The organism is Chloroflexota bacterium, from assembly GCA_023475225.1.
GTDB lineage: Bacteria > Chloroflexota > UBA6077 > FW602-bin22 > JAMCVK01 > JAMCVK01.
Genome location: JAMCVK010000015.1, coordinates 1 through 57,671, shown reverse-complemented (window position 1 = coordinate 57,671; position 57,671 = coordinate 1). Strand labels below are relative to the sequence as shown.

General features: G+C 57.1%; 50 protein-coding genes and 1 pseudogene (1 of these 51 running past the window's edge). 8 read left to right on the top strand and 43 right to left on the bottom strand.

What is annotated here, in order from left to right; translation table 11 throughout:
- Positions 1–224: the end of a 16S rRNA (guanine(527)-N(7))-methyltransferase RsmG gene (rsmG, locus tag M1136_02605; protein ID MCL5074530.1), read on the top strand. Its footprint begins 535 nt before the window's first position; only the last 224 of its 759 coding nucleotides appear in the window; the start codon falls outside the window, past its left edge; it ends in the stop codon at positions 222–224.
- A 59-nt stretch (positions 225–283) separates the two neighbouring features.
- Here rsmG and M1136_02600 read toward each other — a convergent pair whose 3' ends face one another.
- The 8 genes from M1136_02600 to M1136_02565 form a co-directional block, all read right to left on the bottom strand.
- The gene (locus tag M1136_02600) at positions 284–2,584 is read right to left on the bottom strand and encodes an amylo-alpha-1,6-glucosidase (protein MCL5074529.1); all 2,301 of its coding nucleotides are present in this window, start codon (positions 2,582–2,584) and stop codon (positions 284–286) included.
- 193 nt (positions 2,585–2,777) lie between these two features.
- Positions 2,778–3,434 (bottom strand): NAD-binding protein, encoded by a 657-nt coding sequence (locus M1136_02595; protein ID MCL5074528.1) that lies wholly within the window; start codon positions 3,432–3,434, stop codon positions 2,778–2,780.
- An 11-nt stretch (positions 3,435–3,445) separates the two neighbouring features.
- Positions 3,446–4,096 (bottom strand): TrkA family potassium uptake protein, encoded by a 651-nt coding sequence (locus M1136_02590; protein ID MCL5074527.1) that lies wholly within the window; start codon positions 4,094–4,096, stop codon positions 3,446–3,448.
- Positions 4,097–4,101: 5 nt separating this feature from the next.
- Positions 4,102–6,888 (bottom strand): cation-transporting P-type ATPase, encoded by a 2,787-nt coding sequence (locus M1136_02585; protein MCL5074526.1) that lies wholly within the window; start codon positions 6,886–6,888, stop codon positions 4,102–4,104.
- 176 nt (positions 6,889–7,064) lie between these two features.
- Positions 7,065–7,250 carry a hypothetical protein gene (locus tag M1136_02580; GenBank protein MCL5074525.1) on the bottom strand — a complete coding sequence of 62 codons (186 nt, stop codon included), beginning with the start codon at positions 7,248–7,250 and terminating at the stop codon, positions 7,065–7,067.
- Positions 7,219–7,665 carry a hypothetical protein gene (locus M1136_02575; GenBank protein ID MCL5074524.1) on the bottom strand — a complete coding sequence of 149 codons (447 nt, stop codon included), beginning with the start codon at positions 7,663–7,665 and terminating at the stop codon, positions 7,219–7,221. The genes M1136_02580 and M1136_02575 overlap by 32 nt, the downstream gene beginning before the upstream one ends.
- Positions 7,666–7,998: 333 nt before the next feature.
- Positions 7,999–8,913 (bottom strand): restriction endonuclease, SacI family, encoded by a 915-nt coding sequence (locus tag M1136_02570; GenBank protein MCL5074523.1) that lies wholly within the window; start codon positions 8,911–8,913, stop codon positions 7,999–8,001.
- A 12-nt stretch (positions 8,914–8,925) separates the two neighbouring features.
- The gene (locus M1136_02565; GenBank protein ID MCL5074522.1) at positions 8,926–9,738 is read right to left on the bottom strand and encodes a DNA adenine methylase; all 813 of its coding nucleotides are present in this window, start codon (positions 9,736–9,738) and stop codon (positions 8,926–8,928) included.
- Between the two features lie 360 nt (positions 9,739–10,098).
- Between M1136_02565 and M1136_02560 the strand changes: the two genes are divergently transcribed.
- A complete protein-coding gene (locus M1136_02560; protein ID MCL5074521.1) occupies positions 10,099–11,247 on the top strand; it encodes a UPF0236 family protein in 1,149 nt (382 codons plus the stop codon).
- Positions 11,248–11,528: 281 nt separating this feature from the next.
- Here the strand turns inward: M1136_02560 and M1136_02555 are convergent, their stop codons facing one another.
- The 17 genes and pseudogenes from M1136_02555 to M1136_02475 form a co-directional block, all read right to left on the bottom strand.
- Positions 11,529–12,002, bottom strand: a complete 474-nt coding sequence (locus tag M1136_02555; GenBank protein MCL5074520.1) for a PIN domain-containing protein — start codon at positions 12,000–12,002, stop codon at positions 11,529–11,531.
- 13 nt (positions 12,003–12,015) lie between these two features.
- Positions 12,016–12,342 (bottom strand): type II toxin-antitoxin system Phd/YefM family antitoxin, encoded by a 327-nt coding sequence (locus tag M1136_02550; protein MCL5074519.1) that lies wholly within the window; start codon positions 12,340–12,342, stop codon positions 12,016–12,018.
- A gap of 436 nt (positions 12,343–12,778) precedes the next feature.
- Positions 12,779–13,150, bottom strand: coding sequence for a type II secretion system GspH family protein (locus M1136_02545; GenBank protein MCL5074518.1), 372 nt, complete (start codon positions 13,148–13,150; stop codon positions 12,779–12,781).
- Positions 13,151–13,620: 470 nt separating this feature from the next.
- Positions 13,621–14,682 carry a type IV pilus twitching motility protein PilT gene (locus tag M1136_02540; protein MCL5074517.1) on the bottom strand — a complete coding sequence of 354 codons (1,062 nt, stop codon included), beginning with the start codon at positions 14,680–14,682 and terminating at the stop codon, positions 13,621–13,623.
- 10 nt (positions 14,683–14,692) lie between these two features.
- Positions 14,693–15,430 (bottom strand): prepilin peptidase, encoded by a 738-nt coding sequence (locus M1136_02535; GenBank protein MCL5074516.1) that lies wholly within the window; start codon positions 15,428–15,430, stop codon positions 14,693–14,695.
- Between the two features lie 6 nt (positions 15,431–15,436).
- Positions 15,437–16,333: a pilus assembly protein PilM gene (pilM, locus tag M1136_02530; GenBank protein MCL5074515.1), complete on the bottom strand. Its 897-nt coding sequence runs from the start codon at positions 16,331–16,333 to the stop codon at positions 15,437–15,439.
- Positions 16,330–17,100, bottom strand: a complete 771-nt coding sequence (locus M1136_02525) for an HD domain-containing protein (protein MCL5074514.1) — start codon at positions 17,098–17,100, stop codon at positions 16,330–16,332. The genes pilM and M1136_02525 overlap by 4 nt, the downstream gene beginning before the upstream one ends.
- A gap of 15 nt (positions 17,101–17,115) precedes the next feature.
- Entirely contained in the window at positions 17,116–17,655 is a 540-nt protein-coding gene (locus M1136_02520) for a hypothetical protein (GenBank protein MCL5074513.1), read from the bottom strand.
- On the bottom strand, positions 17,652–18,818 hold the full coding sequence (locus M1136_02515; GenBank protein ID MCL5074512.1) for a discoidin domain-containing protein: 1,167 nt from the start codon (positions 18,816–18,818) through the stop codon (positions 17,652–17,654). Before M1136_02515 ends, M1136_02520 begins: the two co-directional genes overlap by 4 nt.
- A 297-nt stretch (positions 18,819–19,115) precedes the next feature.
- Positions 19,116–19,286 (bottom strand): annotated as a pseudogene (locus M1136_02510) (hypothetical protein).
- A 331-nt stretch (positions 19,287–19,617) separates the two neighbouring features.
- Positions 19,618–23,088 carry a hypothetical protein gene (locus M1136_02505; protein MCL5074511.1) on the bottom strand — a complete coding sequence of 1,157 codons (3,471 nt, stop codon included), beginning with the start codon at positions 23,086–23,088 and terminating at the stop codon, positions 19,618–19,620.
- An 82-nt stretch (positions 23,089–23,170) separates the two neighbouring features.
- The gene (locus tag M1136_02500) at positions 23,171–24,379 is read right to left on the bottom strand and encodes a type II secretion system F family protein (GenBank protein MCL5074510.1); all 1,209 of its coding nucleotides are present in this window, start codon (positions 24,377–24,379) and stop codon (positions 23,171–23,173) included.
- 13 nt (positions 24,380–24,392) lie between these two features.
- Positions 24,393–26,105, bottom strand: a complete 1,713-nt coding sequence (locus M1136_02495; protein MCL5074509.1) for a GspE/PulE family protein — start codon at positions 26,103–26,105, stop codon at positions 24,393–24,395.
- Positions 26,106–26,222: 117 nt separating this feature from the next.
- Complete coding sequence (locus M1136_02490; protein MCL5074508.1) at positions 26,223–26,462, bottom strand: hypothetical protein; 240 nt, start codon at positions 26,460–26,462, stop codon at positions 26,223–26,225.
- 18 nt (positions 26,463–26,480) lie between these two features.
- Entirely contained in the window at positions 26,481–27,170 is a 690-nt protein-coding gene (locus M1136_02485; GenBank protein MCL5074507.1) for a response regulator transcription factor, read from the bottom strand.
- Between the two features lie 18 nt (positions 27,171–27,188).
- Positions 27,189–28,634 carry a hypothetical protein gene (locus M1136_02480; GenBank protein MCL5074506.1) on the bottom strand — a complete coding sequence of 482 codons (1,446 nt, stop codon included), beginning with the start codon at positions 28,632–28,634 and terminating at the stop codon, positions 27,189–27,191.
- A 40-nt stretch (positions 28,635–28,674) separates the two neighbouring features.
- The gene (locus M1136_02475; protein ID MCL5074505.1) at positions 28,675–29,535 is read right to left on the bottom strand and encodes a tyrosine-type recombinase/integrase; all 861 of its coding nucleotides are present in this window, start codon (positions 29,533–29,535) and stop codon (positions 28,675–28,677) included.
- 358 nt (positions 29,536–29,893) lie between these two features.
- Between M1136_02475 and M1136_02470 the strand changes: the two genes are divergently transcribed.
- Entirely contained in the window at positions 29,894–30,271 is a 378-nt protein-coding gene (locus tag M1136_02470; GenBank protein MCL5074504.1) for a helix-turn-helix domain-containing protein, read from the top strand.
- Between the two features lie 53 nt (positions 30,272–30,324).
- Here M1136_02470 and M1136_02465 read toward each other — a convergent pair whose 3' ends face one another.
- From M1136_02465 to M1136_02450, 4 genes are all read right to left on the bottom strand, one after another.
- Positions 30,325–31,338, bottom strand: a complete 1,014-nt coding sequence (locus M1136_02465; protein ID MCL5074503.1) for a tyrosine-type recombinase/integrase — start codon at positions 31,336–31,338, stop codon at positions 30,325–30,327.
- 505 nt (positions 31,339–31,843) lie between these two features.
- Complete coding sequence (locus M1136_02460; protein MCL5074502.1) at positions 31,844–33,571, bottom strand: DUF11 domain-containing protein; 1,728 nt, start codon at positions 33,569–33,571, stop codon at positions 31,844–31,846.
- The gene (locus M1136_02455; protein MCL5074501.1) at positions 33,568–34,089 is read right to left on the bottom strand and encodes a hypothetical protein; all 522 of its coding nucleotides are present in this window, start codon (positions 34,087–34,089) and stop codon (positions 33,568–33,570) included. Before M1136_02455 ends, M1136_02460 begins: the two co-directional genes overlap by 4 nt.
- Positions 34,086–34,451, bottom strand: coding sequence for a hypothetical protein (locus tag M1136_02450; protein MCL5074500.1), 366 nt, complete (start codon positions 34,449–34,451; stop codon positions 34,086–34,088). Before M1136_02450 ends, M1136_02455 begins: the two co-directional genes overlap by 4 nt.
- Positions 34,452–34,703: 252 nt before the next feature.
- Between M1136_02450 and M1136_02445 the strand changes: the two genes are divergently transcribed.
- From M1136_02445 to M1136_02425, 5 genes are all read left to right on the top strand, one after another.
- The gene (locus M1136_02445) at positions 34,704–35,597 is read left to right on the top strand and encodes an NAD-dependent epimerase/dehydratase family protein (GenBank protein ID MCL5074499.1); all 894 of its coding nucleotides are present in this window, start codon (positions 34,704–34,706) and stop codon (positions 35,595–35,597) included.
- A gap of 3 nt (positions 35,598–35,600) precedes the next feature.
- Positions 35,601–36,524, top strand: a complete 924-nt coding sequence (locus M1136_02440; GenBank protein MCL5074498.1) for an ABC transporter ATP-binding protein — start codon at positions 35,601–35,603, stop codon at positions 36,522–36,524.
- 2 nt (positions 36,525–36,526) lie between these two features.
- Positions 36,527–37,933, top strand: coding sequence for a stage II sporulation protein M (locus M1136_02435; GenBank protein ID MCL5074497.1), 1,407 nt, complete (start codon positions 36,527–36,529; stop codon positions 37,931–37,933).
- A 578-nt stretch (positions 37,934–38,511) separates the two neighbouring features.
- Positions 38,512–39,453, top strand: a complete 942-nt coding sequence (locus M1136_02430; protein MCL5074496.1) for an MBL fold metallo-hydrolase — start codon at positions 38,512–38,514, stop codon at positions 39,451–39,453.
- Positions 39,454–39,490: 37 nt separating this feature from the next.
- Positions 39,491–40,480 carry an AIR synthase family protein gene (locus tag M1136_02425; protein MCL5074495.1) on the top strand — a complete coding sequence of 330 codons (990 nt, stop codon included), beginning with the start codon at positions 39,491–39,493 and terminating at the stop codon, positions 40,478–40,480.
- 52 nt (positions 40,481–40,532) lie between these two features.
- Here the strand turns inward: M1136_02425 and xylB are convergent, their stop codons facing one another.
- The 14 genes from xylB to M1136_02355 form a co-directional block, all read right to left on the bottom strand.
- Complete coding sequence (gene xylB / locus M1136_02420) at positions 40,533–42,095, bottom strand: xylulokinase (protein ID MCL5074494.1); 1,563 nt, start codon at positions 42,093–42,095, stop codon at positions 40,533–40,535.
- Between the two features lie 2 nt (positions 42,096–42,097).
- Positions 42,098–42,646 carry a D-lyxose/D-mannose family sugar isomerase gene (locus tag M1136_02415; protein ID MCL5074493.1) on the bottom strand — a complete coding sequence of 183 codons (549 nt, stop codon included), beginning with the start codon at positions 42,644–42,646 and terminating at the stop codon, positions 42,098–42,100.
- Between the two features lie 26 nt (positions 42,647–42,672).
- Positions 42,673–43,266 (bottom strand): corrinoid protein, encoded by a 594-nt coding sequence (locus M1136_02410; protein MCL5074492.1) that lies wholly within the window; start codon positions 43,264–43,266, stop codon positions 42,673–42,675.
- A 114-nt stretch (positions 43,267–43,380) separates the two neighbouring features.
- Complete coding sequence (locus tag M1136_02405; protein ID MCL5074491.1) at positions 43,381–44,637, bottom strand: lactate racemase domain-containing protein; 1,257 nt, start codon at positions 44,635–44,637, stop codon at positions 43,381–43,383.
- Between the two features lies 1 nt (position 44,638).
- A complete protein-coding gene (locus M1136_02400; protein MCL5074490.1) occupies positions 44,639–45,676 on the bottom strand; it encodes a zinc-binding dehydrogenase in 1,038 nt (345 codons plus the stop codon).
- A 13-nt stretch (positions 45,677–45,689) separates the two neighbouring features.
- Positions 45,690–48,110, bottom strand: coding sequence for a hypothetical protein (locus M1136_02395; protein MCL5074489.1), 2,421 nt, complete (start codon positions 48,108–48,110; stop codon positions 45,690–45,692).
- Between the two features lie 18 nt (positions 48,111–48,128).
- Positions 48,129–49,187: a hypothetical protein gene (locus M1136_02390; protein MCL5074488.1), complete on the bottom strand. Its 1,059-nt coding sequence runs from the start codon at positions 49,185–49,187 to the stop codon at positions 48,129–48,131.
- 8 nt (positions 49,188–49,195) lie between these two features.
- Entirely contained in the window at positions 49,196–50,371 is a 1,176-nt protein-coding gene (locus M1136_02385; protein ID MCL5074487.1) for a hypothetical protein, read from the bottom strand.
- 7 nt (positions 50,372–50,378) lie between these two features.
- On the bottom strand, positions 50,379–51,542 hold the full coding sequence (locus M1136_02380) for an ABC transporter ATP-binding protein (protein MCL5074486.1): 1,164 nt from the start codon (positions 51,540–51,542) through the stop codon (positions 50,379–50,381).
- 8 nt (positions 51,543–51,550) lie between these two features.
- Positions 51,551–52,453 (bottom strand): carbohydrate ABC transporter permease, encoded by a 903-nt coding sequence (locus M1136_02375; protein ID MCL5074485.1) that lies wholly within the window; start codon positions 52,451–52,453, stop codon positions 51,551–51,553.
- 55 nt (positions 52,454–52,508) lie between these two features.
- The gene (locus M1136_02370) at positions 52,509–53,390 is read right to left on the bottom strand and encodes a sugar ABC transporter permease (GenBank protein ID MCL5074484.1); all 882 of its coding nucleotides are present in this window, start codon (positions 53,388–53,390) and stop codon (positions 52,509–52,511) included.
- A 58-nt stretch (positions 53,391–53,448) separates the two neighbouring features.
- The gene (locus M1136_02365) at positions 53,449–54,855 is read right to left on the bottom strand and encodes an ABC transporter substrate-binding protein (protein ID MCL5074483.1); all 1,407 of its coding nucleotides are present in this window, start codon (positions 54,853–54,855) and stop codon (positions 53,449–53,451) included.
- A gap of 207 nt (positions 54,856–55,062) precedes the next feature.
- The gene (locus M1136_02360; GenBank protein ID MCL5074482.1) at positions 55,063–56,217 is read right to left on the bottom strand and encodes a uroporphyrinogen decarboxylase family protein; all 1,155 of its coding nucleotides are present in this window, start codon (positions 56,215–56,217) and stop codon (positions 55,063–55,065) included.
- 11 nt (positions 56,218–56,228) lie between these two features.
- Positions 56,229–57,155 (bottom strand): LacI family DNA-binding transcriptional regulator, encoded by a 927-nt coding sequence (locus M1136_02355; GenBank protein MCL5074481.1) that lies wholly within the window; start codon positions 57,153–57,155, stop codon positions 56,229–56,231.
- Between the last annotated feature and the right edge of the window lie 516 nt (positions 57,156–57,671).

Sequence of the window (57,671 nt, the reverse complement as noted above, 5' to 3'; positions counted from 1 at the left end):
GGGTGGGAGGACGTTTCATCGCTCCAAAGAAAATGGGCATCACGGCGGAGCTTAAGGCGGCGGCGCGGGCTTTAACTCTCCTTGGCGGGCGACTGCGCGAGCCAGTGGTGTTCGAACTGCCCATCATCGCCGAACAGAGACAGTTGGTCGTCGTTGATAAGGTGCAGTCCACACCTCGGTCTTATCCCCGCCGTCCGGGTATCCCGGCCAAACGGCCATTATAAAGGGGAAACGCCCTCATCCCCCTGCCCCCTTCTCCCAGCGGGAGAAGGGGGATTAGAGGCTAGGGCAGAGCCCTAGGACCCACCCAGAAGGGGTGACCCCCTTCTGGACTACCCCCAGCGCTCCCTTGTTCACCCTCTAACCTTAGCGGTTCGTGACCCAGCAAGACCTGGAAACGGTTCTGCTTATCCTCTAGATTCACTTGGGCTGGCGTGACGAGGAGGTTCACTTTGCCTTCTCCAAGGCGCAGATTGTATAAGTCGATCCTCGCAAGCCATTGGGGGAGCGTAGGGCGCAGGTAGAGTCGACCATTTGCGGCATCAGGGCGTAACCCAAGCAGGGTTTGGGCTAAGAAGATCATACCCCCGGTAGCCCAGGCCTGAGGGCTACAGGAGATAGGGTACTCGCCGGGCATTGAAAAGTAGCGCAGGTCTCGCTGGAACCCACAGAAGAGTTCAGGTAGACGGTTGTAGCGAAAACGGAGGCCGGCCTGAAAGATACCATTAATCACCTGGTTGGCTTCGCCATCGAACCCATAGCGTTTCATCCCTGCGGCGATAAGGGAGTTGTCGTGAGGCCAAATGGATCCGTTGTGGTAGCTCATTGGGTTGAAATTAGGGTAATGGCTGCTGAGTGTGCGTATCCCCCAACCGCTGAACATATCCTCGGCCATGAGGCGTTCTACCACCAGCCGGGCTCGGCCCGGCTCTATGATGCCTGACCAGAGACAGTGCCCTACATTGGAGGTGACGGCTGGGATCGGGCGCTTGAGGCCATCTAGTCCCTGAGCATAGAACTGTTCCTCTTCCAGCCAGAAATCAACATTGAACTTCGCCTTGAGACGTTGAGCAGCCGTGATCAGACGATCGGCCCATTCCCCCTCCCCCCTGCGTCCAAACAGGGTGGCCAGGCGCACTTCGGCGTCATAGACATATCCTTGCACCTCGACGGCGGCGATGGGAGGCTCCGCCAGGGAACCGTCCGGGAGGACGTAGGAATCCCAGGAATCCTTCCAGGCCTGATTACGCAGCCCGCGCCTGGACAACGTCCTGTATTCCACGTAACCATCACCGTCCAGATCCCCATAGCTATCGATCCAATCCAGGGCTTTTTTGACGGCCGGCAGGAGCTCGCTATATAAATCGGTGTCGTCTAGCCAGTCCATCACTTCGGCGAAGAGGATGAGGAAGAGGGGTGTAGCATCGATGCTGCCATAGTAGGGGATGTGGGGTATCTGGCCATAGGTGGCCATCTCCCCCCGGCGGATCTCATGTAGTATCTTACCCGGCTGCTCATCCCGCCATTCATTTACCTCTTTACCCTGATGCTGAGACAGGAAGCGCAGGGTGCCCACAGCGATGTCCGGGTTAAGGATCAGGGTTTGGAGGGAGGTGATGAGTGCGTCTCGGCCAAAGGGAGCGGCGAACCAGGGGATGCCGGCTGTCGGAAATAGACCGGTCGGAAAGGTATTCAACAGGGCGCGCAGGTCTATCTCCCCACGATTCACCATGCGGTCGAAGATCTCGTTATCCGTCCTTATTTGGGTGCAGGAGGTGAGCCATTGCTCATATGATTCCCGCAGCTCTTTAGCCTCCGCGTCAAAAGAGGCGCGCTTTGGCTGCTCTCCAGCTACCGTCGGGATGACATAGAAGGTAATGGCATAGGGTTTGTGGGGCTGAAGGACCAGCTGGAAGACCAAGCGGACACAGGGTGGTCGTGGTTCGCTGGTCGAGACGGTGGCCGTTGTGCTCGCTGATGGTGGTGCACAGATAACCTCCGGCTCGCCCCCGGGCAATATTTCGGCACGGGTGTAAGAATATTCAAAGGTGATCTCTGTGCGCCGCTCGATGCCATCCAGTCCGATATAGCGTAGCGAAATGGTAGAATCACCAACGATAGGGGTCAGGATCTGACCGCGATGTTCCTCTACAGTGGGAGTCCCCCCAACCTCTCGTTTCATCCCGCGCACCTCGAACATATCCTTGAAGTCGGCTCCCAGGATGAGGCTTAACTCTACCGGGATGGGGAAGCTCTTGTAATTGAACAGGCCGAGACGCTCCTGGAGCCCGCCATCGATGAAGCGATTGCGGCGGACACTGATACTTTGGGGATTGATTAACTCGCCGTTCTCCTGAGTCAGGGGAGGATTAGTGAGCTGGAGGTTGCCCATAAAGTTCTGTTCGCTGGAGGAGTTCAGGAGGATCGGCTGGGCGCCGTTTATAGTGAACTCGAATATGCTCAGGAAGCGTGTATCCAGATAGTATAACCCCAGACCTTGAGTATTATTGTGGGGGACATCCCCCAATTCATCGCTAACGAGGAAGACCTGATCCTCCGCCAGCACCAGCTTTTCCATAGCCATAACCTTGTGATCCTTCCCTTAATGAACCTCAGATAGGGCTTTTTCACCGAAGAAAACAACCTGCATCATTCTACCACAACCCCCTCCTTTCGAGGCATTGCTCAGCATTGTTAGCCTCTTTCTTACTGTAAGTCCGCCGAAGGGGGAATGACCCCTAAAATCCGCCTTCGGTGGGTTCAAGGTAGCCCTTAAGTTAGGCCAATATCTCTGCCACTTGCTGCTCTCGCTCGACGGTGGTCAACAGGAGAAGCCGATCATCGCGTTCCAGGGTCAGGTCTGCTTTAGGGAAGAGCACTCTACCTGCCCGCAGAACTGCCACACATACTATATCCTCAGGCAAGCCAAGCTGGCTTACCTGTCTTTTGATAGCCTTCGAGCCCTCAGTGATAGGCTTCTCGACCAGCGCTACGTCGCCCTCGCGCAACTTTAACAAGGTGACCAGGTCTCCCAGGGTCATCTCTTCCTCGAGTAGATGCGCTATCAGCGTGACCTGGTTGATGGCGATGTCCACACCCATATCCTTGCCGAACATCCACTCGTTCTTGGGATTGTTGACCCTGGCCATCACCCGTGGGACCAGAAACTCGAATTTCGCCAGAGTTGCCGCAACCAGGTTATCCTCATCTTCGCCCGTAACAGCGATGAACACGTCGGCGCCACGTGTCCCAGCCTCAGCCAAAACTTTAGGGTCATCCCCGTCGCCCTCCACCACTTTGACGCCCACCTCCTTCGCCACCGTTGCGGCCACGGCGGGGTTCTTCTCGATAATCACCACCTTCTGCTTATCGCCCAGGAGCATCGCCGCCAGGTGACGCCCGACCAGTCCTCCACCGATGATCACGACGAACATTTCCTTCCCTCCTACCTAGGTGAGAGCATGCTCTCGAGCCGCGGCAATGCCGTGGCCAATACAGCGACCAGGACTCGGTCTCCTTTGACAAACTTCGTCATCGAGCTAGGAATGAAAGCTGTTCCCCCACGAACTACGGCCACTACCTGCGTTTCCCCGGGGATGGTTATATCTTTAACCGCTACCCCGGCTATCAAGGGGCTGATCTCCGCCTCCACCACTTCCACCTCGCCGTTGGCGACGGTGACGACGCTGGTGAGGCCGGTATAGGTCAGTAACTCCCAAATCTTGTTTGCACCCCAGACGGTGGTGGATATGGTTGGCACCCCCAGCCTGCGATAAATGTCCGCCCGCAAGGGGTCATAGATTCGCGTGACCACGCGTGGTACCTTGAAACGGTTCCTCGCCATCGCCGCCAGCACATAGTTGGTGTTATCCCCAGCAGTCACACTGGCGAAGGCGTCCGCCATTTGAATGCCGGCCCGCTTGAGCACATCCTGATCAAAGGCATTGCCCTCGATGGGAGTACCCCTGAAGCTGCTTGGCAATCTCTTGAAGGTAGCTGCGTTGCGGTCGATTATGGCCACATTGTGTCCATCAGTTGAAAGGATTGTAGCCAGCAGTGCTCCCACTCGGCCACAGCCGACGATGACCACTCGCATTTCTATCACCTCCCTTCCAGTCTTTTCTCGCTGCGACGTACATACCACTTCCTGGCCTCATCGGCCAGAAACACGAAGGGTCCGAAGAAGATAGCAATAGCCCATTCCTCAAGACCAAGCGGATGCATGCCAAAGAATGACGCCAACGGTGGGAAGTAAAGCAAGGCCAGAGTGAGGGCCAGCTCGAATAGTATACCCCACAGAACCCAGCGATTGGTGAATAGACCCACCTGGAACACCGACACCTTGTTGGTGCGTGAAGCAAACACGGTACCCACTTGCGTCATCACGATCCCGAGGAAGGCCATCGTACTAGCCTTGAGATACAGTGCGTCGCTAGGTGGCAGATCTACACCCCATGTCCAGCCACCTCGAAATAGCACCCAGAAGAATCCACCCATCACGAATATAGACTCGATTATGCCGAAAAAGAGATAGGCCCGCAGGAGGATGGGTGCGGTTAGCAAGTGCTCCCTTCTTGGCCTTGGCGGCCGCTCCATGATGCCTGGTTCGGCTGGCTCCACGCCCAACGCCAGCGCTGGCAGGGTCTCGGTACCAACGTCGATAGCTAGGATCTGCAGTGCAGTGATGGCTAGGGGAATGCGAAAGAGGGCGAAGGCCACGAAGGGCACCGCTTCCGGACCCAGGTGGGCGAAGATATAAATTAGGAACTTGCGGACGTTATCGTACACCCTTCTCCCTTCCTCAACAGCTCTCTCAATAGTGGCAAAGTTATCGTCGACCAAGATCATCTGAGCCGCTTCCTTCGCCACGTCGGTGCCCGTGATCCCCATAGCGATGCCGATATCGGCCTTCTTCAAGGCCGGCGCATCGTTCACTCCATCGCCCGTCATGGCGACGGTCTCGCCAAGGGACTTGAGCTCTGTCGCAATGCGCAGCTTATGCTCAGGTGTGGTGCGGGCAAAGATGATGTTCCGCTCTTGCAAGGCCTTGCGGAGATCCTCAGATGACATTTGGTCCAGGTCGGCCCCCGTAACGATGCGGGTACCTTCCCCTTTCACGAGCCCTATCTTTGTGGCAATAGAAATAGCCGTCAATCCGTAGTCGCCGGTGATCATATAGACCTTTATCCCTGCACGATGGCACAGCTTTATGGCCTCAGCGACCTCAGGACGCGGTGGATCCATCATGGCCATCAGTCCGATAAAGACGAGCTCTCGCTCGACCTGCTCCACAGAGCGGTAGTCGCTGCCCTCTGGCAGCGTCCGGTAAGCAACGCCTAAAACGCGCAAGGATGCCAGCGCAAACTCGTCGTTTTGCTCCGTTATCGTATTCCTGAGTTCATCAGTGAGAGGTACTACCTGGCCGTCGAGCAAGATCCGGGAGCAAATCGCCAGGACTTCCTTTGGAGCGCCCTTCACATACGCCACTAGCCCGTTTTCTTCACGATGGATGGTAGTCATCCGCTTACGGCCAGACTCGAAGGGCAACTCGTATATACGCGGGTTAAGCTGTAGTTCCTGCTCATAGTCAAGGTTTCCCTTGCGTGCGGCAACGAGCAATGCGCCCTCGGTCGGATCACCGACGATGCGCCACTTTTCCCGGAGGCCAGAAGGAGGAACCAGACGAGCATTATTGCAGAAGCTGGCGGCGCGAAGCAGGAGGTGTAACCTGCAGGTTACTTCGGGGTCCGCTGGTCGCCTATCGATCCTGAAATCGCCCGCTGGCTCATAGCCCGTGCCGGTCACCGTAATCTTTTGTCTGTCTGCCCATATCTCGCGCACGGTCATCTCGTTCTGCGTCAGCGTGCCTGTTTTATCGGTGCAAATGGCTGTGACCGAGCCCATCGTTTCCACGCCAGAAAGTCGCTTAACGAGGGCATTCTTGCGTGCCAGCGTGCTCACCCCTACGGCGAGGGCCAAGGTCAACGTGGGCAGAAGACCTTCAGGTACATTGGCAACGATCATGCCGATAGCAAAGATCACAGCGTCAGTAGCCGACAATTGGGCCAGAGATGCTCCGACGAGGAAGAAGACAACTCCACCAAGGAGGGCTATCGCCGCCACCTTCAAAGCGATGTTACTAACTTCTACTTGTAGCGGACTGGGCACCACTTTTACACCTTGAGTGAGACGGGCGATCTGGCCAAACTGCGTATTCATCCCCGTGGCAAAAACCACCCCCCGACCAGAGCCGAAGGCGACCGACGTTCCAGCGAAGACAATGTTGGGGATCTCGCTGAGAGGCACCTGCCTTTCGGGCACCGCATCGGCCGTCCTGCGCACAGGCTCAGACTCGCCTGTGAGCGGCGCGTTATTGGTTCGGAGCTCAACCTCCTCGATAAGACGGGCATCGGCAGAGATGTTGTCGCCCACGTCAAGCACGATCACGTCACCAGGTACGAGCTCTCGCGCTAAGATCTCCTTAATCTCGCCATTACGGAGGACGCGCGCCTTGGCCGGCAATAGCTTCCTTAGCGCCTCAACAGCCTTCTCGGCCTGATACTCTTGAAAGAAGGAGAAAAGCGCGTTCAGGACGATGACGGCGATGATGGCCCAGCCAAGGGCGTCGGACCCTGAGATGAAAGCCAGCGCTGCGCTGGCCCAGAGGAGGAGGGCGAAAACCTGGTAAAAGTTGGCCAGGAACCGGAGGATAAGGGGCGTTTTTGCCGCTTCCTCTATCTCGTTCGGGCCGTACTGCTCCAGGCGCTGTTTGGCCTCTTCGTCAGTCAAACCGCGCGGCGTGGTACCGAGAGCTGCATATACCTGGCTTGCTGAGAGGGTGTATATTGCCTCACAAGCATTTCGGTTCAGTGCTGGATTGTCGCTCAATCCCCATAGCCTCCCTAATCTCGACCGAGTATAGCCCGCAACCGTCCCACTGTCAACGCGGCGTACGGAGGGTGTGGTGTGGTGCGACCCAGATCTAACCGCGTCCAGAAAGAGCAAGGAGGGAGAAAGGGGGTTAGCTGAGGGGTCTAAGGGGTGTCCAAGGCACGACGAAGGAGCTAAGCGTCCCGACACAGGCTGAGAAGGAGCCGCAGCCGGGGATAGAGGCACGCAGGTCCAGCATCATTCATCAATATAGTAATCACTCTCATGTCCAGGGAGTAGCCATTGACCTGCTCTTCCGTGGACACGCGGTTGTAGATGCCGACTCGCTTAATCTGGCGTTGAGGGAGCCATTTTTTCACAGGGTCTACTCCAATGAGAAGGGGTGCACTGGATCACAGTCAATGGAACGCTTTTGCGCAATTCGTTGTTAATGAGTATTTTAAACGCATATTGCCCAAAGCGATCAAACCTTAAATTATTTAATTGAATAACATGATTAATCCCGACTCTCTCACCGAGTGGGGGTTGGCCAAACTGCAAACTACCTTTGATAGAGAATAGCCCAGTTCCATCCGCATCTGTCAGCTCAACTTCAACCTTATGTTCTCTATCAGCTTCTGCTCTGTCAGCCTCAAGTGTCATTATTAACTGCATTTGGGGATGTATAGCAGGCACACTTTGTACATTAATGCGATCAAAAATACCCAATATATTCAATTTGCCTTCTCGCGAAACATTGGCATAATCAGCTAATAAAGCTAAAGCAACTTCCATAGTTCTCTCCTGTCTCAGTTACGGAATGGCGGCAAACCCTCCGCGTGTTTACAAAGCGCCGAAGGCATCTGAGCGAGCGTAGCGAACCGCAAACACCCTGGTAGCCGCAGTTAGACATGCCACACACAACCGCATCCTTCAAGTGTCTTGAGATAGTAAATTCAGGCCGTCGTGATCCGAGCGATAACGTCGTTCCATGCCACTTTTAGGGTAGAGGGAACACCCTCAGCCGAGAGTCGATCCAGCATAACGTGATTGAACATTCCCCTTCCTTTCTTCCCTAACGTGGCTAGCGTCATGAGTATCCAGTTCTTTATTTCCAGAAAACTGACTTCATACCCCTGCGAAAAGTATCGCCGTGCTTGGCGTACAGCATCCTCCTACGGCTGAAGGTCTCACAAAAAAGAGGTAATCCTCAATCCCTTGTGGAGCAATCTTTGTGTTAAAGGTAGCTACTACTCTGCTCTTGTCTACCGGTCTTTCCGTAATCTCGGCTGCCAGGAGTATAGTATCCCCGCTCTTGATCGTTACATCGCCACCGGCGCCGGAAGGGCGATCGGCGACGTTTATGCCTTGGGATTCAATTTGCCAGGACAGACCAAAGGAATCTCTTATCGCTTCAAAGGCAGCCTCGACTAGGATGACCGGAAATCTTCCACCGCTCAGCGTTGATAGCAAACCTGTGATCAGATCATCGTACTGTTCGAGGCTGATCCGTTGAAGCCTGGAAGGAGGAATGTCAACTTCTCGCCGCAGTTCAAGAAACCTGAAAAGAAGATAGCGGAGGAAGGCCAGGAGATTGGCATCATTGTTCTCCCCTGCTACGTAATCAATCAAGGACAGAAGCGCATCGAATCCTTCCTTATCTCGCAAGCCATCACGAGTACTGCTGTCAAAGCCGACAGAGCGACGGAAGGTAGAAAGAAATGGCCCTCGAGAGCTGGGAACACGCTTATCTTGAAGAAAGGGGTTTACAACTCTCTCGTCGAGAGTTCGCCCATTGTAGGCATGGGGCCCCTGATTTACGTATGGTTTGTGAATATCAATAGCCCTGTCTTGAAGTCGAGCGATCACACAGCCCAGCAAAACTTCCCGGTAGGCCTGAGTTTGAGACCGAAAGATTATGTCAAAGTGGGGCATCAGGGAAGATTTACTTTGCTGAGATGTTCCCTGCAAGAATTGGGATTCGACTTCAGCGAACTCGCGGTCGAGAAGATTCCTCGCAGCGTTATAGTCAATCGGGGGCATCTGCGGGCACGCTTAGTAGTTCATCCAAAGCGCTTCCATCCGGGGTTTCTTAACCGAGTGACATATCTTTGTTGGAGCGTCATAGCGCCTGAAGTCTTTATAGAGTTCGTCCATCAGATCGCAGCGATAACCCGAGACAGCAACCATCCCCCTGACCTGGTGAAGAACCTGAGCCAACTCTACGTGATCCTGGTCGGTCATTTCGTATCCATATGCTTTATCATCGCCTCGGGCATCGTGGGGATAAGGAGGGTCGCAGTAGAATAAAGTATCCTTATTGTCGTAAAGGCGTATCACTTCAATTGCTGGCCTGTTTTCGATCTGGACTCGAAGAAGACGCTCAGCAATTTCCGGTAACATCTCAACGCTACCAAGCCAGCGTGAGACAACGCCTGACATCCCTGCTCGGGTCGTGTTCTTGCAGTTTGCCCAGCGTCCTATAGAGGCGGTTTGCGCTAAGCCTGTCCTAGCCTGGCGAGCTCGGATGAAGAAACGCCTAGCACGCTCTAGGTCAGAGATTTTTCTACCATTTGTTGAACAAGCAATGAAGAATTCCTCTCTTGAAAATGGAGTCAAGGCGATGGCATTCAGGAGACGATCCGTATTGTTTCTAAGTACGCGGAAGAAGTTGACTACTTCTCCGTCTATATCGTTAAACGTTTCGACCGGAGATGGGTCCCTGTTCAAGAGAACTGCTGCTGATCCGCCAAACGGTTCGCAGTAGTGGTGACACTTTGGAAGAAGTGGAAGCAGCCAATCTAAGTGGGAATACTTGCCGCCATACCACCCGAAGGCGATAAGTTTTCTGCGCGGTCTCACCTCCAGGCCATTCCCAAAGAGAGGTAAGTTCTTAGGCGGTGCATTATCAAGGTAGATCGGCGAAGGCCTGCCAGGCACGTTGTCACCTCCTTTCCGAGTCCATATCGTTTACTTTAGGTTTAATCATATCACCTTCTTGCCAGGTGTCAAACGCTTGCTGTGCGGAGGGATGCGTCCAAGAGTTCGCAGTTGCAAGTGGGGGAAAAAAGCGATAGGCTCTCATATAAGAGAAACCAAATACTTACAGAGGAGAGCCTATGCCGACGATCGAATTGACCGCCAAAGTAATTATATCACTGGACGATCCGAGTGTCGCCTCTTTGGAGGGGCAAATCCATTCCCAGTTGCGTAAGGTGGCGAAAGCAGATGCTGGTCAGGGCCTGTCAGGAAGTGGAGCAGCGCACTCTGGAAGAAAAAGGGAAGACGGTGAAGCGCCAACGGCTAGAGCAGCGTCAACTCCTCACCCGCTTTGGGTGGGTTAGGTTACAGCGCTGGCGGGTGAAGGAGGGCCCTGATCACACCGAATGCCCCCTGGATGGAGTGCTAAGCTTGGAATCTCGTCAGCATGTCACTCCTTGGGTGAAGGAGCGAGCCCTCTACTTCGTGACCCAACTGCCCTTCCGTCCCTCAGCAGCCATATTTTCGGAAGAGGTAGGCGAGGAAGTAAACCATCGCATGCTATGGTGGATGGCCCAGAGGGAGGGAGAGAAGATAGTGGCCAAAGAGGAAGAGGAGTGGAAGGCGGTATTTGAGGAGGGGGTGGTGCCGGAACGAGATGAGAAGGAACGGGAGATCGTGGTATCGGAGGTAGATGGGATTATGTTGAAAGCGCAGGGGGAAGCGGAGGATCGCTTTGAGGTACGCCTGGGGGTGCTGTTCAGTGGGCGAGAGTTGGAGAGTGAGACGGCGAAGCACAAACGGTACAGGCTAGTGGAGCGGGTGAGGTATGGTGGGGTAGAGGAGGCAGAGGAATTTGGGGAGAGGCTGTTTCTGAGGGGAGAGAAGCATCTGGGGTTGAGTCGGGCCAAGCATGTGCTATTGGTAGGTGATGGAGCGTCGTGGATAGAGCCCCTAGCGGGAGGGGATCGGTACAAAGCCGTCTATCAGTTGGACTGGTGGCATTTAGAGCGGAAGATCTGGGAGTCCTTCGGGGCCAAGCCCGAGGTGGCGGAGCATCTGGTGGGGTGTTTGCGGCAACGCAGGGCGGAGGAGATCTTGCGGGCGGTGAAGTTACGGCTAGCCTTGGGAGAAGGGGTGCGAGAGCGGCTGGAGGACTTACAAGGGTACTTAGAGGGCAATTGGCAGGGGTTGTACGGCGTGGACCTGCTGAGGGCGCACTTATCGGCGGAAGGGCAGAAGGTGCTAGTAGTGGGAAGTGGGGCCATCGAGAAGCAGGCTGACCTGGTGATCAAGCGGCGGATGAAGGGGCAAGGGATGCGTTGGACGAAGAAGGGGGCGAACCATCTGCTGAAGTTGAGGTTGCGTTTCATGGAGGGGGAGGCCCTGGCAGCGTAAGAGGGATGATAGAATAGAAGCAAAAGAGGCTCGGTCTCATCCCCTGCCCTATCTCTATTGAGGAAGGCAAAGGCGGCGGGAGGGATCAGCCGCAAGGCAGTGTGTTACAATAAGCCTATTCTCTTTATGAGAGCCTCGCTAACTGCGAATTGTGGGACACTAATGGCAAGAAGTTATCCACATGTGGATACCCCTCCCCCATACCCCCTCCCCACTACTACTTATCAACATCCTCTAACTGTCACGGAGGCATCTGAACGCAATCAGGCACAGATCAGGAGCTACTTAATCATTTCAGGAATATCTGCCCAGGTTCGCTGCTTGATCCGATCGAGCTCTTCGTGGGAGTGGCCCATGACCTCGTTGAGGAAGGTGCTGGATTGGAGGATGCGCAGTTTCCCGTGAATGGGCTGGTTTGGGGTGGTGAAATCCTTGTCGTCGCTGACCAGGTAGTCAACGCCGGCAGCAATGGCGGAGAGCCCTAATGGTACGTCGGTGAGGTCGCGCACGAGCGCGCGGTTGGCCGTGACCTCTTCAGGGGAGGGACTCGGCGCCTCCTCATAGGGAATCAAAAGAAGCAAATCCTCGAAGTCTTGGAGGTAGGCCGGAAAGCGGCGGTGCAACACGCGCCGGGCCTGGGCGATGGCGTAGGGGGAGAGCACGAGGGTAAAGTCTCCCCACAGCACATGCTGGAGCACCTCGTAAGGGAAGCGGGGCCAAATTGTCCCAGCGACAAGAGCGGTGGTATCCACCATGACGCGCAGCCGCCTAGGGTTGAGGGAGCTTGCCATACGTCTCGGCGAAGACCTCGTGGCGGGCCTTGGCCATCTCCTCTTGCAGCCCTTCTTCCGTGAGGCCCTGACGTTGGGCTTCCCCGCCGAGTTTAGGGCCAAGCCTCTGGAGTGCCTCCTTAGCGAGCAAGCGTCGGTACTGCTCGTAGTCTTTCATACTGATGATCGCCGCAACAGGGATGCCCAGTTTCTCCACGACCAGGTGTTCCTCACTACGATAGACGCGGTTGAGGAGCCTTCCCAGTTTGTTTCTGACCTCTGTCGCTGGAATAACTTTTTGCATAGGTAATCGCTCGTACATCATCCCTCCCTCCTACAAAACTGTTGTCTTGTGTAGGATAATGTAAGGTAATATAGATATTACTACAAAACTTAGCGCTTGTCAAAAACCTATGGAGTTCACTTTTCAAAAATTCCTAACAGCACTACTGCATTCCATTCCATATAGAATCCCCCCTTCCCCCGCAAAGCAGGAGAGGGGGTAGAAAATTGGGGAACGCCCCAAACCTCAGCAGAGGGGACCGCCCCTCTACACTCCCCTAACCGCCAGAGAAGGGGGGTTATAGCCTGGGGCAGCGTCCTAAACCCTTCCAGCAGTGAACATCCCTTCTGGACCACTCCATGCGGGGATAAAAAAGGGGCTAGGGCAGAAGCCCTAACCCCCAGAAGAGAACATCCCCTTTGACCTCCCTTACCACCAGTGGAACCCTTCTCAGTTCCTTATCAAAGGGCCTCTATGACTAATAAGACAACTGATATACCTGCCCCCCACCAGACCAATAATAGGCTATGCCACTGGGTGGGTATCGCTTGCGCAGGAGGTCGGGATAGAGCACCGGCTGGCCAGCCGCCCGCGTGCCTGCAGCCGAGAAGTCACTGATAGCGGAGCCGATCATTGCCGATACTATCACGCTCACCCTGGCGCTGGTTATGTAGGCATCGATGGCCACCTGCACTACATCCAAATCGGCCTGGTTGCGGGCCACCTTCCCCTGATCGATAAAGCCGCTGAAGTTGGGCAGAACGACAGCGAAGAGGATGGCCAAAAGGGCGATGACGATCAATAACTCCACCAGGGTAAAGCCACCCTCATCACCCTGAATCCTTTTCATCTTGACCTCCCTCCAAAAGAACTATCTCTCATCTATCACTCAACTAATCTTAGAATAAGGGCTATACTGTTGTCTGTCAAGGCGTTTTGCCCCAAAATGGCGCCTTATAGTACCTTTTTCCTATGCTTGTAATCAAATTGTAATCTTGGGGGAGAAGATACCCTCATCCCCCCTGACCCCCTTCTCCCGCAATGCGGGAGAAGGGGGGATTAGAGGCTAGGGCGGAGCCCTAGAACCCTCCAAGGAGGACGTTCCCTCCTGGACCTCCCTGTGGAAGAAGGGGGGGATCGAACCTGGACCGTATCCCAATTCACTCCAGGTAGCGGGGCTGCGCCCTCCCTCCTGGACCTCCCTGTGGAAGGATGTAGCGCGGGGGCTTGCCCCCCGCTTGCCGTTTACAACCCGAACACCAGCGATCCAGGCCCTTCCTCGACCTCCCCAGCGGGAGAAGAGGTGATGGCCATCTCTGGTTAGAATACCCCCACCAGGCGGCGCAACTCGTTCGGATTGCTCGCCCGCAACAGGGCCTCCTCCATAGTCACCAGCCGCTTCTGCACCAGGGCCCACAGCGCCTGGTCGAGGGTCTGCATGCCCTGCTGCCCACTCATCTGCATAACGCTGGGGATCTGGAAGGTCTTGCCCTCACGGATGAGGTTGCGGATGGCTGGGTTGGCCACCATCACCTCAATAGCGGCGATACGCCCCCTCCCATCGGCCCTGGGCATGAGCTGTTGACATAATACACCCTCCAGCACCATCGACAGCTGGAGGCGCACCTGTTCCTGCTGGTGCGGCGGAAACACGTCTATGATGCGGTCCATCGTCTGCGGCGCACTGGTCGTGTGCAGGGTAGCCAACACCAGGTGCCCTGTCTCAGCGGCCGTGAGGGCCGTGGCGATCGTCTCCAGGTCCCGCATCTCCCCTAAGAGAATCACATCCGGGTCCTGACGAAGGACATGTTTCAGGGCCGCCGCGAAGGACTGCGTATCGCTACCGACCTCCCGCTGGGCAATGGCTGCTTTCTTATCCCGATGGAGGAACTCAATCGGATCCTCTATGGTCACGATATGAACCTGAGCATTCTCATTGATATAATCGATCATCGCCGCTAAGGTGGTAGACTTGCCACTACCAGTTGGGCCAGTGACGAGAACCAAGCCCCGTGGCCGCATAGCCAGCGTCTTACAAGCCTCCGGCAGGCCAAGCTGCTCGATGGTGAGCACCTGGAGGGGAACAACCCGAATAGCCAGTCCAACAGTCCCCCGCTGCATATGGGCATTGACCCTGAAGCGGGCCACCCCCGCCAGGCTATAGGCGAAATCTAATTCCAGCTCCTGACGGAATCGTTCCCTTTGCTCCGCAGAGACGAGTGCGGCAAAGATCTCCTCCATATCCTGGGGGGTCAGGCGCGGCAAGTCGGTCAGGGGCTGGAGCACCCCGTCGACCCGCAACACAGGTGGAGAGGGCACCTTTAGATGCAGGTCGGAAGCCTCCCTCTGAATCATAAGAGCCAAAAGATCATTTATATGCATCGTTCCCTCCCTAAAAGCGGCCCATGTACCAGCGCCAAAGCTGTTCCCCCCAGAACAGCGTAGCTACCGCCCCACCGGCCAAGAAAGGACCGAAGGTGATCGCCTCCTTGCGCCCCTTCCGCCGCAACACTAACAAGGCCGTCGCCAGCAAACCCCCTCCGACGAGGGACAAAAAAACGGCCACCAACACGAGGGGGAAGCCGGTGACCAGTCCAATGAAGGCAGCCAGCTTGATGTCCCCCCCACCCATCCCCCCTTTGTAAATCAGGGCCGGCCCAAGGAGCAGAAGGGAAGCACTGATCCCTCCGAGCAAAGAGCTAGGCAGACCCGGCCCCAGCCAGGAGAGGGCAAGGGACAGGACGATGGCTGGGTAGATGACCTTATTCAGGATGAGCTGCTGCTCCAGATCGATGACCAAAATGACAAGGAGGATACAGCTATACAGGACAGTCACCGCCAGGGGAAGCCCCCAGCCATATCTATACCATAACAGAACGAACAAGGATCCGCTGGCCAGCTCCACCAGCGGCACCCGCCGGGGGATCCTCGCCCCGCAATAGCGGCAATGGCCCCGCAGCCAAAGGTAGCTGACCAGCGGCACCAGATCAACCACCCCTAGCCGCTGCTGACAGACATCACAATGCGAAGGGGGATTGACGATGGACTCACCTCGTGGCAGGCGATCGATGACTACATTGAGAAAGCTGCCAATGACCAGACCAGCTAACCCCAAGATGAGTGCCTCCAAGCCTGCTTAGACCTCCTTCAAAATTAAGCCGATATTCACCATGTAGAGAGCCAGCGGAAAGCCCGCCGGATAGGGCAAGGGGGGCTGAGGGATAGCCAGCGGATGCCCCGTCAACGCTGGTATGCTCTCCACCAACTCTGTTTCATTGGCCATCTCACCCGTAAGATATAGCGGGATATCGGGCGCTAAGGGGCTGCCCCTATGCGTATCGTTATAAAAAGTGATGGCCCGCAGCAACTCATCGGTCAAGCGATCGCGTACATATTCAGGGGGCAGCGGTTCATCGCCCAGAAAGGAGGTGTGCACCAGAACTGGCACAGCGTCGACAACGACGACCACATCTACGCTGTTACTCTCCGCATTAGCGATGATGGCCTGTGGTTGGGCTACAGCCCTGGCCAGGGCTAGCGGCCGCAAATCGATCGCCCGCGGCCGCAGCCCCGCGCCGCGCAAGGCCGCCAGGAAAGCCAGCAGGGGTTCCTTGGGCACGGCCAGGACGAAAACCTGGAGCTCTTCTCCGCGACCATCAAGTGCCTGCCAATAGAGGTAATTCCCTTCCAGAGAAATCGCTAGCGAGCGGCGCGCCTCCCGTTGAACGATCGCCTCCAGGCTGCCCGCGGCCACTTTGGGGAGGGATATTAAACGTGAAACCGATTGTAGTCCAGTTAGACCGCCAATGACCCTCCCTGGCGAAAGATGCGCCTTCTCCATGGCCGTGCGGATCACCCCGCTGAGCGCCAGCGGGTCAGCGATGAAGCCACCGCGCAGCAGCCTGGGGTTAAGCGGGATGCTTACCCAGGACTGGATACGGCCACCCTTACAACTGAGGAGCCGTAAGCTGCTCCCCTCAATGCTCAGGGAAACAACGGAGCTCGGCCACAAGAGGGGCAATTTCACCCTCATCCTAGTATCTCTCCCAAGGACTTAACAATGAATGGGTCGTACTGTATGCCCGCCCCCTCTCGCAACTTAAGCATGCTCTGCTCCCTGGATAGCGGCGGGCGATACGGTCGCCAGGTCGACATCTCCTCATAAGCCTCGATGACCGCGATGAGGCGAGCGGATAGCCCTATCTGCTCACCAGCCAACCCATCAGGGTAGCCACTCCCATCGTAATTCTCGTGGTGATGGCGCACGGTCAGCCTGACCTCCAAAGGCAGTCCTGCCGCCTGTAAAATTGTATCCCCAATGAGCGGATGCTGCTTAAACACCGCCTCCTCTGCTGGACTCAAGGAATCACGGCGCAGCAGGATACCATCAGGGATCAGGATATAGCCTATGTCGTGCAAGCGGGCGGCTAAGGGCAACCCCTCATCGGTTAAGCCAATCCTGGAGGCCAGGTCGCTGGCCAATTGGGCCACTCGTGTTGAATGCCCTTGCCTGCCTGGATCCCGGGCGTCCAGCGTAGCCACCACCTCCTGGAGAATGGCCTCCAGCCATCCATAAGACTGCTGTATCTGGAACATCTTGGCCTGCTGCTCCTGAAAAAGGGCATTTAAGGCCATCAACTCGCGTATGCGCTGTTCCAGCCGCCGTTTCTCCTCCTCCAGCTCCTGCCGCCTCTTGCGTTCCTCCTGAAAGAGGACATTCAACTCTTTAGCGTAGATTTGAGCCTGCCGAAGGGAGAGATCGCTTGTGTCCGGCGTCTTATCCGGCGAGGTATCATTCATTCGTCCTGCTCCTTATCATGTTTTCTGGGCGTAGACAACCAGCTGCAGTCCCATCTCAGCAGTTTTGGCCGTCAAGCTGATGACCAGGTTATCCATCACCAGAGTAGTGAAGCGACTCCGTTCCATCTTATTCAAGAAGATAATCAAGTCAGGCAAGTTGGCCCTGACTTGCAGGCTATAGCGCATAAGGCGATACTCGGTAGCCCCCAATTTCTCTGTGCCGCTGCCCAGGGACTGTATGCTGACGATCTGCACCCGACTCTCCTCGGCCAGATAGAGCACCTCATCCAGTAGCTCGATGCCCTGAACATCCCTAGGAAAGGAGGCCTGCGGTGAAGCCAGCTGGGCTTGCGTCTCAGCCAGCTCCTTCTTGAGCGCTGTCAGGTCCATCTCCTTCCTGGTCTTTTCCAGCTCGGCTGTGGCGCTGATCACCTGCTGGGACAGGGCAGAGCGACGTTGCTCCGTTCGAATATAAAGGGCGCTGAGGGCCAGATTCACGACCACCAGCAGGATCGTCGTCCCCAGGAGGAATCGAGTGGATGGTGAAAGCTTCATTGTCCAGTCCTCGCGCGCAATTCCAGGACCAAGACGAAGGATACGGTGGTCCTCCCCTGAGGAGCCAGCAGAGCGGGGGCCGGAGCGGCCAGCTTTCCGGCGAGTATATCTTTCGCCGCCATGTCGGATCCAAGGGCTGGCCGGGCCGATCTCGGCCCTCGGACTACATCCCCGTCCGAAGCGCTGACCGCTGAGCTGCCGCTGGCCAACAGGTGCTCGAGTGATGAGTACCCCAGCGCGGAGGCAACGACGGTCGGCGTTCGCGTGGGTGTGGGGGTCGGCGTTGGGGTGGCCGTGGGCAGCGGCGTCGGTGGAAGGGGCGTGCTCGTCGGCGTTGGCGTAGGTGTGGGGGTAGACGTGGGCGTCAGGGTGGCCGTAGGGGTAGGAGTAGGAGTGGGCGTAAAGCCATAGACCCTGACCTCCCGCCAGGCCACCCAACTCGGGCTGCTGGTAGTGTTGATCCTAACTCGGCTTACCCCACTGAGGGGCGAACTGAAGGTATAACTGAGAACCTGTCCATCGCTTGTATTCCCACCGAAGGTATAGACCAGAGAGCCGCTTCCCGCCGCCGTATAGGTCCAAACCTCATGTGTCGTATAGCCACTGGGCGCCTGGCTGACCACTAATTCAATGCCGGTAACCTGTGAGGGGGTTCCCAGATCGACCTCCCACCAGGCTGATGGGTAGGTTCCAGCATTCCACAGCGTGTTGGTGTCCCCATCAACGGCCAGCGCCGCTGCACTGCCGCTGGCCGTCGCTGAAGCGCTGGCCGGTCGGCCAAGGGCGATGTTGGTCGCACCAGGCGTTGGCGTGGCCGTGGGGGTAGGGGTCGGAGTGGGCGGTACTGGTGTGCCCGGCGTAACCTTCTGAAAGACGACCTCCCAAACGTTCACACCCCGCACCCCCGCGGCGCCTGTGAAGAGACCCGTCGCCTTTTGTGACCTCCCACTGAGCACCTCTACGCTGAACGTGCCTTTCGTAACGTAGAAAGCGAAGGTGCCATCAGAGGGGGATGAGCCCAGTGGCGGCGTTATGGCCGACCAGGGTGGTAGCCCCTCGCTGCTGATCTTAAATTGCAGCCCAGGGATCAGGTTACCAGCCAGATCGATCACCTTGCCCCGGATGGAGCTGCTATCGCCCTCGCTGTCCGGGTAAGGGCTCATCGTCTTAGAGAGGACGATGTAGTCATAGGCCGGCGTCGGCGTAGGTGTCGGAGTGGCCGGTGGCCTGGTAGGCGTGACCGTCGGGGTTGGCGTCGGCGACCCAGGGGTAGCCACCCTTGTAGGGGTCGGGGTGGGGATAAGGCGCGTCGGGGTGGGTGGTACCGTAGCTGGCGGAGGAGCAACCGTCGGAGTGGGAACCCCTACCGGGGTTGGTTGCTCAGCAGGCGCCGGTCCACCCTCCGTCAGCGATTGGATGGAGACTCGCTGGAAGATCTTCGACTTCCGCAATTCATCACTATAAAGCACCACGCTGGCATAATCGCCGGCTGTTCCCTTCAAGGTAATCACCGGACCGCTCTGATTGATGGCCTCGAAACGGATATCGGGGGAAGTGGTAGTGACGATGGTGCGCAGGATATTCGACCAATCGACCCGGCGTGTCGCCAGCACCTGGTAGTCCTGCTGCATCACCTTCAAGGACTGTTTCGCCTGGTTGATGGCCTCTTGCAGCTTTTTGGCCTCCCCCTCAGCGGCCTTCAGCTTCTTGGTCTCCCCCTGTGCTTGGCGGAGTTGGTCCCCCAAACGGGTGATCTCCCCATCGACCCTCACCTTGACCTGGTAAAGAGATAGGGATAAAAAGAGCCCGATGATCGCTAAAAGCCCTAACACGATGAGCAGCGTTGATAACGCTGCCCGCCGATATTCCGGTGGTAGGAGATTAATATCGATAAACCTGTGACGAGCCTCCGGCCTGCGCCGGGCTAGATCGAGCTGCATCTCCTCCCTCTCAACTTGTCCTTCACCAACCGCTGACGTAACCCTTCATCACGAGCGGGAAATACGCTTTATACACCCAGGTGGGCGTGGCTGGCAGGGCGCTCGCTTCCAGGCGAACCTCCCGTACGAGCGGCGGTACGGCCAGATCACCCGCCCGTCGCAGCCGTAGTTGATATTCAAGGTACCTGGCGTTGACGCCGACACTGACGGGCGTTATCGTGGAGTAGGGCGTCCATTCTCCGTAACGGGCCGTACTATTTGGCGCCGTCCGATAACGCACCTCAATTAGACCATCGTTGGCCGTACCATCCCAGGACAAGGAATCGATCGAAACATCGACAGCAAAATCCGCATGGCCTGTATAGCTACCGCCAGGGGGCAGGAGGGCGCTGGCCCCCGTGCGTTCCACGCTTTTAAGAACAACACCGCCATCCTGCCCGCCGCTAACGTATATGTTGCCACCACTCACCGTAGCGCTCAGCCCCTTCCTCCCCACAAGGAGCAAGCTGGTGAAATTCCAGCTGCTCACCGAACCATCGGTGTTGGGACGCGCCCATTCCACACTACTTAGTGGCCCCCCACCATCGCCACCAAGGACGTAGAGAAAGCCATTTAGATACGCTGCGGCCGAACGGTAGCGGGGCACATTGAGGATAGACACCACCTGCCAGGTCCCCAGTCCCCCATCAGGGCCTATCCAGGCCCGTTCCACAGAGCCGCTTAACCCCGTCCCATCCTTACCCCCAAAGACGTAGAGGAAGCCGTCGGCCACGACGGCCGCGGCGCCGTAGCGGGGCGTGCGCATACTGCTGGAGACCAGCCCCCAAGAACTTAAGGTGCCGTCAGTCTTAATAGCTGCTCGTTCGACGCTGTTGAGGACATTGCCCTCCTGGTCATATCCACCCAGGACATAAAGATAATTGCCCATCACCACCGCCGTGGCCTCGTAGCGAGGTCGGGTCAGATGCGGTCCCTCCTGCCATGTCCCCAAGGAACCATCAACAGCGATAACCGCCCCTTCCACCCGGTCATAGTAGCGCTGGCCATCCCGTCCCCCTATAGCGTAGATGTATTTAGCGGTCGTCGTCCCCGTTATTACGGTGGCCATGGCCACTGCCGCCCCACTGTGGGCATAAGCCAGGGGACTCGTCTCCTGCCAGGGGCCAAGGCTCCCATCACTATTGATGGGAGCCCGCTCCACGCTGCTGAGGGCATTGTTCCCATCATCTCCTCCCACGCTGTAGAGCCAAGTGCTGGTCGCCACCGTGCCATGCCCATACCTGGCCCTCACCATATCGCTGGCGCGCCCCCATCCTTCCAGGCTTCCATCAGTGGTCAGGGCCGCCCCCTCCACGCTAGCGAGGGGCTTCGTCCCTGTGTGACCGGCAAAGACATAGATGTAGCCATTGGCCACTACGGCCGCTGCCCCACTCCTGGCCGTGCTCAAGGAGGAGATTATCTGCCAATCGCCCAATCGTCCATCGGGCTTAACCGTGACGCGCTCAACGCCAGGGTCTTTTCTATCCTCCGGACCGATCGCTCCACCGAGGGCATAGAGAAAATGCCCGTGGGCCACGGCGGCCACCCCTGACCGGGCCAGTTGCAAGGAAGACTCCGTTTGCCATGGAGATAAGTCGCCGCTCCGCAGATCAACCGTCGCCCTCTCCACACTCTTAAGATAGGCATCCCCACGGTAACCCCCTATGGCGTAGATGTTACCGCCAGCCACCACCAAGGCGTGACTATACCTGGGAGTATTCAGGCTGGTAGGCAAAGGTGTCCAGGCACTCACCGTATTGTCAAAGTTTAGCGTGGCCCGTTCGAGACTGGAGAGTACACCATCGCTCGCATTATATCCACCACTGACATAGAGGCGACCGTTGGTCACTACTGCCGCATGCTGGGCCCGTTTAGTGTTCAAGGCGCTCACAGCAGTCCAATTGCCCAGCGTCCCATCCTGATTCACCGTTGCCCGTTGGACAATGCCAAGATAGCCATCAGTGTTGTTCCAACCACCAATAGCGTAGATATAACCGTTCCAGGCCACGGCGGACAATTGGGCCGTGGGGGTGATCAACGCCGTCGTCGTCGTCCAGGGCCCCAAAGTACCATCCGCATTGAGGACAGACATCTCCACGCTACTCAAAACGTTCCAGTCAGTATCGAAGCCACCAAGGACATAAATGCGGTCATTGACGACTACGGCCGCCGCGCCATAGCGCGCTGTCCCCAGGGAGGTCGCTGAAAACCATCCACCTAGAGAACCCTCACTCTTCACTACCGCCAGCTCGACGCTGCCCAGAACGCTGTTTCCATCATAGCCGCCCAGGGTGTACAGCCGTCCATCAACGGCTACCCCTCCCAGTCCCCGTCTGGCTGTGCTCAATGCGGCGCTCGTCATCCAGCCACCCAGCGTACCATCGGCGTTAAGCGTCGCCCGTTCAACGGCGCTGAGATGGGTGCCATCGTAGCCACCGAGGGCGTAAATATAGCCATTGGCCACGACAGCCGCGTGGTACCCCCGTTTCATCCGCAGTGACGCCGTCGCGCTCCAGCTCTCCAGCGTCCCATCGTCGCGCACCCAGGCCCGCTCTACAGTGGCCAGGTAGCCGTTATTCCAGCCACCAAGGACATAGATGTATTTATAGCCGTTGACATCAGAAGCGACGACGCCCGCTGTGAAAACCCGCCCCATCGCCAGGGGGCTAGTGCTTGCCCAAGAACCAAGGCTACCATCGGCATTGATCGTCGCCCATTCAACGCTGCTGAGAACGCTTATCGCTGCGGTGCCAACTCGCTGCGGCTCATCCTCTCCCAAGAGGGAAGGATCAGTGGTGACCAGATCCCTGGCTAAGCCGAGGGACATAGCGCTATCGGATCCACCGATGATATATATCCTCCCTTCGACGACCACGACAGCCGACCCTTGCCTGGCGGTCGTCAGGCGACTGCTCAACGTAGTCCAGGGGGCTAAACTGCCATCGCCCCGCATGGCCGCCCGCTCAATGGATGACAGCGTCCCAGTGCTATCACTGCCACCAAGGACATAAAGATAACCATCGGCCACGACAGCCGCATGGAAAGATCTTTTCACCGTCAAGGGGCTCGTATAGAGCCAACTGCTCAGCGTGCCATCAGGCTGAATGGCGGCTATTTCGACTGAGTTCAGATAATCCCCATTCCAACCACCGATGACATAAAGGTGATTACCAGCCGCCACAACAGCGGCGCCCAGCCTACCGCTATTAAGAGAGGCGGTTGAGGTCCAGCTCTTTAGGAAGCCCCGGCGGGACAGCTCCAATTCACCATCCCCTGTGCGCGTGATGACAAGATTGCCGTTTTCCTTAAGCCCACTGGCGAAATCGGACACCGTCGTATAGGATCGGGTCATAGCCACAACGCCGGGGGAACCCCCCAGAAGAAGCACCACCATGGAGAAAAGAAGGATAAAGTGGAGCCTCATGCTGGCCCATGACCATGGCCACCTTTTCATCACCATCCATCCCCAAGCCCAATATGTGGCACCTCTAGCCAGGACATCGTCTCCTCCACGGCTAAGTTAGGGGGCTGTCGGCTTATTTAATCGCTCTGAGCATAGTGTACATAGGCATAATCACCGATAAGGCGATGAAGCCGACTACTATGCCGACGCCGACGATCATCAGAGGCTCAATGAGGGCTGTTATCGTGGCGATGGCCCGATCCGCCTCCTCCTCATAGAAGTTCGCTAACGTCTCCAGGTTAGCATCCAGGGTGCCTGTCTCCTCACCAACACGCATCATCTGCGGGACCATCTTGGGAAAGACGGGACGCTGGTCCACAGCCCCGGAGAGCGGCAGGCCAGCCAAAACATCGCTACGCACCTGCTGGAGTGCCTCTCTGATGACCCTGTTTTGGGTCGTCTGAATGTTCAGGTCCATAATCTCCGTCAACGGCAATCCGGCCCGCAGCAGGATGGACATCGTCCGACAAAATCGGCTCACATTCCCCTTGAGGTTTACCGTACCCAACAGGGGCATAGTGAGCATGAAGCGATCTATCTGCCTGGCGCCTCGCTCAGTATGACTATACCACCAGAACATGGCCGCCAGACTGACCACCGTGACCAGGAGATGTATCTTAAAGACCTGGACGAATTCTGTTATGGCGATCAACAATCTGGTCGTCCAGGGCAGTTGGGCCTTGAACTCGGCGAAGAAGCCAATCATAGCCGGCAGGGCGAAGGTGACCACGATGACCACCACCCCAGCGGCGATGGTGAGGACGAAGGCCGGATAAATCATCGCATTGCGGATCTTGTTCAACAGGCTTTCTTCCTTCTCCATATAAGTGGCCAACTGGCGGAGGACAAGATCAAGTCCACCGATCCCCTCCCCCACCTCGATCATCCGCACATAGATGGTGGGGAAGACGAGAGGATAGTTAGCCAGCGACCGTGAAAGAGGGTTCCCCTCCTGTAAGGAGTTGGCTACTTCCCGCAGTATCCGCCGTAGCCAGCGATTGGACGCCTGATCGGCCAGGAGATGCAGCGCGGGGAGGATAGCGATGCCCGACTCGAGGAGGGTGGCCAGCTGCCTGGTCATCACGATAAGATCGCGCCGTTTGACCCCGAAGAAGGTCGGAAACAGCTCCTCCAGAGTGGGCCATCGTCGCTGCGGTTTGAGGGTGATGACGGTCAGGTTAGCACGCCAAAGCGCCTCCTCAGCTGCCTCTTCCGAATCCATCTCAATCGTGCCCGTAACCAGATTGCTATCAGCCCCGTAGGCCACATACTTGTATAACATCGTGCCCCCTCACCTATCCGATGGTGAAGACGTTGCGGATGATCTCCGCAGGGGTAGTTACACCATCCCGCGCTTTAGTCATGCCATCGCGCCGCATGGTAATCATCCCCTCCTGGAGGGCCTGGGCCTTGATCTCTGCGGCTGTCGCCCGCCGTGTAACGAGCTGCCGGATCTGCTCTGACATGGGCAGCAGCTCAAAGACGCCTATGCGGCCCAGGTAGCCGGTACGGGCACAGAAGTTACAGCCACGGCCATAGTGAAACTCTGTCCGCACCTGTCCCATCTCCTGCTGGTAGGCCATAGCCTCGGCCGGCGATACCTGGACAAGGCTATGGCAGTAAGGGCAGACACGTCGGACTAGACGCTGAGAGAGGGTGGCGATCACCGCAGAGGTGACCAAAAACGGCTCCACCCCCAGATCGATCAGGCGCAGGAGTGCACTAACGGCGTCGTTGGCATGGATGGAGGAGAGCACCAGATGGCCGGTGAGAGCAGCGTTAATAGCCGTTTCGGCCGTCTCTCCATCCCGAATCTCCCCCACCAGGATAACATCCGGGTCTAAACGCAGGATGGCCCGCAGCCCTGAGGCGAAGGTGATATCAGCCTGGCGATTCACCTGAATTTGATTGATGTTTTTGAAGCGATACTCAATCGGATCCTCAATGGTCATGATGTTGCGGGTCATCGGATCCAGCTGATTGACAGAGCCATACAGGGTGGTCGTCTTCCCACTCCCGGTGGGCCCACTGATTAAGATCATGCCAAAGGGAGATTGGAGCATCGCCTCGTATGTCTGGAGAGGGCCGGGCAATAGCCCGAGGTCGGATAGGCTACGCACCGAGACCTCTTTATCCAGCACCCTCAACACGACCATTTCGCCTCGGTTGGTTTCGGCCGTGGCCACTCTGAAGTCGACATCCTTATCGGCCACCTTGGCCATGAACTGCCCGTCCTGAGGGCGCCTCCGTTCGGCGATGTTCATGTTGGACATAACCTTAATGCGGGAGACCAGGGCCTGGTGTACGCCAAGGGGAAGAGAGACGGCCTCATGAAGGACACCATCGATGCGGTAACGGATGCGCAGCGCCTCGTCCTCCGGTTCGATATGGATATCCGAAGCCCTATCCTTCACCGCCTGGGTGATGATCATATCAACGGCCCGCACGATAGGGGCTTGGGTGATCATCTCGGGGGAGAGCAATGGCTCAGCCGCGGCCCGGGCCATAGCTTGGGGTGGGGCAACAATCTGGTTGACCTGCTGCTTAATCTGGGAGGTGAGCTTATAATTGTTGTTGATGGCCTCCTGAATGCCCCCATGCAAGGCGATAACCGGCTTGATGCGCATACGGGTGAGGGAGGTTAAGGTATCGATCGCTTGCAGGTCCTGGGGCTCCTCCATGGCGACGACAAGCGAATCACCCTCGATGGCCAGGGGCAGGAGCCCGAACTGGCGGGCAACGTTTTCAGGGATGAGCCTGAGGGCCTCTGGCTGTATCTTATACTGCTTCAAATCGATGATGGGCACGTTCAGCTGATAGCTAAGCACCGTAGCCAGGGTGGCTGAGCTGATCAACCCTTGCTCAATCAATACCTGGCCGACGCGCTTGCCGGACTTCTGGGCCATCTCTATAGCTGCCTGGAGCTGCTCAGGGGTGATGAAGGCCCCCTCAACGAGGATTTGGCCGATCAGTTTCCTCCCCTCCACCCCCGTAGGTCGCATCATCATCGTAGATCACCTCGTCGTTGCCCTGGAAATATTATAACAAAATGCCCTGCTCCCTGTAAATCGACATAACATTAGCCATCTCCTCCGCCGAAGCGGATGTGATGTTTAACATAACAATCATAACTTACCATAGGCTCCTTTAGCGGGCCTCCCTCCGTGCCGATCAAAGGCGCTGGCCATGGCCCGCGCCGTGCGCAGGAGGATCACTGGACACCCCTGACAGAGAGAGCGAGTGGCGCTGTTGATGGAGGTACCCTCCACCTCCCAGCAATTCTTCCTTGAGCGATAGGCATTGCAGGAGGCACGCTTAGCCTCACTACACCCTTTGATCTCCCAGCAAAAAGGGCCTCTTTCCATCTCTAAGACCTCCTTAATTTAGCTCGTTCCAGCGAACATGTAGCCAACCCCACGTACCGTCTTCACCCACTGCGGGGCCGAAGGCTTCCGCTCTATCTTGCGGCGCAAGCGGCGTACGCAAACATCAATCAGGTTGGTATCGCCCTGGTAAGGGCTATTCCAAATCCTATGGTACAGCAGCCGCCTTTGCAGTGGAGTACCGGGATTGCTGGCCAGCAGGTATAATAGATCGAACTCCGTTGGGGAGAGGTTCACCTCCCGGCCAGCGACAATGACGCGGCGCTCCAGGGAGTCGATCTGGAGTCCATCGATGCGGATACGCCGTTGCTGCCGCCGCTCGGCCAACGCCGTTCGGCGCAACAGGGCCGTTAGGCGGGCGATCATCTCGCGTGAGTCGATCGGCTCACCTATATAGTCATCGGCCCCACACTCAAAGGCGCGCAGCACTCTGTCTATCTGCCGCGTATTTCCTACCAGCAAGATGGGCACGTCGGCCGAACGGCGGAGTAGTCGACAGAGAGCATGCCCCTCGCTGGGAGGCAGGGCGATCACCACGGCATCGATGTTCCTATCCCAAAGTAGCTGCGGTGCCTCAGCACTATTCCCCCTCTCCTCCACCAGCCAACCTACCCCCCTTAAGGCAGTGCTGACCTCTTGACGTCGAGTAGCCTCTGTATCAACTAGAAGTACGACCGGTCTCTGTATCACTTTGAACACCCCCTTCTTTTAGCCATAAACTTCACATCTCACCTTAACCCTCTGACCGATGACGCGGCTGAGAGCTGTCTCGATCGATCCGGCCAGGCGCTCGCTGAGCCAATCCAGAGCAAATTGATTGGGCACGCCGATGATGACCACCTGGCCATCAGTCCCAACGATGTGACAATTGCGTAGCCACATCTCATAGGCGGCGCGCCCGGTCTGAGCGCGCAGCTCCTCTAAGGCCGACCGCCAGACCTGCTGACCGGACAGCCTTGTGCCTGGTAAAGCCACGTTAGGGATGAGCACCCCCCCCACCCCACCTTCGGCTTCCCTTTCACTTTCTTCCTCTTCCCCCAGAGCAGTTCTCTCCGTACCGCTTGGGGCACCTAGACGCAGGGGTACCCCAAGGTCAGCTGCCAGCCGCTTCAGTGAGCGGACAAAAAAGGCCCCCATGTTGAGGGCAGCATTTCCCTCCCCGGCCACGATGGCCTCGTCTAAGGACTGCCCAAAGAGCTCGAGGTGATCGGGGTAGAGCTGGAGAAGGGTAGAATAGAACATTGCCAAGGAGTGCTCATCGTGTAAGCGTCGAGCAGCGTACTCGGCCAGCGGTTTGACGGCCCTTCTGATCTCTGTTCTTCGTTTAAGATTCCGGTTTATGGTTATTCCCATGTAGTTATAAGTTAATGTTAATACGGGCCCACCCTGCCCCTTGAGAGGCTCTGGGGGAGCATTGTGTGCGTTCAGGCTTGCCTGAGAAGAAGCATTGTGTTTCCTTACATCTGGGCGTGAAATAGCATCATGCGCTATCACCTCTGAGTGTGAAAGTAGATTTTGCGTGTTATGAGGGAACGACTCTCCTTGGGAAAGGGGCAGTGAAGGGGAGGATTGGGGGATAACACTGGCTGAAAGATCATTCTGTTCTTTTACTTCGTCCAATGGACAATGCCCCCCGTGGAGGATTTGAGCAGCCAGGGCTACGGCCAACCGCTCCTCATCCTCAGGGGTGAGGGGATCATCCATGACGACATCGATGATGTAGCCGATGCGGCGCGTTACGCCGGCCGTAGCATCGCGCACGTATTTATAGCGCAGTCGAGGGATGAATTTTGCCAGATATATTGTCTTCTCGGCGTCGTCGCTCTGGGCGGGGTCTATCTCTCGCCAGCCTGGGAAGGTGGGGCTGGGGACGGTGGCCAGGAGACGAGTGATGGTCGCCTCATGCACACCGAGCATCTCAGATAGTTGCCCCCGGGAGACCTCGCCCCGATTGGTGCCGTCTGTCTGCCGCTGGGTGCAGATGGTCCGCAGGGTCAAGACCAGGCCCCAGCGTAGGGCGCCAAGGCGGGACAGCCACTGATGCAGGAAGTATTCCGTGCAGGGTGCCTGTCGCTCAGGTTGCACGATGGCGTTGACGGCGCGGAGATAGACCGGTCGGACGACGATGTTCTCTGTCCCCTCAACCCCTCCCATATGCACCCCATGGCTCCTTTCTACAGATGCTGGATGATCACTACGGCCCCGGGCTGAAGCGGGCGCGGCGAAGCTGTTGAGCTGAAGGCAGTGTTGTAAGCCCTGCCTCTCGGGCATATTTATTAAGCATGCGCGCTACCATCTGACGAGTTAAGCGATGCTGCGGATCGTCGTTTTCCTTCCCCTTTCCTGGCTTATGACGTACGAATAGTGGGGGGTAGCGATCCTGGCGCACAGCTAAGTAGGCAGCCAACTGCTCCTGGGTGAAGGCATCAAGGTAAATCGAGCGGATGCGGCGGGCGTGTGGGGATACCGTGACCTCCAAGAAGGGATGCTGGCCTAAGAGGTCTTCCCGAACGTCGCTGCGATTCAACGAACACAGCTCGCTGACGCGCAGTCCGCTATTGATCAAGAGAGCGATGATAGCCCTATCACGCAATCCCCAAGGCTTGCTGACATCCGGCTGCTCCAGTAATCGCTGTAGATCACCCCTGCTGAGGGGGCGCCGCGGGCGATCGTCCTCCCTCCCCACTCTGGGCAACCTGATCTGCTCTGGGGGGAGCACCAGCTCTCCCTGCACCGTGGTGTAGTAGCGGAGTAGCGATCGTATGGTGGCTAGGTATTTGGCCTGAGTGCGCGGACTGAGCTCCCGGCCGTAGGCTGCGCTGCGCTCGCGCAGGTAGCGGCGAAATTGCTGCAGCTGATTCAGTTTTAGCTGGCTTATAGCTGTCACCGCGGGGTGGTTTTGGGCCATCCAGGTGGTGAAGGAGGCGAGCACCTGGCCATAGGTGTGGATGGTGGAAAGGGAATGCTCCTCATCCACACAGTGGTCGAGGAATGCCTGTATATCCTGGGCTAGTGGTGTGGTATTGGGCCTGGTGCTTCCGCTACGCCTCGGCAAGGCTACCCCCTGTTTTAGTTTCCAGAATTTTATTTCTGGAAACTAAATTCTGTCTACATTATAGCACCACGCGCCCTGTTTGTCAAGCTTTTTAGGGCCAAAACCGCCATTATTTCCTATTTGTCAATAATAGCTGACAAATCGCCTTTATTACCACTTAGTCAATAAGAAAGGAGGGCAACAGGAGAGGGAGAGGTATCTTTATTGACAAATAGGAAATAATAGATATAATCGGGGTGGGGGTGTACACTACTGGGCCTTTTGGGGTTCCTTCCCGCCTCGGCGAGGGTGAGATGCCTGGGCAGGGGGTTTTTGGGTTGAGGAGGATTTCTCGGTGCTCTCAGGGGGTTAGGGAAAAATGGAGGATTTTCGACAGTTGCTGAGTCGCTATCGGCAACGGGCGGGGCTATCGCAGAATGCCCTGGCTCGTCGGGTGGGGGTTAACCCGGCCTATATCAATCGGCTGGAGAAGGGCAGCCGGGGGGCGGGCAAGCGCTGGCTGGTGGAGGCCGTAGTGGAGGCCTTAGGACTGGGGCGAGGAGAGGGCGATATGCTCCTGGCTGCGGCTGGTCACCTTCCCACAGCTCTCCTCAGGCTCGGTCCGCTCGACCCCACCCTGCAGCTGGTGGCCGATGTCCTTTCCGACGAGGGCATCCCTGAGAGTCAGAAGGAGCTCTTTCGGCTACACATAAGGCTGGCGGCTATGCCCTGGCGCGGGATCACTATAGAGGGCTAATTTGTTTTCAGGGCTCCGTCTCTGCCTGGAGTAGGCCCGGAACTGGTCGGGATTCAATCTGGGGTGGAGGGGGGTTCATCCGGCCGTGGGGGATGGTAGTGGCCGAAAGCATCCTGGTACTCCTCTCGAATCTCGTTGCCCACCAGGTGGACATAGATCTGGGTGGTCGCTGGGCTGGCGTGCCCCATGACCCTTTGGACCACTGACTCACGCACGCGCCGGCGCACCAGTTCGGTAGCCAGGCCGTGGCGAAAGGTGTGGGGTGTGACGGTTGACTCGACGCCGGCCGCTCGGCAGCATGTGGCGACGATGGCCTCTACGGTGCGTGGGCTGATAGGGCGGCCAGGGTCGCCCGGTTTATCCCGCCCGGAGAAGGCGGGGAGCTCGCCCACCCGTGCTTGGGCGCTGTCCAGACGGGCCTGCCAGTAGGCGGCCAGCGCTGCGGCCGTCTCGCTATCGAAATAGGTGAGGCGAGACTTCCCCCCCTTGCCCCGAAAGACGAAGGCTGTTCCCTGGTCCAGGTCTACGTCCTGGCGCCGCAGGGCGCACAGCTCGGAGATGCGCATCCCGGTGCGATAGAGCAGGAGGAAGAGGGCGATCACTTTGAGACGGCGCAGCTCCTGGTGCGGTCGCTGTGTGGGGGGCAGGGACTTGACATAACTTAAAAGCCGTTCCAGGTCGGCCGTGCGCACCCTGGGTGGGGGAGGGGAGAAGCGATAGAGGGCGTCCTTGAGGCGTAGCGAGAGTTTTTCGGTGGAGAGCTCGGGGTGCAGGTCGGAGGCGACCAGGTAGGCGTAGAACTTACGCACGGCGGCGAGGTAGGTTAGGGCACTGCGCATGGCCGAGACCTCGCCGGCCGTGCGGACATCGTTGGGCGCTAAGCTTGACATAAAATTTAGGACCTGGTTGATGGTGAGGGCCGTGGTGGGGGCAGAGGAGGGATCTATATCTAGGGACTCGCTCAGGTAGGCGCGGAACTTGCTCAGTCCACCCCGATAGGTGATCACCGTGCGGGGCGATTTACGCAGGCCGTTGAGAAACGATTCGATGGCTTCATCGATAGTCATAGGAGCCGCTCCTTTTGGGTGAAGCGGGGCCCAAGACCACCGCGGGCCCCGCCCCAAATATTATACGTATAAGTTTCCTTATACGCAATATTCGCCCCTTAAAAGGGGCCATTTTCGAGTAGTACCTCGCCTCTCGGCACCCCCGTCCCTCCGACAATGACCCCCCGTCGCCGAGGCGACAGGGGGATTATAGACTAGTCGCCTGAGGCGACTAGAACCCTCCCAGAAGGAGGATCACCCCCCTTCTGGACTACCCCTTTAAGAGGATGTAAGATGTAGCGCGGGGGCTTGTCCCCCGCTTGCTCTCTCTGGATATAGGCTGCATTCCTACACCTTGACCCCCCCCGCGGGAGAAGAGTGAAAATGTTACAGTAGGGGAGATATTATTGTTATGTCAATAAAGATGGCCCTTGCGGTCTTTTTGTGCTCTGGGATACATCCCTATACCCTTGCCAAAGGGGCTACTCCCTCCTTGGAACCCCCATTGTTCGGTCTCCAGCGCCCTCTATTGGTTAAGCCAGGAGTAGACCCGAATCCCCGCCACCCCCGCATCAGTGAAGGATACCCTGGCCCTTATCGTTTGCAGCGACGTGGTGGTGATGATCTCGTACTTCGCCTGCACCCTCAGGCTGGCCGCTGCCTTGTAAATCTTACCGGTCGTATTCTGCGCGGTGATGGTGTGCGTACCAAAGGTGCCCGTACTATCTGAAGGGATGTCGAATTGGACCTGGAAATCCCCCTTGCTGGAGGACCACACCGTCGCCACTACGGTCTGGTCATCCCACTTGATGACTATCTCTTTGTTGACAGCAGCGCCATCGCCGATGACCATGATCGTCCAGCCGTTGGGCCCTGCAGTCGGGGTGAGGTTAACGGTGGCATCGCCCAACACCTGGACCGGGGCGGTATCGCCAGTGCTGATGGTACCGTAATTGGTGGTGACGCAAGAGGCACTATTATAGAGGTTGCCGCCAGCGGTCCCCGTGTTGGCCTGGAAGACGAGGGTAGCCGTGCCATTGCCGGGCACGCTGGAGGGCGAGAGACCGCTCCAGGTCAGCGTCTGGACGTTGTTGGCGGTGCTGATGCTGGGGTCGGCGGTCACTGTCCCATTCCAGCGGCTGGAGCTGGTGATATAGGTGAAGCCATAAGGGAGCTGATCGGAGATGGAGCTGAAGGTCTGCGTCTGAGACGTGGAGTTGGTCAGTTTGACGGTGTAGGTGATGGGCGCGCTTGGGTTTTGAATGTAGGGGGAGACGGTCTTGGTGAGATATAAGCCTGCCTCCCCAGCGCTGACCGCGATCTTGATGTAGTCAACGTGCAGGACCTTATCCGACCCGGTACTGGTGTTGGTGAAGCGGATGTTAATATACGGGATATCGCTCAGGCTCAGCCCGCCTACCTGGCCCTGGTTGGCCAACAGATCGTAGGTCTCGGTATTATAAGAGGTCGGTGCCCTGGTGCGCGAGGGCAGGATGCTCGTATTCACGAAGGTAGAGGCGTTCGGTTGCCCCTGGCTGCCCTTTCCCCATTGGAGGTAATCGACCGCGCTGGCGGTAACGGGATAGCTCCCATCGGTACTGTAGACGATGGTGAGCACAGCGGCGATCAGGTCGCCTTGTGTGGGCAGCCCTGTGGTGCTGAAGCCGTTGAAGTGCATGATGTTGTTGCCCGCTGAGGCGTTATTGACGTCATAGGTAGTGGCATCCTGGCTCTGGACGTTAGCCAGCAGGGAGCCGGTGTTGTCCTGTACCCCCTTGCTATTAGGGACGATCTCGGTGCTGGCCGCCTCGGCCGTCGAGTGACTGTCCCAAACGAGGGATAAGGGGAGGCTAGCCTTGTGCCAGAGTGCTGTCAGTCCATGGCGAATACCTTCAGCCAGTTGGAGCGAAGGTCCTTGCGTGGAGCTCCATTGGCCGGGGTTGAGCAGCCTGACAGTCACGGTGGTAGTGATCCCGTTCGGGGGGTCGGAGGGCATGGTGATACTGGTGGTATTGTTCGGGTTGTTTTTATAAGAGGTAGTGATGTTGCCGCGCAGGCTGGGATCGTTCTTTAAGCTGACAATGGCATATTCTATCCCTGAATCAGCGGCGTAGTAATGCATAGCCATCTGGTCGCTCTGGTTCAGCTGAATCAGCAGGCTGCTCAGCAGGGTGAGCCCGGGGGGGATCAGGAGGGCCGCCACCCCTACAGCGAAGAGGACGATGATGATTGCTGCGCCTCTCTCGTTTCTCATTGGTACCGACTCCGTGAGGCTACCTTGAGGGTGGAGGTGAGGACCTCGCTATCACTGGTGACGGTGATGTTTACGGTTACCAGTGGGTTGTAGGTATCGCCACTCAGTTGGAAGGTGAGGTCGTTGGGGCCGGCGAGGTTGCGGGCGATGATTATCGTTGTCTGAGGACCACTACTGGTCGAATGAGTGCGCAGGAGCTGGTTGCCGGAAAGGCTGTATTGGACGGTATGCGTCACCGTTGGGCTGGGGGAGAGATCGTTCCAGGCCAGGGTCAGGGTATTGCCAACCGGTGTGGGGGAGAGGCTGATCTGGGGGGCATTACCCGACTGGGCCGCTGTGATGTCCTCGGCCAGCCAGGTACCCGCCAGACTGATGTCCTTGATGTTGCTGGCGCTGCGCGTGGTATCGCTGAAGGTCCTGTAGGTGAGCAGGACGAAGGAGGTGATGAAGACGGCCAACAGGCTGGAGATGGCCATCATCATCAGGAGCTCGATGATGCTTTGTCCCCTCTCGTTCATTGGCGGTTCACCTTGTAGTCCTCCAGGGTGAGGATGACCTTTCCATAATGGCTGACCCTGACGACGATCTTCTGCAAATCGGTGGAGACGGTTGTGGAAGTGGTGATATCGACAGCGTAATCAGGGGGGGTAGCGACGAGGCTATAGGCTGTTGGCGTGGAGTTATAGGTCTGGTTCTTGATGTACTCGATCTGTGATCGGGCTATATTGGCGGCGATCGCCTTTTCGTCGCTGAGCCTGGTGGCCAGGGCACTGCCCGACATGGCGTTCAGCAAGGGCAGGATGATGATGGCGACGAAGGCGAGGGCCACTAAAACCTCAGCAATAGTTTCGCCTTTCTCGGCCAGAAGTGCTCTCCTCATGATCGTTGCCCAAGGGCGCCCTCCCTAAAGGGAGTATAACACAAGGCGATGGCATTGTGTAAAACAGTACACCACAGGCATTCACTATAGGAAGTATATCATCTGAGCGCTTAAACCAGCAACATGAAATCCTGCACTGTGTCGAGTTTGACGGTTGTCTGAGGCCATAGTAGAATGCGGGCAACGAGGCTTCATTGTCTATAATCCCCCGTCGCCGAGGTGGCAGGGGGGCAGGGGGGACGAGAGCATCAAGTGACAGAGATACTAGTTACCGGAGGCGCTGGTTTCATCGGCTCGCACATCGTTGAGGCCCTTCTGGGGATGGGACTGGTTCCGGTGGTTGTGGATGACCTCAGCTCCGGTGAGGCAGCTAACCTCCCTCTGGGGGTAACCTTCTACCGGCTGGATATAACCTGTGCTGAACTGGCCAGAGTTTTTCAGCGCCATTGTTTTGAGTCCCTGATCCACTGTGCGGCGCATGTGAGCGTCGTCGGGTCTATGGAGAACCCGACCCTCGATCTACTGGTGAACGTCCAGGGCACACAGCACCTGCTTAAACTGTGCCAGGAGTACGCTGTGCCCAAGATCGTCTTTCTTTCCAGCGGTGGGGCTATCTATGGGGAGACGGAGACGCCAGCCTCCGAGGAGACCCCGCCGGCGCCGCAGAGCTACTATGGCCTGCACAAGTATTGTGCTGAGAGGCTGATCGAATTGAGTGGGCTCGACTTCGCCATCTTGCGCCTGGCCAACGTCTATGGCCCCCGTCAGAGGGGCGATTTGGAGGGAGGGGTGGTGGCCATTTTCATGGAGCGGCTACGCCAGCGTGAGCCAGTGGAGATTTTCGGCTCTGGCGAACAAGAGCGAGATTTTGTCTTCGTGAAGGATGTCGTCGAGGCCGTGTTGGCCACTTTGCGGTATAATAAGAATGATGTCTGGAACATTGGTACGGGCTGTTCTACCACTATCAACCAGCTATTGAGTCTTCTGGTGCAGCAGCTGGGCGAGCCGGTGGGGGTGTGCTATCGGCCGCTCAGGAAGGGAGAGATATTCCGGTCCTGTTTGGATGTATCTAAGATCATCGCCGCTGGCTTGTGGCGACCGCGGTATAGCCTGACCGAAGGGTTGCGTGAGACTTTAGGTGGGTAAGTGATGATCGTCGCCTCCGCTCTAACTAAGCAGTTTGGCCCTCTTACCGCTGTGGATGGACTCACCTTTGAGGTGAACCCTGGGGAAACCCTGGCTCTGTTAGGGCCGAATGGAGCGGGGAAAACGACGACAGTCAGGATGCTGAGTGGTTTACTACGCCCCACGGCTGGGCAGGCCAGCATTGCTGGATACGATACCGTTCAAGAGGCGGCGAGGGTACACGCTGTAGTGGGGCTACTGACCGAGCAGCCAGGCTTTTATCCCCGTATGGACCCGCTCGCCTATCTGCTCTTTTTCGGGCAGCTGTATGGCCTATCCCCACGGGCCATTCAGCAGCGCAGCGAGGAGTTGCTGACCAGGTTCGGACTCTGGGAGCATAGACATACGGCTATCGGCGCTTTTTCGGCCGGTATGCGGCAACGCATGGCCCTGATGCGGGCCTTGATTCATAATCCGGCAGTGCTATTCCTGGATGAGCCCACCTCGGCCCTTGACCCCAGCAATGCGAAGATTGTCCGCGATTATATCGCCGAATTGAAGCGCGGTGGTCATACAATCATCGTCTGTACGCACAATTTGGCCGAGGCGGAGCTGTTGGCTGACAGCGTGGCCATCATCAGGTCCGGGCGGCTGCTGAAGTGGGGTCCATTGGCCAGGGTGAAGGATGAACTCCTTGGTCCACCTACCTTCGAGGTGCGGCTGTGTCCCGCTGCTGGGGCAGCGCTGGATGAGGCCGTTCCTGGGCTAAGGAGGCTCGTTCAGGTGGAGAATACTGGTCCTGATTGGCTGCGCTTTCGGACCGAGAGTCCGACGGCGACCAATCCGCTGGTCGTAAGGTCTTTGGTCGAGGCTGGACATCAGGTCGTTTCCCTGGCGGAGGTGCCGCGTAGCCTTGAGGATGTCTACCTTAAGTTAGTGGCTGCTTGACTATGATAGAGAAGGCTGTGATCATCAGCGAGCGGGATATACGGGAGGCAGCGGCGGGATGGCGTTCCTTGGTTCCCCTGGCTCTGCTGGCCGTAGTCTTCCCTGTCCTGTTGGTCCTGGGAATGCAGTCGCTGCAACCCCTTCTGCGGGAGCTGAACCTTTTCTCTGACCTGAGCAAGATTTTCCCCTTCCTGGCCCTGATGATCGGCTTTTTGCCCTCCTCGTTCTCCCTGGTCTTCGCCCTGGAGGGCTTCGCTGGCGAACGGGAACGACGCACGCTGGAGTGGTTGTTAGTGACGCCCCTGACGGACGGGGAAATCTACCTGGGGAAGTTTATGGCGGCCGTTATCCCCTCTTTAACCTTCACCTATGTTTCCATCGTCATCTTCAGTCTGGTTTCCATCTTAACGGGTTTCGGTGTGGTGACGAATCAACTGCTTTCTCAGGTGATAGGCATCAACACCGTTCAGTGTGCCCTGATGACGGCGGCAGCCCTCATTGTCTCCAGCAATGCTCTCACGACGCGAGGGGCGAACTTAATGGCCATTTTTATCATAACGCCTGTCTTAGCTCTGCTCCAGTTTGAGTATCTGTTGTTGCAATCTGGCTATCTCCCTATCGTCTGGCTGCTCGTCCTGGCGGCTCTGGTCGTAACCGTGCTTCTGGTGCGCCTGGGGGTGAGGCTTTTTGACCGTGAGGCGGTCCTCTCCCAGGAGAGCTATCGCCCCAGCCGACGCGAGACACTAGCGAAGGCCTGGTCGATGTTCCTGTGTCCAACGGAGTCGTTGGGGCGGTGGGACATATATGGACATTCGGTCGCCTTACTGCGCCAGAATCTCGTTGCCTTGCTGATCGTTGTAGGTGTGATGCTGCTCAGTTTTGGGGGAGCCTATGGCTACTCCCTCTCTCATCCGCTGGGATTGAGCATAGTCCCATCCGGGCTGTCTTCCGGGGCACCGTCTGGGCCGGTCGCTGGGCTGCCGAGTCTGACCGTCCAGGGCATATTCCTCCACAATCTGAGGGCTCTGCTGGTGGGGGCGGTCTTAGCGTTGTTCTCCTTTGGCACGTTTGCTTTGCTCACGGTGATGCTGCCCCTGGCCGTTCTGGGGTTCTTCGCCGGGCAGGTGGCTACGGCCGGTGGGGAGCCCCTGCGTTACCTTCTGGCCTGGGTCCTCCCGCATGGCCTGATTGAGCTCCCCACCCTGGCTATCGCCGCCGCTTTCAATTTTGCCCTGGGGATGGCCGTTTTCAATACTAGGGCTGGTCATCCGATTGGGGAGTGTGTTTTGCAGGCGGCGATGAACTGGCTGCGCATCCTGCTGACGTTCATCGTTCCCCTGCTGCTCCTGTCGGCTATATTAGAAGTCCACCTCACCCCTCGGGTCATCACCCTGTTCTACGGACCGTAGAGGACATTACAAGTCCCCGATGTCAACTGAGTGAGCGCTTGTGTCTCCCTTGCCCTTCTTCCGCCGGGGAGGCCTGCCTGCGCCTGCAGCAGGCAGGTCAAGGAGGGAGGGCGCCGCCCCACTACGCGGAGCGAAGCGGGATGCAGCCCAGGTTATAATCCCCCTTCTCCCGCCGGGGCGTTGGGGAGGTCGGGGGGGGGGCAGTAGGAGCACGTGGCCAACTGCCCCTTAGAGTGAAGTGGGATACGACCCAGATCCAATCCCTTTTTATCTTAAGGGGGTAGTCCAGAAGGGGGCTAGCCTTAGGGTGAATCGGAATACACCCTAGATCTATCCCCCCTTCTCCCGCTGAAGCGAGGGGCGGTCAAGGAGGGCGCACCCTCCTTGGAGGGTTCTAGGGCTCCGCCCTAGTCATCATTTCCCCCCTCTCTTTGTGGGAGAAGGGGGCCAGGGGGCGAAGGCGTCTTCCAGGAAAGTTGACAGAAGGATGGGCTGGGGATACAATCCCTAGCCAGAACATCCGTCTGGCTGTTCGATGACCGAGGGCCCTTCGCCATTTCTAAATCTAAGAGAGATAGATGAGAATTAAGTTTTGGGGCACCCGAGGGTCTATACCAGTACCCGGCGCCGCTACTTTAAGGTACGGCGGCAATACAGCCTGCCTTCAGGTGATCACTGACGATAACACCCTGATCATCATCGACTGTGGCACAGGGATAAGGAATCTCGGCCACTGGCTGGATAAGCACTGGCCCCACCCCATCAGGGGACACATCCTGCTTTCTCATTTGCACTGGGACCACATTCAGGGTTTCCCCTTCTTTGTTCCTGCCTTTAGGCCTGAAAATGAGTTCGCCATTTATGGCCCTCAGGATATGGATAGAAGGCTGGATGAGGTCTTCGCTGGGCAGATGGAGTACCCCTATTTTCCGCTGCGGTTGAGGCAACTACCTGCTCGACTGACCTTCCATGAGTTAACCGAGGGCTCGTTCCAGATCGATAACATAGAGGTCACTACCCTCCCCCTTCATCATACCTCCCTAACCCTTGGCTACCGCCTTCAGATCAATGGGTCGGTCCTGGTTTATGCCTCTGATACTGAACCCCACGCCCCCCAGCGGGCGGCCCTCTCTAGTTATGTAAACCATCGTCTCACCTCCGGCCACGGGGAGGGTGATCGTTTCACCCATGAGGGTAATCGTCGCCTGGCCTCCTTCGCCCAGTGTGCTCAGCTGTTGATCCACGATGCCCAGTACACGGCTGAGGAGTACACGGAAAGGGTTGGTTGGGGACATAGCAGCGTTGACTACGCCGTAGATGTGGCTGTTGAGGCGCAGGTGGGGCAACTGGCCCTCTTTCATCATGATCCTGACCACACTGATCAAGTCATAGAGAGGTTAGAGCGGTATGCTCAGGAGCGGGCGGCTCAGTGCGGAGCAGCTATGAGAGTCTTTGCGGCGGCGGAGGGACAGGAGCTCCGCTTGGGGAGAGTGGATCAGCCGGTGCAGGAGGCGCGGTGATGGCTTCCCGCTGGCCTCTTTCTCTCTGACCTCTATTATGCGCACAGGAAAACTCCCTCCAGATATTTTAGAAAAACTGGTCTTCCCCTACCTGGGGATGAGACGGAAGGATGTCCTGGTTCACGCTGCCCTGGGCGAGGACTCGGCCGTCATCGATTTCGGGGATTCGGTCTGTGTGGTCTCCACCGATCCCATCACCGGGGCCACTAAGCGTTCGGGCTGGTTGGCCGTCCATATCTCCTGTAACGATGTGGCGGCCAATGGGGCCACGCCGCTGGGCGTTCTTCCCACGTTGCTGTTGACGGAGGAGAGCACTGAGGATGAGGTGCGGGGCATCATGGAGGAGGTGCATCAGGCGGCATTGGAGCTGGGTGTCGAGGTGCTTGGGGGGCATACAGAGGTTACCCCTGGCTTGCCCATGACCATCATCTCTCTGGCGGCCATCGGTCGGGCACCCAAGGAGCGCTTCGTTACCTCCGCTGGGGCCCAGCCCGGGGACGATCTCTTGATCACCAAGAGTGCGGCTATAGAGGGAACGGCCATTCTGGCCATAGATTATGGGGATATGCTGCTGCGTACTCTGGATCTGGCTACCGTACAGCGAGCCCAGGCCCTTATTCGCCAGATCAGCGTTGTCCCTGAGGGGATCAAGGCGGCGGCTTGTGGCGTTAGTGCTATGCACGATGTCACGGAGGGTGGAGTGATCGGGGGGCTTTTCGAGTTGGCTGAGGCCTCAGGGGTGGGATTGGAGGTCTGGCTGGAGAGGATCCCTATTCGGCCCGAAACCGAGGCGATCTGTGCCCTCTTTGGGGCTGACCCTCTGCGGCTGATCTCCAGTGGAGCGATGCTGATCACAGCCAGAGATGGGCAAAGGATAAAGGGGGCACTCGAAGAGCAAGGAATCGCCGCATCCCTCATCGGGCGGGTGACCGAAGGGGAGAGGCTGCTCTATAGAGAGGGTGTAGGTATCCCTCTCGTGCCCTGTGAGAGGGACGAGCTCTGGCGAATACTAGAGAAGATAAAATAATCGTCTCAGCTGATGGCAAAATCGTGACCATCCGCTGGTTTTAGCTAGCAGATCAGCGTTGCTCTCCAGCGAACCCAACTAGCCCTGACGCGTTCATCTGGCTGATACGCTGAAACGTAGACTTTAAGACCGGATATAGAGAGCGATACAGGGCATACTGTTCTTCGTAACATGCGTTGTGTTCCGGAATCGGCTCGATATGGCTAGTGATGCGAATGGTATACTGGCAGGCTTCTTCCACGTTCGGCCAAACCCCAGCTCCGACGCCTGCAAGGAGCGCTGCGCCGTAAGCTGCCCCTTCGGTAACGTTGACTGTAGCAAGTTCCGCACCGAGGATATCCGCGAGGATCTGCTGCCACAACGCGCTGCGTGCTCCGCCGCCGGAGATACGCACCTGCCGTACGTCCTGCCCCAATTCCTTCAGCAACTCGAGCGAATCACGCAGGCCAAACGCCACGCCCTCTAGTACCGCGCGCACCATGTCTGCCTTGTTGTGATGCAGTGTGAGGCCGATAAACGCGCCACGAGCGTTGGGGTCAGGATGAGGGGTGCGTTCGCCGCTGAGATATGGCAAGAATACAAGCCCTTTGCTACCCGGAGGTGCACGCCCCGCTTCTTCCATCAGGAACTCGTAAGGATCGCGCCCCGTTAGATCCGCCACTGTCTTCTCTAGCTGACCGAGCACATCGCGGAACCAGCGCAGACTGCCGCCCGCAGAAAGCATCACTCCCATCACGTGCCATTTGCCGGGTACAGCATGACAAAACGCATGCAAGCGTCCTTGCGGTTCGACGCGCAATTCGTCGGTATGCGCAAACACGACGCCCGACGTGCCAATCGTCGCGGACACCAGACCATTCGCGACGATTCCACTTCCCACTGCTTGGGCAGCCTGATCTCCACCGCCGCCGACAACAGGCAGACCTGTATGCAGCCCGGTCGCTTGTGCTGCGTGCGCTGTCACGCCGCCGGTGACGGTCGTGGATTCTGAAGATGTGGGCAGCCATTCGCGAGGAATTTGGAGAGCGCGCAGCATCTCATCCGACCAAGCCCGGCGACGTATGTCGAGCAGCAGCATTCCTGAGGCATCGGAAACATCGGTGGAGAACTCGCCGGTCAAGCGATAGCGGATATAGTCTTTGGGCAGCAGGATATGGGCGACCTTCTCGTAGACTTGAGGCTCGTGCTTGCGAACCCAGAGAATTTTCGGCGCGGTGAAACCAGGCAGCGCGGGGTTGCAGACGAGTTCCATCAGGCGCGAAATGCCGATCCGTTCGGTGATCTCGCGGCATTCGTTCTCGCTGCGCTGGTCATTCCATAGCATAGCAGGGCGAAGCGCACGGCCATCTGCGTCAAGCAGCACCAGGCCGTGCATTTGACCTGTAAGCCCCATGCCCTTGATCTTGCGCGGGGAAACGTTCGCCCGCGCCAGCGCGGCCTGGATGCTCTGCACGGTCGCGCTCCACCAGTCTTCCGGGTCTTGCTCCGACCAGTTGGGATGGGGAGTGCAAAGTGGGTACTCGGCCATCGCTTTGGCGGCGACATCGCCGCTCTCGGAGATGATGAGCGTTTTGGCACCCGTCGTGCCAACGTCAATGCCCATCAAGTAGGTCATGGTCAATCGTCAATCACCTGGGTTATCCGTTGGATTTGCGGATCGGTGAAAATATCACTTGCATCGTCGCTGTGCGTGGAGAATTCAGAAACCACCGCGCCTTCTTCGCCGCTCTGAAACCAATGTCTTGTGTTCGGCGGCAACGTGTACTGCTCCCCCGGCTTTAGAACAATTTCATGCCACACCTGATAGTACTGGCGGCTTTGCTCAGGCGGCTTTGCTTTCGGGTTCGGCGTCGATTCGCCGGGAACGTAAAGATAGAGCGTTCCCCAACGACAGCGAAAGGTTTCTTCCTTGCCAGGCTCGTCCCCTTGCGGTGGGTGATAGTGTTCTGGGCAGGTCTGACCTGGAAACAAAACCAGTTCCTTGGCGCACACGCGATCGGTGTTAACGTACGTCAAGAGTTCCAGGCCCGTCTGCGAGGGTTCGCCCAAACCAAAATCGGCGACCTCGATGCGCGCAGCCTCTTCAGGTATTATGGCAATGCCCGCGCGCTTCAAGTATTCGAGCGTGCGTTTTTGAGCGAATGCGAGTTCTGATTTTCTGATCATCGTTTTCCCTCATTCTGTCAACCTACTTAGTTGCTCTGCAAGAGTGCGCGAGCGCGCGAGGCCGCGGACGCGGCGTCAGATGCATAAACATCCGCGCCGATGGTCTCGGCAAATTTATGTGTTACCGGCGCGCCTCCAACCATCACCTTGACCTTGTCGCGCAATCCCGCAGCTTTGAGCGCCTCTATCGTCGCCTTCATCGCTGTCATCGTGGTTGTGAGTAGGGCAGACATGCCTATGATTTGGGGCGCTGTGTCTCGCACCGCCTCCACGAACTTGGCTGGCGCGACATCTACCCCGAGGTCAATCACTTCCAGGCCCATGCCCTCCATCATAATCCCCACCAGGTTCTTGCCAATGTCATGTAAGTCTCCCACTACTGTGCCGATGATGACCCTGCCGATAGGCTTGACACTGGCCTGGGCTAGTTTGGGCTTGAGAAGAGCCAAACCTTCCTTCATGGCGCGTGCCGCGATGAGCATCTCTGGCACGTAGAATTCACTGCGTTCAAAGCGTGCGCCGACTTCAGTCATAGCAGGGATCAGCGCTCTGTTCAGGATTTCATTCGCCGAGAGGCCCTGATCCAGAGCCTGTTGAACCAGCACTTGGGTCTGAGGCATTTTGCCGACAATGACCGCCTGTTGAATCTCGTTGAGAATCTCCGTCATAATGACCCCCTATCCCGATTTGTGATCAGTTCAGATGGATGATCGTGCATGGTAGACTTGCTTTCTTTAGCGCAGCGCGCCGTCTGCTGAGAATGTGAGCCTCTGTGCCTGGTGCGCGATGGAAACTGTTGATACGTCGTATAATTCCTTCAACACCGCACTTGACGCCCAAAAGTGAGCGAGGTGGGCCGTGTCTGGAATACGAACCACTAGCGCCTGATCTGCCAGCACAGGAGCGAGAAGCCGCAGCGCGAGATCAATTGCAGCCTGATCTGTTGGACAGACTAATGGAAGTTTAGCCCTTTCGAGGAAACCGCTCGTCGTGGCGTTCATGTAAAAGGTCTCCTGGTCAATCTTGCTGGCCAGCCGCGCCGTGGTGAGGTCTGCTAGACCCATTCCGATCGCATTGCCATGCGAAGCATCAGTTAGATCGAGAACCACCAGATACTCGACGCGCGGTGCAGGAGGGTCAGGCTCGCCGGGCACACGGAAACGCCCGATGACGTTGGTGTCCATGCCTGATCCGCTAATCTCCTTGCCCATGCGCTCGATGATGAGCAGGTCAATGTTCTTGATAGGCAGTTTCGCCATTTGCTCGACCGCGCGCCGCAAGAGGCTGGGTTCTTCATCGGCGATGCGTTCGCGAGGGATAAGTATAATGTCCGATGTAGCATCATAGCCATCTTCGATGATTGCGAGACCGAAGATGATGGAGCTGTTCTCTAGCGCAATACGCGCGTATTCCGGGATGAGTGTGCGCAAGCCTTCTGCCCCAAAACTATGAATATACGCTGCCTGATCGTGTTTGCCCAGGCCGATGGCAATCATCTTCGCCAATCCGCTTTCCACTGGCCCTGTAAAGTCCGTGTGCTTTTTCACTCGTCCGACGACAATCAGTCCGTCAGCGCGATGAGCGAGGTGGTCCATCATCACGGGTTGTCCTCTACAGCTATGGCCGATCTCATCAACTTCAAGGCTTGCGCGGATGGGCGCTCCTATCGTCTTCGGTGTGATCGCAAGATCGGCCAGTAGCGCCAGTTGGCCTTCCACGGATGCGCCGCCATGCGCTCCCATCGCTGGTACGAGGAAGGGTTGAAACCCGCGTCTCTTGAGGTCGTCGCACAGCACGCGCAGGATGAGAGCGATGTTCGCGATGCCTCGGCTGCCTGCCGTTATCGCTATGCTTGCTCTCTTGGGCAGGCTGCTCCATCCCGACCAACGCTCCAATTCCGCGCGCACCTGCGACGGAATGTCGGCGATGGGTCTAGACACAAGTTGTTGCTCGACGGGATACATCATCGGATAAGGCTCTGGCGATGACATTTCAATCCTCTGGAATCAAGAGCACCTTCAGGGCAGATTTGTCTTCAAATGCGCGAAAGGCTTCTTCCCACTTGGACAGGGGATAGACTGTATTGACCAGGGCGGCGACCTGGACCTGCCCGCTCCTCAGCAGGTTGAGCGCGGTGATCCACGACGTCCACTTGGAACCAATCGAGCCTGTGACCTTGAGTTCGCGATAGGCGACCTGGGCAAAGTCGAGTGGGAATGCGCCGCTCGCGAGGCCGACTTGGGTATAGCGTCCTCCTTTGCGAGTCACCTCCAAACCCGCGCGTGCAGCCGCAGGTGACCCAGAACATTCAAGGTAAACATCCGCGCCGCGCCCGTCAGTTAATCGAAGAAGCACCTCGCTCAACGATTCGTCCTCCACATTCACCGTCACATTCGCTCCCAGTCGATGTGCCAGCGACAACCGTGTCTCATCGGCACGAACGCCTGATACGACGACAAACGCGCCTGCGGCCCTGGCGATCTGCATACACAAGAGTCCAATGCTCCCAGGGCCTGCAACAACCGCAGTCTCCGACGGGGAGATCACCGTGAGTTCGGACACCGCGTGGGCGCAGCAAGCCAGTGGTTCACACATCACTCCCTCGTGGAAACTCAGGTTTTCTGGCAATCGGTGAACTCGCATGCGCGGGACGATGCAGTATTTAGTGAAGCATCCGTGATAGACATAGCCAATCAGATACTTTTGGTTGCACAGGTTGTAGTTGCCTGTCTGACAGTGTAGACATGTACCACATACGCTGAAGGCCGTCTCGCTTGTTACCCGTTCGCCTATTCTGAGATCGTCCACTCCTTCACCCAGCGCGCTGACCACGCCGCAGAACTCGTGTCCCATAATCACGGGAGGGCGAAGGTTCAAGTGGATGTCGCTGTGGAGGATATGCAGGTCGGAACCGCAAATGCCCGCCGCTTTGACCTCGATTTTCACTTGACCGGGACCGGGCTGCGGTTCGGGCATGCCTTCGAGCCTCACGTTTCCAGGACCTGGGCTTGTTTTCATCAACGCGAGCATTTCGTCTCCCCACTTACCCTTTTTGGAACAGCACCTCAGCAATCTTGAACGGCTCGATCACTCCCACCGATTCACTATCAAGTGTGCGCACACTTGCAACGCGCCACGGGTCGCAGCAAATCGTATGTAGTTGTGTCGTTGCGCCCATGGTTTCAAACAAGCGGCATACGATGGCATCATCGCGAGCGAACAACGCGGTCGGGATCAAATTGGCACTCTCTAGGCGAAGAAGCGAAATCGCACTTGGAAGTGAGCCATTTGCCTCTCTCGCCATTGTTACCCGCAGTGGATAGCGGTATGAGAATGCCTGTGCAGGCACATTCGCTCCTCGCCAATCGCCGTCATGCGGATAGACTGCATAATGAATGACGTGGCATCCGCACAGGCGAAGATCGTAGTCTTTGATGTACACTTGCGGCATGGCGCGTGTGCCAAAGTCTCTGCCCATTATCCCGCAAGCCAGGACATTCGCCAATACATTGCCCCGCACCCAAAAGCGATTTGTGCCGCGATGGAAAACAGCCAGGCCCGCCTTTTCGCTGCCCAAGCGCACCCAACTGGTCGGGAAGAACGGTCGCTCTTCTCTCCCGCGAATGACGCCAAAAGGAATATCATGGGTGATGCTGCCTCGCGGCGCAACAGGCCAGTACACATTAAGTTTGCTCTCGTCTTCCCAATAGTTGCCGAATAAGGTGTTGGCAAAGTTAAAGGTCAACGTAAAATCAATGCGTGGCAGATGATGGTAGAGGAGGATTTCCTGAATTACGCTGACATCCCCAATCTTGCCTTCGACTAACACGCGCTGCGCGACCTTACCAACGGTGATGACGGGTTTCCCACTCGGAACAAACTCGCGCCACGCGTCGGGAGCTCTCACCCTCAGTGTGTTCCCGCCATCGTTTCCAGGGGCGATCATTTCGACATCGCCTTTCGCCGTGCGCAGCGAACTGAATGTCCCGTCCGCTTCAAGTGTGGCGCGATAGAAGGCATTTTGAAAAAACGATGATCCTGATAGACTCGCCTCTCCGGACGTTGGGGCGGCTTCGACGATTTGGTATCCCCAGCCCCGCGTATCGGCACGAAAGAGCAGCTGCACCTTCGCCCCTTTATCTTTACGCTCCACGGCCAGAATTTGACTAGGCACCTCCGATCCATCTGCATTTCGCACATTGAGATTGGCGACAGACGAGTCCGGCAGATCCAACTCCACGGAGGCTACATCCGTGCGCGCGACGGGCCAGGGTTCCCATACGATCAAGAGGGTCCCTTTCAAAAAAGCGCGAGTGTTTATCTGAGAGGCAATCGCGCTTGTCGCTGCGGCAATGACATTCTCAGCTGCTGCCTGCGCCTCCACTACCCAGCCGACAGCCTTTTTGTGCAAGCCCACCCCAGCCATCCAGTAGCAATCATGATGCTGCGCGCGAAGGAGTGCGTGCCATGCAGGGCGAAGATTATCCACAGGTCGGCCGGCAAGCGCGTGCGCGAGCGCGCCAAGCCCCTCGGCTTCAAGCAGAGCTGCTTCCGCGCTTCGATCAGTGCGATGAAGAAGTTCGGCATTAATCCCATCGCCATAGCCCCAATAGGTGTAAAGGCGCGTGTGCGACCTTGAGGGGGACTCGGCCAACCGGGATTCCAATGCGTGGTCAAGGACGACAAACTCGTGATCGGCATGGTCCTCGATCCACTCATCGTCAATATCCACCATATCTGGAAAGTCGCAGCGAATCGGCGGATAGTGTAAGAGGTCCTTGACGAACTCTCGGCGGAGTTCCTCACGATGGCTGTCGGAGCCATGCACACTGCCCTTAGGGCGTAGGCGCGGCTGTGCGAGATAAAGGGGAATCTCAGTCCCGTCGAGTCCGTGCCACTGGGTAAATTCCTCGTCATGCAAGAATCGCAGCCCCTGGTACTGAACCCCAAGGATCTCATGAGGAGTGAGGAATGAGAGGACCCAGAAAAATCCTGGTGTGACCGCAAAGCGATATCCCAACGCGCGGAGAATCTGCGGCATCTGGTCATGAATGGCGGGTTCCTGGTGGGCATACGAGCGCACGCGCACGCCGACGATGCGCTCTATCGCCGCGAGCCCTTCGGTCATTTGGCGCAAGTTAGACTCGCTTCCCAGGCCGTGGAGATGCGCCTGCGCATAACTGCCATTGACAAATCCCACACGGCCAACCTGCACAAAATGCCGCAGCCGCTCGATCAGGTCAGGGGCGTGTTCCGCCAGGTTTTCGAGTTCGACGCCTGAAAAGTCATAGTTGAATTTGAGGTGTGGATAACGGTCGAGCGCGGAGAGGTTGCGACGGATGCGCGCGATATATGCCTTGATGTCCGGCTCGCCCCACGGCGGCGTGCGTTCCGCAGCAGTTTCATCTTGCTCGATGATGAGATACATCGGGTGTTGGCAGAGCGCAAAGTACCACTGAGTCATGAATCCCTCCTCACGCTATCATCCCTCTTCATACACCGTATCGTAGAGAGCAAGTATGTTCTCCACAGGAATATCAGGCAGTAAATAGTTTGCCGGGCACAGGATCACCCCTCCGCCTGGCGCCAACTCGCGCAGCAGACGTCTGACCTCTTGCCGCACATCCTCTGCTGTGCCGAGCGCGAGGTTGGTGACCAGCGACACGGCCCCGTGCAAGACCAGCTGATCGCCGAAGGCGTGCTTGATCTCCACGGGGTCCATCCCTTTTGCCTCTGGCTCAATCGGGTTCAGCGCATCCACCCCCATCTCCACCAGGTCGGGTATGATCTCGCGAATCGCGCCATCGCAATGCAGCATGAACCTGAGGCCGTAGGCATGAGCCAGATCAACAAGCCGCTGCAACTCTGGCTTGATCAGCGCGCGCCAGTGCGCAGGACTCATGAGCAGGTTGTTCGAGCCTCCATAGTCATCGCCAATGAACATAATATCAAAATATCCTGGCGCGCTCTCGAACATTCGCTCAGACAGCGCGATGTGAAAGTCTACCAGGCGATGCAGCAGAGCGAACACAAGGCCGGGTGCGTCGTACAGGTTGATGAGCAATCGTTCCATCCCCATGAGATGGCAGGCCTGGGTGAAGAATGGACTCCAGCTCCCGCCGCAGAGCGCGTACTGACGATGCACTCTGCAATACTCCCGCAGTCCCGAATAATCGTACCAGTTGAGGTCGGGGAAGGGATGGCGCAGGACATCTTCAATGTCTTTTGCATCAGCCAGGGGGTGGGTGATAGATACGCCTGCATATAAGCCGCGCCGACGGAACCCCCACTCGGTCTCCCATGAGCCATCCTCGAAGACTCGCAGAGGCGGACCGATGTATGGCAATTGGGGATGACGCAGGTCTACGTAGAAACGTTGCAGCAATCCTTCGGGCCATCGTGCATACGGATCGCGCTCTGGGGACAAGCCAAAATACTTACGCAATACCTCGCGCGCATCGTCCGTCATCCACGTGTCGAGAGGGACACGGTCGGGCTGTTGGTGATTGAAGGCAAGGAGAACTCTTTCTCGGCTATCCATGATTGCCGTTATCTATAGCGGCCATATTTCTCCGCCACCTCGACCAGTTTGTAGATATTCTCATCGGGCGTATCGCGGCCACATTGATCGCCCGTTGAGAGAATATAGCCACCTCCTTCAGCCGCGTCCTCGATGCACTTGATTGCTGCTGCTTCAACCTCGTCCACTGAGGAGAGCATCGTCACAAAGGTGTTGATGTTGCCCTTCAAGCAGAACTTGTCGCCAAAGCGCGTTTTCGCCAGAGCCAGATCAACATCGCCGCCCGGCGGAGGTTCGAGCGGTTCCATCACGTCGAGTTGCGTCTCGTTATAATTGATTTCGACAATAAGCCAGGAACGGCCACAGGTGTGCTGGTGTGCGATCATGCCCGCTTCTTTCGTGAGGGCGGTCGTGGCCTTGATCCATGGCAGGTTATAGCGCCTATAGATTGCCGGGGAGATGAGGCTCAGAGAGGACCGCGATCCCTGAAAGATGATCTCGTCTGGCCTGGCAGCGAGGCAAGCCTTGAGGCGCGCGAGACTGTAGCGCAAGTAGAATTCCATGATCTCGTCCATCAGTTCGGGATAATCGAAGAAATCATACAGCGCCATCTCGTCGCCGTGATCGCGGATGCGCACCCACCAGTCTACAGGAAGGTCGAGGCTGATCGCATAGACGCCGAGGTCGCCGACGAGCGCGTAATCTTCCAGGATATCCGGAAAACACCATTCTTCGCCCATCAGCCAATGCAACTTTTGCCAATCGCTCACGGGGTCCTTGATGAGTCCGTGATCGGGCCAAGGAGAGTTGTCGCGCAGATAGACCATGCGACTATTCAATTCGCCTAACGGCGTCTCGATCACCACTTCCTCGGTTACATCCCTGGGGCGGTGGTCAACCAGCGTACGGCGAACGAGATCGGGATGAACCAAAAAGCCGCCGATGTCGTACGCCGCCGCTGGAAGGGGAAACAGGTCGCGCCTAGTGCCGGGCATTTTGCCGTAGAGGTACCACGCGTCAATGCCAAATTTGCGGACTGCGTCCATATACGCAACACACAATGGTGGGTTGTTGAACAGATAGAGTTCCCAAAAGTCCTTGCCCGTAAGGCGCGCGGGGATCATGTTTGAGATGTCAGGGGAAACAGGCACGCGGTCGGGGATATGCCGCCGCATGGCAGACAACATGCGTTCTTTCCCGGTCATAGTTCTCTCAAGGCCAGTCATAGGTCTCTCGAGGTGGCGCGGCAACGGTTGCGCCCTTGTTCGATGCCTTTGCTGGCTTGCCCCACCACAGCGTTGTGTTGGTTGTGGAATCAAAGACATACAGGCGCGTCGGATCGAGAATAAGCCAGGTGCGGTCGTGGGGGCGTCCCTCGAAATCGGGGCCCATGCGCGCCGTGAAGCGCTGCGAACCAGTACTGACCTCTACCAGCGTGTCCGAGCCCATCTGTTCGACGACGTAGATTTCGCCTGGGATGGCGTTGGGTGTCTCGGTCAGCGCGATGTACACGTGCTCAGGCCGAATGCCCACGCAGACATGGCTGTTGCTTGCTTCGCTGGATAGATAGTCAGCCATCGGTTGAAGTAGCGTGTAGTGAAACTCGCCGCAGCTGAGGTAAGGCGATGTCCCGCCGTGAAGTGCGCTATCGAAAAAGTTCATCGGGTAACTGCCAAGAAAGCCTGCGACAAACAGATTGAGCGGCTGATTGTACACCTCACGCGGAGTGCCCATCTGCTGCAGCATGCCATTGTCAATCACTGCGATGCGGTCGGAGAGCATCATCGCTTCGGCCTGGTCGTGGGTGACGTAGACCGTGGTGATCTTGAGCGAATCGTGCAGGTGCCGCAATTCCGCGCGCATCTGAATGCGCAGTTTCGCGTCCAGGTTTGAAAGCGGCTCGTCCATCAGAAACACGCGTGGGCAGCGTACCATCGCGCGTCCGAGCGCGACGCGCTGCCGCTGGCCGCCCGAAAGCTGCTTGGGCAGGCGATCCAGCAACCCCTTGATGCCGAGGGTGTTCGCGACGCTGTTCACGATCTTGCCAATTTCGGTACGTGGGACGCGTCGCGCCCTCAAGGGGAAGGCCATGTTGTCGAACACGGTCATGTGCGGATAGAGTGCGTAATTCTGAAAGACCATGGCGACATCTCGGTCTTTAGGCTGGAGATGATTCACGAGCGTGTCGCCGATGATGATCTGCCCTTCGTCAATCGTCTCCAAACCGGCGATCATATTCAGCGTGGTAGACTTGCCGCAGCCCGACGGCCCCAGCAGTGTCACAAACTCGCCCGGTTCGACTCTCATGCTCAATTGGTTGACCGCGATGACGCGGCCGAAACGTTTCGTTACGTGCTCGAGAACAAGAGCAGGCACAGTACCCCCTATCCTTTCAATGATCCTTTGATCAAGCCCTCGATGAAGGAACGCTGGAGCAGGATAAACAAAAGCACGACGGGCGCTGCGGCGAAGATACCGCCTGCAGCCAGGCGGCCCCAATCAATGTCGTAATAGCCCAGGAAACTGTAGAGGAAGAGTGGAAGCGTGCGCATGTCCGCGCGGTTAGTAAAGATCAACGGATACAGGAAGCTGTTCCAGGCCGCAATAAAGATATACAACGCACCTGCCGCTAATCCTTGCCGCGAGAGCGGAAGCACCACGCGCAGCAATGCTCCCAAACGCGAATAGCCATCTACCATCGCCGCCGCGTCCAACTCCGGAGGGATTGCTTCGAAAAAGCCTTTCATCAGCCACACGGTAAAGGGAATGACCCAGGCCATTGTGAGCAAAATGAGCACTTCGTATGTATCCAGCAGGCCGATCCGGACCATCTGAATATACAGCGGGATCAAAATGACGATTCCGGGGAGCATGATGGTCAAGAGCAGAATGCCCAATAGGAGTCGCTTGCCCGGAAAGTTAAAGCGCGCCGCGGCGTACCCTGCCAAAGTCGCAACAACCAGACCGAGCACCACCGTTCCGATTGCTACGATGATGCTGTTGCGCAGCGGGATGAGCGCGCGCTCTGTGATGACAAAATCATAGTTGCCCAGCGTGAATGGTTGGGGGACGAGATTCACCTTGAGTTTCAGAATATCCGCTCTGGTCTTAAAAGAGGTACTCAGTGTCCAGTAGATGGGCACCAAGGCCCATATGCCGCCCAGGATCAGGATCCCAAACAGGATGATGCGGCCAGAGACGGCGCGAACGCGCATCCAACGCGCGGCTTGCTCTAATGTGCTATGGCCCGGACGGGGCAGAGCGTTTTTTATTTCTGTCGTCGTCATTACAACTTTCTTGATTGCTTGCCGCTATGACTTTGGTCGTCACGACGAACACCCACTAATAATACGCCTTGCTTTGGAAGATGCGTCCATAGAGCACCACCAATACGATGTTGATGGCGAGGGTGAGCACTCCGATGGTGGACGCGTAACCGCGGTTAAAGTATTGGAACGCTTCGACGTAGAGACGCACACCGAGGATCTCGGTAGACAGTGCCGGCCCACCGCTCGTCAAGGCCAGCGGCAGTTCGACGGCGTAAAGTGAAAACAGCGTGAGCATTGTAAGGGTGATGAACATGGTTGGGCGCAGCAGAGGCAAGGTGATTTGCGTGAGCTGCTGCCACGCACCTACTCCGTCCACGCGCGCGGCGGCGTATAGTTCCTGTGGAATCGAAGTGAGGCCAGCCAGCAGTAGCACCATGGGGAACGGGTACAGATTCCACACGGCGACGATAATCAGTGACCACATCGCTGTGATGGGGCGCGCGAGAAATAGTACGCTTTCAAATCCAGCCGATGTGAGTAGATAGTTCAACAGACCTTGCACTGGGTCGAGCAGCCAGCGCCACATCAGAGCTACGACGATCAGCGCGATGACATAGGGGATGAACAAGACCGTGCGGAAGAAAGTGAAGCCGCGGCTCGCGCGCCAGAGCAAGAGCGCGAATCCAAAACCTAGGATAAAACTCAAGACCACGGTCGAAGCGGCAAAGATTGCGGTGATGCGAAGGTTAGTGATCAAACGCTGGTCGGACAGCATGGTCACGTAGTTTTCCAGTCCAACGAAACGAGTGGGTCTACCCAGGTGCATGTCATAGAAACTGAGACGGATGGCATCCAGCGTTGGATAAAAGCGAATAGCCAGCACCAAGAGCACTGCAGGCGCCATGAACAGGTACGCCTGGCGCCAGCGCCAGATTTCACGGAGTAATGGCTTCATCTGTTGCCTCTAACCTATGTGCAGGCGGCGCACTGCGCCGCCTGCACGAGAGTACAGTTCAGGACTTGCCGATGAGTTTCAAGTACGCAGCTGCGGCCTTGTCCAGCGCAGTCTTGCTTGGCGTCTTGTTGACAAGCGCATCCTGGACTGCTTCGATGATTAAATCATCAAGTTCGACAGTGAATGGCGAAATGGGCAGACCACGCCCAGCCCTCGCGATGACGTCGGCAAAGACCTTGTGATACGGCGTTTGGAACTCTTTGTCGTCCAACAGCGACTTGAGCGCTGGCATTGATCCCTCCGCCAGCGTGTAGGCCTTGGATATTTCGGGTTCAAAGTAATAGGCGATAAAGGCCCAGGCGGCATCTTGCTTTTCTTTGGGGATGCTGGCAGGCATGCCCAAGTCCCAGGAGTTGGTGAACATAGGAGCGGGTTTGCCGGCGGTGTTGCTTGGCCAGGGACCCGCGCCCATGTTCTCGGTGTTCATGTTGCGCGCCAGCCAGCCCGAGAGGCGGTACGAACCGTCGAGTACCATTGCATAGCGGCCCTCGGGGAACTGCTGCGACAGTTCGATGTTGCGCGCAGAGATGGCCGACTCGGGGACGATTTTGTAAGTGAAGACAGCGTCCTTGAGCCAGTCCAAGGCTTTGGCGCCGGCCTCGCTGTTGAAGACGGGCTTGCCGTCCTTATCGAGCAAGTCGCCGCCAAAGCCCCACAGCACCGCATAATAGTAAATCTCAGGTGTGGTACGCTCTTTACCCAGGGAGATGCCAAGACCGTACACACCATCGCCTGTGGTCTTCTTGGCCATCTCTACGAGTTCGTCAAGAGTGGCCGGGATCTTGTCCGGGGTATAGGCGGCTTTCTTCAGAAAATCCTTGCGGGTGTAGAGGACGCGCGTGTGGATGCCAATCGCCATAGTGTACTTTTTCCCATCCACCACAGTCGCATTCCACATGCCCTTGGAATAGAACTCGTCGAGTTTGCTCTTGGGCCACCGGGCGATAAAGGGGTCCAGCGGCAGCAAACTCTTGGCAGCAACGTGCTTGCCGATAAGTTGCGGCGATAGGTATGAGACGTCGGGAGCGGTCTTGGCTTCATTCTCGACAATGAGTTTCGTGTCGAGCTGGTCATAGGGTAACTGCTCGACGTTGACGGTGATGTTGGGATACTTTTTCTGGAAACTCTCAACCAGCATGGCGAATGCTTTCTCGCGTGGCGTGGTGCCTTTAATGTCCAGGAACGAGCGCACGCGCAGGGTTACGGGTTTAGCAATGACGGTAGGGGTGGCAGTCGGTTGTGGCACCGTCGTTGCTGGAGGAGCAGTCGCTGGTTGTGGGGTGGCCGTTGGAGGCGCGGGCTTAGACGAAGGAGGAGCCCCACAGGCAGCGAGGGTGAGGCCTGCAACGGCAGGCCCTGCGATTCGTAGAAATTCTCTGCGGCTGATCTTCATCGATTCGCTCATGGTTAAAAAACTCCTTCTGCGCTTGAGGGCGCAAGAATCCTATCTCCATCTCCTGACTGACCGATAGTATTCGTCTGGTTATCCAGACGCGCCTAGCTGATGGCTACAATGTCACCAGAAAGAACGACAGGGTTAAATGCGATATCCGCTCACCTCCTTTCGATCTTGCTGCTGCAGACGTCCTGCCCCAAAGTGCCAGGCACTGTGCTACGACCTGCTTTCCTGCGTAGGCGATCCATACGCTGCCACCTCATCCTTGATCGCCCACAGGTTTTCGAGAGGTGTACCCGGCGCGATATTGTATCCATCGCATACAACGTATCCGCCCAAAGGCGCTAAAGTCTGCAGGCAATGGCGAGCAGCGGCGCGCACCTGTTCTGATGTGCCGTCCTTCAGCAGCACGCAATCAATATTGCCCCGGAGCAGCATACGACCGCCCAACGTTAGCGCAATCTCTTCAGGCCGCACGACGGACCCGAACCCAGAAAAGTATGTTACGCGTACATCCTCAAGCAAACTGCGGTGAAGATGGTTGCTGCGCCCGCACATGTGCATCGTGCGCTCGCCGGGAAAAGTGTCATAGAGTCGCCACGCAAAAGGGACACAGAATTCTTCAAAAAGATTTGGAGAAATGATTTGGGCGCTATCTTCGGCCAGGTTGTACCCACCCACGCGACGAGAATCTAGGCGGCGGCAGTACGATTCCATTGCTATCAGGGCAGCCGTGATCTTGCTTAGCAAGGACCTGCACGCTTGCGGGTAAGTCAAAAGCCATTCGTAGAATACGGTCCCGACCATGTCCACAGCCACAGAGAATGGCCCCAGACTATAGGCGCCCATGGTCACGTGCACTGGTAGCGGCGTGTTGTTGCGCGTGACTGAAACCATGCCGCTCGCCAGCAGCCGATTCATCTCAGCGCACCACTCCAGCATCTTTCCCCAAAGGCCATCCCGAGGCGACGGGGCGACGAAATCCACCATCTGTTGTGGCGTGGTGATGCAGGGGAAAGCTCTTGGTGGCTCATCATCCATCCAACCGATCGCACATCCCATCGCTGCCGAGTTTGGGATGTTCTCAAAGTCGGGAACAAGGAGAATCTCATCCGCGCCCCAGCGATCATCGTCCACGTTCTCAACAATCCACCTGAAATTCTCCAGCTGGTGGATCAGGTGATCGCGCGGTGTTTTCCAGTACTCAGTGTACGATACCCCACGTTGCCAGAGGACGTAACGCGTGTGAACACCCAGCCACAAAGGGACGCGGTCGTGATAGCTGCGTGCCCACATTGCCCTCTGACGCGCCCTGTTCTCGTTCAGGCGCTGATCTGGGTACGTGATGTTGATCTTAAGTGGTAGAGACACGAATCCAACTCCTATTGCTTTGCCAGGGCGCAACTCTGGCGAACGATCAATTCAGGTTGGAGTTCTATCTTGACAGGGCGCAGCTTGGGGCCCTCCGTCTCTTGCAGGCGCTGAGCCAGCCGTTCCAAGCCGATGAAGCCCAGATCGTACGCGGGCTGGGACACGACTGTCACCTGGGGAGTGGTGAGGCGGGCCCAGGGGACATCGTCGAATAGAATCAACGAAACATCCTCGGGGATCCGTAGCTCCCTTTCTCGGAGTGCGAACATCGCTGCTTCGCCCAGGACGTTGTTCGTTGCGAATATCGCCGTAGGTGGCCGTTGCAATGAAAACAATTTTTGAATTGCATCATACGCGGCCTCGCGTTTGAAGCTATGGATTTGGACGAGTTCAGGATCCGTGGGGATGTTCGCCGCTGCAAGGGCATCGTAGTAACCTTGCAAGCGGCCTTTCCCTGTAGTCGTCGTGATCGGACCATTGAGGATCCCGATACGCCGGTGCCCAAGTTCAATCAGATAGCTAACTGCGGCAAAGGCGCCCTTGACGTTATCTACAAGGACCACATCAGTTGAAATCCCAGACAATTCACGATCTACTAGAACCACTCTAGTGCCTAACTCAAGAGCATGCCGCCATTGACTCAGGTTTTGACCTGTGGGGACCGCGACGATCCCGTCCACGCGCTCCTGCATTAGAACATCTAAATATTCTCGCTCCGTCGCGGGATCTTCATCTGTAGCGCAGAGTATCACATGATAGCCCAAGCGTTTCGCGCAAGTGAGAACCCCTGAAGCAAGGTAGGAATAAAAGGGATTTACGATATCGGCAATCATCAAGCCGACTGTATTGGTGCGTTGAAGTTTCAGGCTTCGCGCTGCGGCATGAGGCATATAGCCCAACTCATGAGCTGCCCGCAGCACCCGTTTTCTAGTTGCCATGCTGGCGTATCCAGTCCTATTGAAAGCTCTGGAAGCGGTAGAGGATGATACACCAGCGCGTGCAGCCACATCTCGGATAGTAACTCTTTTCTTGTCCAGCGTGGTCATCTTCATAGCTTGGATCTGAGCTAGCGGCGAGGACTCAACTGAATGTGGTAACGTTTCCTCACTTGACCTTAAAAAACCCCCGCTGCTTGGTGGTGAAAATTCTCCAATCTGGAGTAATTTTATCTCACCTCTGACCCAGTACAAACTGAAAGGTTGTTGTACAGGTCTGGCTTGTAAGCTGGTATGGTAACGTATCCATATAAATACTACTACAACCGTTGTAGATTGTCAAGTACATTAGTGTCCCACAATTCGCAGTTAGCGAGGCTCTCATAAAGAGGATAGGCTTATTGTAACACACTGCCTTGCGGCTGATCCCTCCCGCCGCCTTTGCCTTCCTCAATAGAGATAGGGCAGGGGATGAGACCGAGCCTCTTTTGCTTCTATTCTATCATCCCTCTTACGCTG

Bases quoted from the DNA above. Each gene is read 5' to 3' on its own strand.
- M1136_02600 (MCL5074529.1), bottom strand. From the start codon at position 2,584: ATGGCTATGGAAAAGCTGGTGCTGGCGGAGGATCAGGTCTTCCTCGTT.
- M1136_02595 (MCL5074528.1), bottom strand. From the start codon at position 3,434: ATGTTCGTCGTGATCATCGGTGGAGGACTGGTCGGGCGTCACCTGGCG.
- M1136_02590 (MCL5074527.1), bottom strand. From the start codon at position 4,096: ATGCGAGTGGTCATCGTCGGCTGTGGCCGAGTGGGAGCACTGCTGGCT.
- M1136_02575 (MCL5074524.1), bottom strand. From the start codon at position 7,665: ATGGAAGTTGCTTTAGCTTTATTAGCTGATTATGCCAATGTTTCGCGA.
- M1136_02570 (MCL5074523.1), bottom strand. From the start codon at position 8,913: ATGCCCCCGATTGACTATAACGCTGCGAGGAATCTTCTCGACCGCGAG.
- M1136_02560 (MCL5074521.1), top strand. From the start codon at position 10,099: ATGCTGGTCAGGGCCTGTCAGGAAGTGGAGCAGCGCACTCTGGAAGAA.
- M1136_02555 (MCL5074520.1), bottom strand. From the start codon at position 12,002: ATGGTGGATACCACCGCTCTTGTCGCTGGGACAATTTGGCCCCGCTTC.
- M1136_02550 (MCL5074519.1), bottom strand. From the start codon at position 12,342: ATGATGTACGAGCGATTACCTATGCAAAAAGTTATTCCAGCGACAGAG.
- M1136_02545 (MCL5074518.1), bottom strand. From the start codon at position 13,150: ATGAAAAGGATTCAGGGTGATGAGGGTGGCTTTACCCTGGTGGAGTTA.
- M1136_02540 (MCL5074517.1), bottom strand. From the start codon at position 14,682: ATGCATATAAATGATCTTTTGGCTCTTATGATTCAGAGGGAGGCTTCC.
- pilM (MCL5074515.1), bottom strand. From the start codon at position 16,333: ATGAGGGTGAAATTGCCCCTCTTGTGGCCGAGCTCCGTTGTTTCCCTG.
- M1136_02525 (MCL5074514.1), bottom strand. From the start codon at position 17,100: ATGAATGATACCTCGCCGGATAAGACGCCGGACACAAGCGATCTCTCC.
- M1136_02520 (MCL5074513.1), bottom strand. From the start codon at position 17,655: ATGAAGCTTTCACCATCCACTCGATTCCTCCTGGGGACGACGATCCTG.
- M1136_02515 (MCL5074512.1), bottom strand. From the start codon at position 18,818: ATGAGCCCTTACCCGGACAGCGAGGGCGATAGCAGCTCCATCCGGGGC.
- M1136_02505 (MCL5074511.1), bottom strand. From the start codon at position 23,088: ATGAAAAGGTGGCCATGGTCATGGGCCAGCATGAGGCTCCACTTTATC.
- M1136_02500 (MCL5074510.1), bottom strand. From the start codon at position 24,379: ATGTTATACAAGTATGTGGCCTACGGGGCTGATAGCAATCTGGTTACG.
- M1136_02495 (MCL5074509.1), bottom strand. From the start codon at position 26,105: ATGATGATGCGACCTACGGGGGTGGAGGGGAGGAAACTGATCGGCCAA.
- M1136_02490 (MCL5074508.1), bottom strand. From the start codon at position 26,462: ATGGAAAGAGGCCCTTTTTGCTGGGAGATCAAAGGGTGTAGTGAGGCT.
- M1136_02480 (MCL5074506.1), bottom strand. From the start codon at position 28,634: ATGGGAGGGGTTGAGGGGACAGAGAACATCGTCGTCCGACCGGTCTAT.
- M1136_02470 (MCL5074504.1), top strand. From the start codon at position 29,894: ATGGAGGATTTTCGACAGTTGCTGAGTCGCTATCGGCAACGGGCGGGG.
- M1136_02465 (MCL5074503.1), bottom strand. From the start codon at position 31,338: ATGACTATCGATGAAGCCATCGAATCGTTTCTCAACGGCCTGCGTAAA.
- M1136_02460 (MCL5074502.1), bottom strand. From the start codon at position 33,571: ATGAGAAACGAGAGAGGCGCAGCAATCATCATCGTCCTCTTCGCTGTA.
- M1136_02455 (MCL5074501.1), bottom strand. From the start codon at position 34,089: ATGAACGAGAGGGGACAAAGCATCATCGAGCTCCTGATGATGATGGCC.
- M1136_02450 (MCL5074500.1), bottom strand. From the start codon at position 34,451: ATGAGGAGAGCACTTCTGGCCGAGAAAGGCGAAACTATTGCTGAGGTT.
- M1136_02440 (MCL5074498.1), top strand. From the start codon at position 35,601: ATGATCGTCGCCTCCGCTCTAACTAAGCAGTTTGGCCCTCTTACCGCT.
- M1136_02435 (MCL5074497.1), top strand. From the start codon at position 36,527: ATGATAGAGAAGGCTGTGATCATCAGCGAGCGGGATATACGGGAGGCA.
- M1136_02430 (MCL5074496.1), top strand. From the start codon at position 38,512: ATGAGAATTAAGTTTTGGGGCACCCGAGGGTCTATACCAGTACCCGGC.
- M1136_02425 (MCL5074495.1), top strand. From the start codon at position 39,491: ATGCGCACAGGAAAACTCCCTCCAGATATTTTAGAAAAACTGGTCTTC.
- xylB (MCL5074494.1), bottom strand. From the start codon at position 42,095: ATGACCTACTTGATGGGCATTGACGTTGGCACGACGGGTGCCAAAACG.
- M1136_02415 (MCL5074493.1), bottom strand. From the start codon at position 42,646: ATGATCAGAAAATCAGAACTCGCATTCGCTCAAAAACGCACGCTCGAA.
- M1136_02410 (MCL5074492.1), bottom strand. From the start codon at position 43,266: ATGCCTCAGACCCAAGTGCTGGTTCAACAGGCTCTGGATCAGGGCCTC.
- M1136_02405 (MCL5074491.1), bottom strand. From the start codon at position 44,637: ATGTCATCGCCAGAGCCTTATCCGATGATGTATCCCGTCGAGCAACAA.
- M1136_02400 (MCL5074490.1), bottom strand. From the start codon at position 45,676: ATGCTCGCGTTGATGAAAACAAGCCCAGGTCCTGGAAACGTGAGGCTC.
- M1136_02395 (MCL5074489.1), bottom strand. From the start codon at position 48,110: ATGACTCAGTGGTACTTTGCGCTCTGCCAACACCCGATGTATCTCATC.
- M1136_02390 (MCL5074488.1), bottom strand. From the start codon at position 49,187: ATGGATAGCCGAGAAAGAGTTCTCCTTGCCTTCAATCACCAACAGCCC.
- M1136_02385 (MCL5074487.1), bottom strand. From the start codon at position 50,371: ATGACCGGGAAAGAACGCATGTTGTCTGCCATGCGGCGGCATATCCCC.
- M1136_02375 (MCL5074485.1), bottom strand. From the start codon at position 52,453: ATGACGACGACAGAAATAAAAAACGCTCTGCCCCGTCCGGGCCATAGC.
- M1136_02370 (MCL5074484.1), bottom strand. From the start codon at position 53,390: ATGAAGCCATTACTCCGTGAAATCTGGCGCTGGCGCCAGGCGTACCTG.
- M1136_02365 (MCL5074483.1), bottom strand. From the start codon at position 54,855: ATGAGCGAATCGATGAAGATCAGCCGCAGAGAATTTCTACGAATCGCA.
- M1136_02355 (MCL5074481.1), bottom strand. From the start codon at position 57,155: ATGGCAACTAGAAAACGGGTGCTGCGGGCAGCTCATGAGTTGGGCTAT.